Origin of the sequence: Acutalibacter caecimuris (assembly GCF_034335085.1) — a bacterium.
Classification (GTDB): domain Bacteria; phylum Bacillota; class Clostridia; order Oscillospirales; family Acutalibacteraceae; genus Acutalibacter; species Acutalibacter caecimuris.
The window spans coordinates 57,672-115,342 of record NZ_JAWXXJ010000009.1 but is presented as its reverse complement, the minus strand read 5'-3'; the positions used below and the strand labels follow the sequence as shown (position 1 = coordinate 115,342).

Annotated in this window: 50 protein-coding genes, 3 tRNA genes, 1 pseudogene and 1 riboswitch (2 of these 55 cut by a window edge); of the genes and pseudogenes, 8 read left to right on the top strand and 46 right to left on the bottom strand. The window is 56.1% G+C overall.

Annotated features, from left to right (window positions below; genetic code table 11):
* The 15 genes and pseudogenes from U8U01_RS07100 to U8U01_RS07030 form a co-directional block, all read right to left on the bottom strand.
* On the bottom strand, positions 1 to 650 hold the 5' portion of the coding sequence (locus tag U8U01_RS07100; protein WP_322172889.1) for a DUF3846 domain-containing protein. 25 nt of this gene lie to the left of the window's left edge; only the first 650 of its 675 coding nucleotides appear in the window; the start codon lies at positions 648 to 650; the stop codon falls past the left edge of the window.
* Positions 625 to 972 carry an AbrB/MazE/SpoVT family DNA-binding domain-containing protein gene (locus U8U01_RS07095; protein WP_289716773.1) on the bottom strand — a complete coding sequence of 116 codons (348 nt, stop codon included), beginning with the start codon at positions 970 to 972 and terminating at the stop codon, positions 625 to 627. The genes U8U01_RS07100 and U8U01_RS07095 overlap by 26 nt, the downstream gene beginning before the upstream one ends.
* Positions 969 to 1,220: a hypothetical protein gene (locus tag U8U01_RS07090; RefSeq protein ID WP_289716775.1), complete on the bottom strand. Its 252-nt coding sequence runs from the start codon at positions 1,218 to 1,220 to the stop codon at positions 969 to 971. The genes U8U01_RS07095 and U8U01_RS07090 overlap by 4 nt, the downstream gene beginning before the upstream one ends.
* 12 nt (positions 1,221 to 1,232) lie before the next feature.
* Positions 1,233 to 2,117: a DNA adenine methylase gene (locus U8U01_RS07085; protein ID WP_322172885.1), complete on the bottom strand. Its 885-nt coding sequence runs from the start codon at positions 2,115 to 2,117 to the stop codon at positions 1,233 to 1,235.
* Between the two features lie 184 nt (positions 2,118 to 2,301).
* A pseudogene (locus U8U01_RS07080) lies at positions 2,302 to 2,622 on the bottom strand (hypothetical protein); the annotation flags it as partial.
* Positions 2,619 to 3,335, bottom strand: coding sequence for a DUF1281 family ferredoxin-like fold protein (locus U8U01_RS07075; RefSeq protein ID WP_322172883.1), 717 nt, complete (start codon positions 3,333 to 3,335; stop codon positions 2,619 to 2,621). The gene U8U01_RS07075 and the pseudogene U8U01_RS07080, both read right to left, overlap by 4 nt.
* The gene (gene dcm / locus U8U01_RS07070; protein ID WP_322172881.1) at positions 3,328 to 4,524 is read right to left on the bottom strand and encodes a DNA (cytosine-5-)-methyltransferase; all 1,197 of its coding nucleotides are present in this window, start codon (positions 4,522 to 4,524) and stop codon (positions 3,328 to 3,330) included. Before dcm ends, U8U01_RS07075 begins: the two co-directional genes overlap by 8 nt.
* 36 nt (positions 4,525 to 4,560) lie before the next feature.
* A complete protein-coding gene (locus tag U8U01_RS07065; RefSeq protein ID WP_322172879.1) occupies positions 4,561 to 4,863 on the bottom strand; it encodes a DUF4314 domain-containing protein in 303 nt (100 codons plus the stop codon).
* A 14-nt stretch (positions 4,864 to 4,877) separates the two neighbouring features.
* Positions 4,878 to 5,723, bottom strand: a complete 846-nt coding sequence (locus U8U01_RS07060) for a hypothetical protein (RefSeq protein ID WP_322172877.1) — start codon at positions 5,721 to 5,723, stop codon at positions 4,878 to 4,880.
* 1 nt (position 5,724) lies between these two features.
* Positions 5,725 to 6,855 carry a hypothetical protein gene (locus U8U01_RS07055; protein ID WP_322172875.1) on the bottom strand — a complete coding sequence of 377 codons (1,131 nt, stop codon included), beginning with the start codon at positions 6,853 to 6,855 and terminating at the stop codon, positions 5,725 to 5,727.
* 274 nt (positions 6,856 to 7,129) lie between these two features.
* Positions 7,130 to 7,214: transfer RNA gene (locus U8U01_RS07050), tRNA-Tyr, on the bottom strand.
* A gap of 403 nt (positions 7,215 to 7,617) precedes the next feature.
* On the bottom strand, positions 7,618 to 8,511 hold the full coding sequence (locus tag U8U01_RS07045; protein WP_322172873.1) for a hypothetical protein: 894 nt from the start codon (positions 8,509 to 8,511) through the stop codon (positions 7,618 to 7,620).
* Between the two features lie 10 nt (positions 8,512 to 8,521).
* Positions 8,522 to 9,421 carry a DUF6033 family protein gene (locus U8U01_RS07040; protein WP_322172872.1) on the bottom strand — a complete coding sequence of 300 codons (900 nt, stop codon included), beginning with the start codon at positions 9,419 to 9,421 and terminating at the stop codon, positions 8,522 to 8,524.
* Between the two features lie 17 nt (positions 9,422 to 9,438).
* Complete coding sequence (locus U8U01_RS07035; protein ID WP_322172871.1) at positions 9,439 to 10,806, bottom strand: sensor histidine kinase; 1,368 nt, start codon at positions 10,804 to 10,806, stop codon at positions 9,439 to 9,441.
* Positions 10,803 to 11,528, bottom strand: a complete 726-nt coding sequence (locus tag U8U01_RS07030) for a LytR/AlgR family response regulator transcription factor (RefSeq protein ID WP_322172870.1) — start codon at positions 11,526 to 11,528, stop codon at positions 10,803 to 10,805. The genes U8U01_RS07035 and U8U01_RS07030 overlap by 4 nt, the downstream gene beginning before the upstream one ends.
* A gap of 190 nt (positions 11,529 to 11,718) precedes the next feature.
* Here U8U01_RS07030 and U8U01_RS07025 point away from each other — a divergent pair, with 190 nt between their 5' ends.
* The 3 genes from U8U01_RS07025 (at position 11,719) to U8U01_RS07015 (ending at position 14,879) form a co-directional block, all read left to right on the top strand.
* Positions 11,719 to 12,597, top strand: a complete 879-nt coding sequence (locus U8U01_RS07025; protein ID WP_322172868.1) for an MBL fold metallo-hydrolase — start codon at positions 11,719 to 11,721, stop codon at positions 12,595 to 12,597.
* A 594-nt stretch (positions 12,598 to 13,191) separates the two neighbouring features.
* Entirely contained in the window at positions 13,192 to 13,596 is a 405-nt protein-coding gene (locus U8U01_RS07020) for a CopG family ribbon-helix-helix protein (protein WP_322172866.1), read from the top strand.
* A 128-nt stretch (positions 13,597 to 13,724) separates the two neighbouring features.
* Positions 13,725 to 14,879: a tyrosine-type recombinase/integrase gene (locus tag U8U01_RS07015; RefSeq protein WP_322172864.1), complete on the top strand. Its 1,155-nt coding sequence runs from the start codon at positions 13,725 to 13,727 to the stop codon at positions 14,877 to 14,879.
* A 237-nt stretch (positions 14,880 to 15,116) separates the two neighbouring features.
* Here U8U01_RS07015 and U8U01_RS07010 read toward each other — a convergent pair.
* A tRNA-Tyr gene (locus U8U01_RS07010) sits at positions 15,117 to 15,201 on the bottom strand.
* A 62-nt stretch (positions 15,202 to 15,263) separates the two neighbouring features.
* A tRNA-Thr gene (locus U8U01_RS07005) sits at positions 15,264 to 15,339 on the bottom strand.
* Between the two features lie 356 nt (positions 15,340 to 15,695).
* Between U8U01_RS07005 and U8U01_RS07000 the strand changes: the two genes are divergently transcribed.
* Complete coding sequence (locus U8U01_RS07000) at positions 15,696 to 17,387, top strand: M3 family oligoendopeptidase (RefSeq protein WP_322172863.1); 1,692 nt, start codon at positions 15,696 to 15,698, stop codon at positions 17,385 to 17,387.
* A gap of 77 nt (positions 17,388 to 17,464) precedes the next feature.
* Here U8U01_RS07000 and bamE read toward each other — a convergent pair whose 3' ends face one another.
* The 12 genes from bamE to U8U01_RS06940 form a co-directional block, all read right to left on the bottom strand.
* Positions 17,465 to 18,118 carry an outer membrane protein assembly factor BamE domain-containing protein gene (bamE, locus tag U8U01_RS06995; RefSeq protein WP_322172861.1) on the bottom strand — a complete coding sequence of 218 codons (654 nt, stop codon included), beginning with the start codon at positions 18,116 to 18,118 and terminating at the stop codon, positions 17,465 to 17,467.
* 24 nt (positions 18,119 to 18,142) lie between these two features.
* Positions 18,143 to 19,636, bottom strand: a complete 1,494-nt coding sequence (gene glpK / locus U8U01_RS06990) for a glycerol kinase GlpK (RefSeq protein ID WP_322172859.1) — start codon at positions 19,634 to 19,636, stop codon at positions 18,143 to 18,145.
* A gap of 159 nt (positions 19,637 to 19,795) precedes the next feature.
* Positions 19,796 to 20,971: an LL-diaminopimelate aminotransferase gene (locus U8U01_RS06985; protein ID WP_322172858.1), complete on the bottom strand. Its 1,176-nt coding sequence runs from the start codon at positions 20,969 to 20,971 to the stop codon at positions 19,796 to 19,798.
* Positions 20,968 to 21,534 (bottom strand): GrpB family protein, encoded by a 567-nt coding sequence (locus tag U8U01_RS06980; protein ID WP_322172857.1) that lies wholly within the window; start codon positions 21,532 to 21,534, stop codon positions 20,968 to 20,970. The genes U8U01_RS06985 and U8U01_RS06980 overlap by 4 nt, the downstream gene beginning before the upstream one ends.
* Before the next feature lie 153 nt (positions 21,535 to 21,687).
* On the bottom strand, positions 21,688 to 23,313 hold the full coding sequence (pyrG, locus tag U8U01_RS06975; protein ID WP_322172856.1) for a CTP synthase: 1,626 nt from the start codon (positions 23,311 to 23,313) through the stop codon (positions 21,688 to 21,690).
* Positions 23,314 to 24,531: 1,218 nt separating this feature from the next.
* A complete protein-coding gene (locus U8U01_RS06970) occupies positions 24,532 to 25,491 on the bottom strand; it encodes a prohibitin family protein (RefSeq protein WP_322172854.1) in 960 nt (319 codons plus the stop codon).
* 79 nt (positions 25,492 to 25,570) lie between these two features.
* Positions 25,571 to 26,428, bottom strand: coding sequence for a diaminopimelate epimerase (gene dapF / locus U8U01_RS06965; RefSeq protein ID WP_322172852.1), 858 nt, complete (start codon positions 26,426 to 26,428; stop codon positions 25,571 to 25,573).
* A gap of 275 nt (positions 26,429 to 26,703) precedes the next feature.
* On the bottom strand, positions 26,704 to 27,174 hold the full coding sequence (locus tag U8U01_RS06960; RefSeq protein WP_322172851.1) for an LURP-one-related/scramblase family protein: 471 nt from the start codon (positions 27,172 to 27,174) through the stop codon (positions 26,704 to 26,706).
* Entirely contained in the window at positions 27,171 to 28,241 is a 1,071-nt protein-coding gene (locus U8U01_RS06955; RefSeq protein ID WP_322172850.1) for a hypothetical protein, read from the bottom strand. Before U8U01_RS06955 ends, U8U01_RS06960 begins: the two co-directional genes overlap by 4 nt.
* A gap of 80 nt (positions 28,242 to 28,321) precedes the next feature.
* A complete protein-coding gene (gene carB, locus U8U01_RS06950) occupies positions 28,322 to 32,419 on the bottom strand; it encodes a carbamoyl-phosphate synthase large subunit (protein ID WP_322172848.1) in 4,098 nt (1,365 codons plus the stop codon).
* On the bottom strand, positions 32,406 to 32,915 hold the full coding sequence (locus U8U01_RS06945; protein WP_322172847.1) for an NUDIX domain-containing protein: 510 nt from the start codon (positions 32,913 to 32,915) through the stop codon (positions 32,406 to 32,408). The genes carB and U8U01_RS06945 overlap by 14 nt, the downstream gene beginning before the upstream one ends.
* Before the next feature lie 2 nt (positions 32,916 to 32,917).
* The gene (locus U8U01_RS06940; RefSeq protein WP_322172845.1) at positions 32,918 to 33,997 is read right to left on the bottom strand and encodes a carbamoyl phosphate synthase small subunit; all 1,080 of its coding nucleotides are present in this window, start codon (positions 33,995 to 33,997) and stop codon (positions 32,918 to 32,920) included.
* Between the two features lie 287 nt (positions 33,998 to 34,284).
* Here U8U01_RS06940 and U8U01_RS06935 point away from each other — a divergent pair, with 287 nt between their 5' ends.
* Together U8U01_RS06935 and U8U01_RS06930 are read left to right on the top strand one after the other, a co-directional pair.
* Positions 34,285 to 36,399: a glutamine synthetase III family protein gene (locus U8U01_RS06935; protein WP_322172844.1), complete on the top strand. Its 2,115-nt coding sequence runs from the start codon at positions 34,285 to 34,287 to the stop codon at positions 36,397 to 36,399.
* A 260-nt stretch (positions 36,400 to 36,659) separates the two neighbouring features.
* A complete protein-coding gene (locus tag U8U01_RS06930; RefSeq protein WP_322172842.1) occupies positions 36,660 to 38,063 on the top strand; it encodes a sensor domain-containing diguanylate cyclase in 1,404 nt (467 codons plus the stop codon).
* A 103-nt stretch (positions 38,064 to 38,166) separates the two neighbouring features.
* Here the strand turns inward: U8U01_RS06930 and U8U01_RS06925 are convergent, their stop codons facing one another.
* A complete protein-coding gene (locus U8U01_RS06925; protein WP_322172840.1) occupies positions 38,167 to 38,787 on the bottom strand; it encodes an ECF transporter S component in 621 nt (206 codons plus the stop codon).
* A 151-nt stretch (positions 38,788 to 38,938) separates the two neighbouring features.
* Positions 38,939 to 39,141, bottom strand: a riboswitch (FMN riboswitch).
* 85 nt (positions 39,142 to 39,226) lie between these two features.
* Between U8U01_RS06925 and U8U01_RS06920 the strand changes: the two genes are divergently transcribed.
* Together U8U01_RS06920 and U8U01_RS06915 are read left to right on the top strand one after the other, a co-directional pair.
* Positions 39,227 to 40,747 carry an NAD(P)H-hydrate dehydratase gene (locus U8U01_RS06920; protein ID WP_322172838.1) on the top strand — a complete coding sequence of 507 codons (1,521 nt, stop codon included), beginning with the start codon at positions 39,227 to 39,229 and terminating at the stop codon, positions 40,745 to 40,747.
* A gap of 76 nt (positions 40,748 to 40,823) precedes the next feature.
* Positions 40,824 to 42,389 (top strand): putative ABC transporter permease, encoded by a 1,566-nt coding sequence (locus U8U01_RS06915; RefSeq protein ID WP_322172836.1) that lies wholly within the window; start codon positions 40,824 to 40,826, stop codon positions 42,387 to 42,389.
* A gap of 197 nt (positions 42,390 to 42,586) precedes the next feature.
* Here U8U01_RS06915 and glgX read toward each other — a convergent pair whose 3' ends face one another.
* The 16 genes from glgX to fliN form a co-directional block, all read right to left on the bottom strand.
* The gene (gene glgX / locus U8U01_RS06910; RefSeq protein WP_367575608.1) at positions 42,587 to 44,665 is read right to left on the bottom strand and encodes a glycogen debranching protein GlgX; all 2,079 of its coding nucleotides are present in this window, start codon (positions 44,663 to 44,665) and stop codon (positions 42,587 to 42,589) included.
* A 392-nt stretch (positions 44,666 to 45,057) separates the two neighbouring features.
* Positions 45,058 to 46,332 carry an EAL and HDOD domain-containing protein gene (locus tag U8U01_RS06905; RefSeq protein WP_322172834.1) on the bottom strand — a complete coding sequence of 425 codons (1,275 nt, stop codon included), beginning with the start codon at positions 46,330 to 46,332 and terminating at the stop codon, positions 45,058 to 45,060.
* Between the two features lie 12 nt (positions 46,333 to 46,344).
* Entirely contained in the window at positions 46,345 to 47,286 is a 942-nt protein-coding gene (locus U8U01_RS06900; protein ID WP_322172832.1) for a chemotaxis protein, read from the bottom strand.
* A gap of 28 nt (positions 47,287 to 47,314) precedes the next feature.
* A complete protein-coding gene (locus U8U01_RS06895; RefSeq protein ID WP_322172830.1) occupies positions 47,315 to 47,803 on the bottom strand; it encodes a chemotaxis protein CheD in 489 nt (162 codons plus the stop codon).
* Positions 47,796 to 48,422: a chemotaxis protein CheC gene (locus U8U01_RS06890; RefSeq protein WP_322172828.1), complete on the bottom strand. Its 627-nt coding sequence runs from the start codon at positions 48,420 to 48,422 to the stop codon at positions 47,796 to 47,798. Before U8U01_RS06890 ends, U8U01_RS06895 begins: the two co-directional genes overlap by 8 nt.
* Before the next feature lie 19 nt (positions 48,423 to 48,441).
* Positions 48,442 to 49,176, bottom strand: a complete 735-nt coding sequence (locus tag U8U01_RS06885; RefSeq protein ID WP_322172826.1) for a flagellar hook-basal body protein — start codon at positions 49,174 to 49,176, stop codon at positions 48,442 to 48,444.
* 32 nt (positions 49,177 to 49,208) lie between these two features.
* Positions 49,209 to 49,973: a flagellar hook-basal body protein gene (locus U8U01_RS06880; RefSeq protein WP_322172825.1), complete on the bottom strand. Its 765-nt coding sequence runs from the start codon at positions 49,971 to 49,973 to the stop codon at positions 49,209 to 49,211.
* 208 nt (positions 49,974 to 50,181) lie between these two features.
* Complete coding sequence (locus U8U01_RS06875) at positions 50,182 to 50,976, bottom strand: sigma-70 family RNA polymerase sigma factor (RefSeq protein ID WP_322172823.1); 795 nt, start codon at positions 50,974 to 50,976, stop codon at positions 50,182 to 50,184.
* Positions 50,973 to 53,072, bottom strand: coding sequence for a flagellar biosynthesis protein FlhA (gene flhA / locus U8U01_RS06870; RefSeq protein ID WP_322172821.1), 2,100 nt, complete (start codon positions 53,070 to 53,072; stop codon positions 50,973 to 50,975). Before flhA ends, U8U01_RS06875 begins: the two co-directional genes overlap by 4 nt.
* A 146-nt stretch (positions 53,073 to 53,218) precedes the next feature.
* The gene (gene flhB / locus U8U01_RS06865; protein ID WP_322172820.1) at positions 53,219 to 54,301 is read right to left on the bottom strand and encodes a flagellar biosynthesis protein FlhB; all 1,083 of its coding nucleotides are present in this window, start codon (positions 54,299 to 54,301) and stop codon (positions 53,219 to 53,221) included.
* A 48-nt stretch (positions 54,302 to 54,349) separates the two neighbouring features.
* The gene (locus U8U01_RS06860) at positions 54,350 to 55,126 is read right to left on the bottom strand and encodes a flagellar biosynthetic protein FliR (RefSeq protein WP_322172819.1); all 777 of its coding nucleotides are present in this window, start codon (positions 55,124 to 55,126) and stop codon (positions 54,350 to 54,352) included.
* A gap of 3 nt (positions 55,127 to 55,129) precedes the next feature.
* Positions 55,130 to 55,387: a flagellar biosynthetic protein FliQ gene (locus tag U8U01_RS06855; protein WP_367575605.1), complete on the bottom strand. Its 258-nt coding sequence runs from the start codon at positions 55,385 to 55,387 to the stop codon at positions 55,130 to 55,132.
* Positions 55,388 to 55,454: 67 nt separating this feature from the next.
* The gene (gene fliP, locus U8U01_RS06850; protein WP_322172818.1) at positions 55,455 to 56,129 is read right to left on the bottom strand and encodes a flagellar type III secretion system pore protein FliP; all 675 of its coding nucleotides are present in this window, start codon (positions 56,127 to 56,129) and stop codon (positions 55,455 to 55,457) included.
* A gap of 10 nt (positions 56,130 to 56,139) precedes the next feature.
* Complete coding sequence (locus U8U01_RS06845) at positions 56,140 to 56,541, bottom strand: FliO/MopB family protein (RefSeq protein WP_322172817.1); 402 nt, start codon at positions 56,539 to 56,541, stop codon at positions 56,140 to 56,142.
* Positions 56,541 to 56,906 (bottom strand): response regulator, encoded by a 366-nt coding sequence (locus tag U8U01_RS06840; protein WP_322172815.1) that lies wholly within the window; start codon positions 56,904 to 56,906, stop codon positions 56,541 to 56,543. Before U8U01_RS06840 ends, U8U01_RS06845 begins: the two co-directional genes overlap by 1 nt.
* Positions 56,907 to 56,990: 84 nt before the next feature.
* Positions 56,991 to 57,671 carry the 3' end of a flagellar motor switch protein FliN gene (gene fliN / locus U8U01_RS06835; protein ID WP_322172814.1) on the bottom strand. 741 nt of this gene lie beyond the right edge of the window, so the window shows 681 of its 1,422 coding nt (coding positions 742–1,422); its start codon lies beyond the right edge, outside the window; the stop codon is at positions 56,991 to 56,993.

Sequence of the window (57,671 nt, the reverse complement as noted above, 5' to 3'; positions counted from 1 at the left end):
GAGCTTTCCTCCACTTCCTCCTGGCTGATCTTCTCCGGCTGTGCGAACCGCTCCATATACCGGTCAACCTCCGTATCCGTGAGGGAGCGGAGGCTTTCACCGTTATCTCCCACCACCAGAAATGGCCCAGCGATGATATCTTCGCCCACATGGCGGTTGCCCTCCAAGCCGGTCAGCTTGCCCTCGTCATTGCAGAGAAGCACGGTGCCGTCCTGATTGTATAGGACTTCCAGCGGGCCGCCCACGGCCTTTTGCATGGAAAGCAAGTCACGGCCTACTTCACTAACAAAAGGCGGCCTGCCGGGTTCCACATATACAATCCGCAGGAGAGCGTCTGGTTTGTGGGCCTTTGCGGGGTCGAAATCCACCTGCTTGAACCCCAAATGGTCGCAGAAAAACGTGCCGTTTTCGGTCAGCACCACGTCTGAGATGGACAGCGAGTGCCCCCGATGCAGAGGGTGCCCGCCCATGTTGAACAGGGAGTAGACTTCTTCCAGGTCTTTGCAGTTCACGTCGCCCCGGAACACTTCCTCATAGATTCCGGGGTCAATGCCAGCTCCCCCGCGCAATTCCATGGTCTGTTCAAGCCCGCGGAATTTCAAGATGTCCTCGTCGTAGTCGCTGTCAATTTGGAATATCCGGATCTGCAAGCGCCGTACCTCTCTTTCTCTGAATTTCGCGGCGGGGCAGCCTGCCCAGGCTCTCTGAAAGCTGCACGAACGCCGCCTTTTTCAGTTCCGTGGGCAGGGAGTCCAGCAATTCCAGCAGCATGGTGCGGTCATCTGTCATGGCCCGAACAGTCTTGTCCTGGCAGTCATCGCAGAGCTTCTCCCTACGGACGATTACCGTCCTGCCATCGCTGGACTCGGTGAAGGATAGCACGTCATTGTAAGCAAAGCCCACCCGCTGCCGGATTTCAAAGGGGATGGTGATACGCCCCCGCTTGCCAAGAATACGCAGCAGTTTTTTCACTCATCCAGCTCCCTTCCGTCACAGTTAGCCTCGCAGGGACATCCCTCGCAATCGAACTCGCAGGGGACAGCATTCAGCGGACAGTTTTCGCAGTCACGGTCGCAGACGTAATCATCCGTGGTGTCCGGCGTGTCGATGATGATCTTGCCCTCACGGGCGCTCACTTGAATGATACTTTCGGTGTTGATGCCCGCATCCAGAAACATCTCCAGAGGCACGGACACCAGAATAAATGGTTCGCTTGCCAAAATAATCACATCCTATATTTCAAACTTCATTTGTGCTGGCTTTGCATTTTCCCGCTCGAACAGGTCATAGTTGCCGATGAGCAGTTCTTTGAACTCTTTCCCGGCTTCATACCGCTGGGCCATGGAGTGGACTCTGGTGAAATCATAAATGGGAAATCCATCGTACAACTCCCGAATCTCTGTACAATCGTTATACGAGAGCAGAAACCTGCCCTGCATCTCCTTTGCCACATCCCGCAGCCGAACATGATCGGCCCAGGCAAACTCTACGGCGTACATATCCTCCGTGGAGAAGTACGGCGGGTCGAGGTAGAAAAAGGTGTCAGGCCGGTCGTAGTGGTGGATGAGGGTTTCAAAGTCCTGGTTCTCCACCACAACATTGGCCAGCCTACTCTCCAGTTGCTGGATCAGGCTGAACAGCCGCCGCAAATCAAAGGGCTGTGATGCAAAAGATTTCTTCCCGCTGGAATAACTGTACCGCAATAATTTCAGGTACATAGCGGCCCGGCGCACATCGTAATCTTTCGTGATACGCTGCCGGATGGCCTGCAATTCCTCTGCCACTGGCGGAGGGAACAAGATTTCCGTCATTTCCATTTCTTCTTCCAGGAATCTGTCATCGAATTGTTCATGCTGAAAAAACTTCTTGATAGCCTGGAAATCCGCGCGGGAATTGAGGTTGCAAAAACCCAGTTCCCGGATAGTTGCCATGGTGCGTTCCTTCATACATTGAAATAGGTTGACGAGATTCCGGTCGAAGTCGTTATACACCTCGAATGGGTCAGAGGGCTTGCCCAGCAGCACGCTCCCAGACCCGCCGAACACCTCCACAAACCTGCCGTATTGCAACGGGAACAGGCTGTAAATAATGGGGAGGATAGGCGCTTTGTTGCCCACCCAAGATACCGGCGATTTGATTGAGACCACCTCATTTCTTCGCCGGAAATCGTCCAGAAAACGAAAAAAGGCCGGCACCAACCGTTTTCTGAACGATTGATACCGGCCTAAATTTGTGCTATACTTACTTCATTGACATCCCTTTGTCGAGTCCCTCATCTTCCTCTATTTCTGCGGTTTCTTCAAACCCACCCAGACGGTTGGGCACATAATCAGACAACCACGTACCACCAAAAGCATCGTGGGTTTTCAGCCGCCAGATAGCGAGACGACCCACGTCCACGTTCACGCCCTCAAAGGGAAACAGGAGGCAGGTCAAGCCGTCATGCTCAAAGGACGAACAGTCGGTGAACTTACTGCCGTCCCGCAGGATACCTTCCCCGGCCAACATTTCGTTGATGCCGTCCACCCATTCCTGCAAATCGCCGCCGCAGCCCTGGATGATCAGGCCCTCAGAGCTTTTCATGCGGCGCAGGTCGTCTGTGGTAATATGCTTGATACTCATAACTTTGGTCCTCCCATGCTTTCTTCTTCGTCCGTGTCCTCGTCTTCCTCTTGCTCATTGTTTCCCCACAGGCTGTTGGCGTAGTCGACGGCCTCCTGTCCAGCGGGGAAGAATTCCCCATCCGGCGCGCCGTTGTGATATTCCACCTCGCCGCAGTTGTGCCCGATGTCCTCATCGACCCACTGGTGGGTAAAATCCAAATCGGGGTACGTCTGAGCCAATTTCGCCACAATCGGTGTTGGCGGCGCCCAAGCCGTCAGGAAACGCAGAGATTTGCCGTCAAACTGTACACCGCCCTCGTAGCCATAGGCGTTCCACTTGGTACCCCAGTTCCGGATGCGCCATTTGTACCAGGTAGGAGTACCGTACTTTTGCTGGTTTTTGAATGCCTGTCGGCCCAATTCCCATTCTGTCTGGTCGACTTCAGGATGAACACGCAGGAATGCCTGCTCGGATTTTTCGGGGATATTCAGCAGGTCGAAGTCCTCTTTTTTGCCGTTGAAGGTGTAGACTTCGATGAAGTCCCGGTAGGCTTTCAGACCACGGTCTGTGCGGCTGCCTTCCTCAATATCCAACTCCGGCGGCATGGGAATCAGCTTGTTGAAATCAATGGAACCGAGGCCATATTCATCGTTCTTAATGGCCTCAAACAAGGCTTTGACCCTGGCGGTATCGCCCTTGATTTCAATGATATTTGTTACATGATTAGGCACGACATGACCTCCAGTAAATATCTTTTATTTTCTCGCCCAATGCGGAGATAACAGGCACTGTAACAGCATTTCCGGCCATTTTATAGAGCTGTGCGTCTGACAGCCCAGTATCCGCAGCTTTGTGGAACTGCTCATCATCAAATCCCTGCAAGCGCCAGCATTCGATAGGCATGAGCTTTCTCACTTTGCCGTAATGCAGATTGCCATCCGCGTCCCGCACAGGTACAGCGAAAGGGGCTTGTCCTTCCACAAAAACACCCGATCTCGCGCCCTTGAACTTGCCAATACCCGCATCCTGGTTAGCTAGCAGACACCTTGCATTCTCCGTCAATTCAGGGCTTTCGTTCAGGTCAATAAAAAAATACCCCTGATTATTTCCAGGGGTAACAGTGTGCGCGATCTTATCTCCAACCCTGCCGCGCCGGGTATTCATGGTGGCGTAGGCCAGGTCTATGCTGTCGCCGGGGTGGGCGAGCTGGTACCCGGTTTTCGTCATGACCTTGATGGGCAGGCTCACGTCATAAAGCCCGCTGCGCCCGCCAAAGCCACCCGCTGTGCTTGTCAGGGTGATGGCGACTCCGGCGGGGGAGTAGACCCGGCACCCTTCCGGGCCAGGTAAGACTTGCTTAAGAGCCGCTCCATTTGTGTCTGTGAAAGAAAGTACCTCTCCGGCACATCGGTCTCTAAGATATCCGACAATATACACTCTCTTTCTCGACTGGGGGACTCCAAAATCCTTGCTGTTAAGCACCTGCCACGCGACATCGTACCCCAGTTCATCCAGCGTACTGAGGATCGTCGCAAATGTCCGGCAGTTGTCATGCGAAAGCAATCCGGGAACGTTCTCAAGCAGCAGAAATGCAGGTCTTTTAGCGGCGGCAAGACGGGCAATCTCAAAAAAGAGCGTTCCTCTGGCGTCATCTGCAAATCCTCGCCGTTTTCCAGCGATTGAAAAGCTCTGGCAAGGGAAGCCGCCGCAAATAAGGTCGATATCCGGCAACGCTGCCGGGTCAATGGTTCTGGCGTCTGCAAAAAACACTTCTCCTTCCGTATCATACATAGCGTTATATGCCTGATTTGCATATTTGTCTATCTCACAGTGACCGACGCACTTAAAGCCGCCCACAGCCTCTAAGCCGGAGCGAAACCCGCCGATCCCCGCGAACATATCAAAAAATCGGATAGCCATGCGCCATCCGACCACTTCACTAAATTAAATTTCACCTCACATTTTCATGCCGAAATCTTCATCTTCATCCTCGTCCATATCCGGCTCCTGCTCCTCTGCCAGTTCTTCCTCTGTCAGCTTGCGGAAGGAGTCCTCGCTGGGGATAAGCCCCAGCGACCGGCCATTGTCAAATTTACAGTGCAGGGTGCCGATATCGTCCACAGTGAGAACTGTACCGCGTGTGTTGTCATCGACCCGGTGCATATCTTCACCCATGCTCAGCAGCATAATGCGAGTGCCACTGGGGTACTCGGCCTTGTAATACTCAGCCATCCTGTGCAGCCTATCCCATTCGTTCATCTCGAAAACCTCCTTCAGATTCCGCCCATTCCTTGATGGGGTTCCAGGTGCTCGTCCAACTCATCCTCCGTACAGAGAAAATAATCATCACTGCTGTTCCAATACGAAACATACAAGTCGCCCTCATCGGTTTCGATGGGCCGCTGCTCGAAACCTTCTCCAAGCCCATCTGAGCATTGCCCTAGGATTTCTTCCCGCAAATCCGCCATTTCTTCCGGCGTGAGCGGTTCCTTGAGGTGACAATCGATACGCCCCAGAAGCCTGCCGTCCATGTCCTCCACCGTCCAAACAGCCGACATGAGCTTGGCGGCTACGCCAGCGTTTCTGTCCAGGTACTGAGCCATGTCACCCATTTCCGGGGCCTGCTCGTCGGCAATGCCCTGCTCGATTTGGTCTTGATATGCCGCCAGGAAACCGCTGCCAACCTCAATATACTCGTCGCACCCGCCGTCATCCAGTTGGCCCACCAAGGGGCAATAAAACGTCAGCTTGACCGGCCCGGCAGCCTGGGTCATCTCCCGAATGTCATCGAACAGCATTTCTTTCGTCAGGTACTGGTTGTGGACGATGTTCTGTTCCAGGTCTGTGAGAATTTCCTCTCTGGCGGTGCTGACGGCGAAGGCCACGGTGTTGGCGTCAGCCAGGGTGTCGTTCTTGCCGAACACCCGTAGCAGGCGGTTGCCGATCTTGCTGTCGGAGGACAGGGTGACTTCCACGTCCTTATCGTCATGGAGCAGGATGTTTTTCGGGGGCTTGCTGATACCGGCATCCCGCATATCATGGTAGAGCTGATGAATGTCGCTGGGCAGTTCCCGCTCAAGTTCTGCCCCGTTTTTGTTGGCGATTTTAACTTTTATCATGCTAAATCCCCCTCATTGCAAGGTCCAGGTCATCGTCCAAAATCATTTCCAGCGAACAGCCGCTGTCCATGCAGACGAAGCCTCCTTCCACAAACTGCCCCTCTCGATCCTCACTGATCTGATTGCCCAGGGCGTCAAAGTCGATATAGTCTGCCAACTCCGGCGAAACGCGATACTCGCTGTCAAAACTGACAAAGTGATGGCCTACATCTTCGTCTATTTCCGCGTCTTTGATGAACACAAAATCGTCCAGATGCCGGGCTATTCTCATGACCTCTCCACTGCCGGAAACGTCGGCATACTCCACGACCGCCGCCAGCTTTTCAAAGCCCTCTGTGGTTTTCGGAAACGCGTCAGCCAGTTCATTTGCTGCCCCGAGTCCATGATCCCGCAGCATGGTTTCCAGGTGCTGTATCCAGGTTGGATCGTCCAGCATAAAATCCGTGAACGCCACCTTGCACATATCCGGTGACGGCGCGCCCATCCGCCTGGCGGCTTTGATGACGGCGAGTTCATCTTCCGGCAAGTACAGGCACTCGGTTTTGGGGCCGTACTCCATCTTTGCAACGGCGATAATGTCCCGGCGAGGTTCGCAGTAGGGAAAAGTTGCGCCGTGGTAGACTTCGCGGTACGGTACGTCCTCATTCGTGAAGAGCAGGCCGTAGGTGGTGGGAGTTCCATCTCCGCTGGTCAGCAGTTCGCGGCCTGCCTGCTCGAAGTCGAGGTTGTCAATTTCGGAAGCGGGCAGAGGCCCCATCTTATTGAGCAGATACTTCTTTCCCACAGCGGCCAGGTCGGTGACGTTTTGCACCAACGTGTACCTCTCCATATTAAAGGCGAGGTTAATAAGCGCTTTGAGGTCTGACGGTTGCTCCATCTGTACAATCGCCCAAAACTGGTCCTGCTCGTATGGGGTGAACCGATCCAGGCTTTTGGCGAGGAAGTTCAGTTCGTCCAGATCGATCTCCTTCCCATTCAGCATGGCCAGCGCCTCTGGAGACATATCGTCGGCGGTGACCTTGAAGGGCGCAGTGTGGAACGCCTTGACGAGCGCCTTTTGAATCTCTGCTTCGCGCAGGGGGAGGGTCAGCGTGGCCCGCATGGGGCCGTGCCAGATTTTTAGGGTTATCATAGGTTCAGCTCCTTCCTGAAATAAAAAAAGCCGGTCGCTTGTTTTCAGGGAAAGTTTCCAAGCGACCGGCTATGTATTTTTACGGCGAGAGGGCCAGCAGATCGTCTCCGCTGGCCCTCCGGTTTCTCTTTATTTTGCTATTGTGAGGGTTCGAATCTATTTTTTGCTTACTTACATCCACATTTTCGTACTTTTGAAATCCAGGCTTCCGGGCATCAAAAAACCGCGCAACCGCGCGGTTTTTTGAGCGAATATCTTTTTTATATCCACAGGATGGTGGGGGAGAGTGGATTCGAACCACTGAAGTCGTCGACAACAGATTTACAGTCTGCCCCCTTTGGCCACTCGGGAACTCCCCCATAAATTTATTAAATTTTTGGTGCCGCCAGCCCGCGGGCATATCGGCTAACGGTTTTCACACAGTCCGTGCGCGACTTGCCCGCGGGGGCACCCCGCTGGAGCTGGTGAACGGACTCGAACCCCTGACCTGCTGATTACAAACAGTGTGGAGGGCGTACATTGGGAGGGTTCCGGCAGTTTATAGACCTTTCCAGAGCATATTCAGACGGTTTTCCGCCCTATCCACTCCACTGTTTCCACACAGTTTTTCCGTGTGTGGGTCGGGGTGTGGGTCAAAAAGAGAAAAGGCAGGAAGAATCACCCCATGCCTTTTCAAAATTGACCTCAAAAACTGCGCTGCTTAACAAGGAGTACCGCTTCCAATTACCTCCCTGTCTTTCCGTTTCATTTTGATAGGGGTTATCACAAAATTGTCCCACCGCCCCAAATTTGCGTCCGCGTGATATCCAGAACAGTTTCAGTAGGAATTCCGGCAATCTCGTTGCCAAAAACATCCAGCAAATTCCCACCGTTCAGCATGACGGCAAGCTGGGATTTCGCCGCTACAGATGCAGCCAGCTCGGATGCCAGCATCTTCCGCTGAATTTGCCTCTCCACGGCCAGCTTCATAAACTCCGCGTGGCGGGCCATGCGCAGATCCCACCAACTCTCCTCATCGTCAGAACCGCTTCTGGAATAGGTGATATCCCCGCCGCCGCTGGAGGAACAGGCGTTGCAAATATTGCCGTCCTCTCCGATGGCAACAGCCTGGGACATATCCCATGTGCTCCCCGGCATAACGGCCTCGTTCCGCGCCACGTCAAAGGCGAACCATGTGTCAATTTTGGCATATATCTCTTGAGCATAGGCCGGGTCTTGCTCCATGCGCTCCTGCACCTTTGGGTGAATGACTACGGCCTTGCTACCAGGCGGGACGTTTCCTAGGGCGTGAATCTCCTTCGGAGCGGTAAATCTGCCGTCAATGGAGCCGTAAAAAGGATTGGCCCCGGTGGGCTGCCAATTTTCCAGCGTTTCCTTTGCTTTGTCCCCGTCCTGGTACAACAAGTAATGGGGATAATCCGTCCTGGTACGCCAATAGCCGCTGCTGGCATCAAAGACGTGGTAGTGGATATTGGGGTATTTGGCCTTTAGCATAGTTTCCAGAGATGGTGCCTGCACCGTTTCCACGCCGTCCGCCTGCGATTGCGCCCGCACCGCCATATCCTGAAAGCTGACCGCCGATGTCCTGCTCCGCCCATCCTGAAAACTGGATTGCGGCAGATACCCTGCCCCTAAAATAGAAGAAATATTGCTCATATCGCCCACCTCACATCAATCCAGCCAGTGCGGACGCCAGTTCTTCTTCCGGCGTGGCCTCGCGGTTTTCGGCACTGCCCATGCGAGACTTTGCCTGCTGCAGCAGCTGCTCCGCAGTTTGGACGGATGCTTCATCCACGTCCATGCCCTGTTCTTTCCCGGCGTCACATTGGTTCAGATCAGCTTGGATCTTTGCTACCACCGCCTGCACCTGGGAGCGCGTCTTTGCCGCCGCCAGCATACGCGCCAGCTTTCCCGCGTTGATCCCCACCTTGCCCCCCTGGCTCTCGGAGACCTCGTCCTCTTCTTCATCCGCCGCTGGCTCGGCCTGCGCGGCCTTTTCCTGCTCTGCCGCCAACCGGCCCTCTTCGGATATCTCAATGCTGTCAACTTTTGAAATCAACTTATTGTTATTCGATAAGCTTGCATTTTTGATGAGCCTTTCGGTGGCAAGCTTAACCGATTTACTTTTCGCCCTATGCAGATTGTTTCTGCCGTTAAGATGCCACTTTTTAGCTGCCTGCTGTTCCCTGATTTTCTTTTCTGCATTTTCCCTTGCAATTTTTCCATCAGGGTCATTTGTTCCTGACATTATGGCGGTAATCTCGCCATTGCTGTCAATCTGGTAGCTCACATTTGTTATCGTTCCGAGACACTTCGCCTTTAATGATGAAATGCAGTCCGGTATCGCCGCCAAATTTTCTTCCAAATAGGCGGCCTTTTCCGGGTCTTTAGCGCATTTCTCGAAGAAAGACGATGATACCGAAACTGAAGTTTGAACACCGTTTATTCTAGCGGACGAATTACAGTAACTATATTTTTTCTGTAGGACTTTGGCATAATCCGTACCTGCGCCCTTAACGTCACTACTTTGAATCCCATGGCCATTGCTCACTGCTGCTATTGACATAATATTACCTCCATGCGTTATTCAATATTTTGAAGCATCACCGTAACGGTAAATACCTGCTTCCCGCAACTGACTTCCATCTCCCCCATATACTTCTCCGTCTCCCGGCGCACATTGGCAAGGCCGATGCCGTGCATGGGAGCGTCCGGTTTTGTTGTGACCGGCAGTCCGTCCTGCCCGAACATCACCTCGCCCGCAAAAGAATTTCTGACCTCTATCAAAAAGAACCGTCCCTTTTTCTTTCCGGTCAACCCAATGAATCGCTTACCATCGCTAACCTTCCCGCAAGCTTCAACAGCGTTTTGCAGAAGGTTCTGCAGAATAATACCCACATCAAACGCGTCGTAGCTGCCGGACATGGGGTAGTGGAAATCCACCTTAAATTCAACGCCCTGTTTCTGGCATTTCTGCTGTACATCGCCCACAATCACATCCGTGACCGGGTTGCCGGTCTGGGCTACCAGCTCAAACCCACTGATGCTACCGTCCATTTTCGCAATATAGTCTTCCAGGCTGTCATACTCGCCGGTACTCGCCAGGCCCTTCAAATTAGTCAGATGCCCTCGCATTTCGTGTTTCAGCTCCCGCACCTGCCGGTAGAACCGCTCCACCTGGCGGATGCGCTCCTGAATCGCCTGGGCCTGCTGGCGCTCCACAAAGAGGATTTCGCGCTCCTCCTGCAACGCGTCCATCCCTTGCTGAAAGGAAATGGTCAGACATGAGCCTCCATAGAACAGCAGCGCCATCACCGGAACCACCGCCAGTAACGCCGGGTGCCACTCATAGAGTTCCAGCAGAACGCCGTCCTTGACCTCCACCAGCAGGTTGGAGATCACCTGGCCGAACAGGATACCTGCCGCCGGGATCAGGCATAAATAGCACAGTTCTCGTGGCCGGAGCGTGAACCCGCGCTTTTTCAATTGCCGAACCAAAATGGTAAGCATTGCGCCCAGCACGATACCGTGGGACACAGCCAGCATGGTGAGCAGTATGGCGCTACGGAGATAGACCACCTCCGGCGGGCTGACCGGCTGGGGGAGCAGGCGCTCCGCCATAAAGTACAGACTCTCCACGGTCAAGGCGCTGGATATTTTGGCGTTCCAGAACAGCAGGCCCAGCAGGAGCGCCAGGGATTTTTTCAGTTCCAGGAGCCGCGCTGCTATCAACAGCAGCAAAGTTACAATCAGCGTAAACGCACCCTGGGGCATGGGGACTCTGTCCCAGATAAGGGAGGCAGCCAGATGGAGAGTGAACACCACCGCTGCTTTTTGCCACCGGCGGTCACCCAAAAACGGGCGCAGGAACATGGACAAGCAGAGGGCATAGAGCAGCTCCACCACAATGGGAAAGGCCCGGTTATATAGGGCAAAACCCGCCTCGCTCATAGCCCCGCCCCCCTTTTCAAAAAGCGGAGATACGCCTTGACAAAATCCTGATACTTGTACTTGGACAGCAGCAGCCGGTCACCATTGGCCATCTCCACCTCAGCTCTGGTGTAGCCGTCCACATAGGAGAGGTTCACCAGATAGCCCTTGTGGATGCGGAAAAACTGGCCTTGCAGTTCGTCCTCCAAATCCCGGATTTTTGCGTAATAGGCAAATTGGCGATCCTTCAAATGCAACACAACCTTGTGGTCGCGGCTCTCGATATAGTAGATGCTGCCCAGCGGCACCGTTTTGCTGGTGTTGGCAGACTTGAGGGTCAGCACGCGGCTTTCCTGATGGGTTTCCCGGAGGGACTGTATCCGCTTCACGGCATGGGTAAAGACCTGGGCGAACTTCCCCTCGTCCACCGGTTTCAGTAGGTATTGGAACGCGCCTACGTCAAAGGCATCGAACACATACCGCTCGTAGCCGGTCACAAAGACGATCACCGGCAGCGGTCCGGCTGACTGTTGCCGTATCTCCCGGGCCAGCGTCATACCGTCCGGACGGTCGGGGGCCAACTCGATGTCCAGAAAGAGCAGGTCGGTCCCTCGGGCATCCGCAAGGTAATCATCGGCGGAGGCGTACTCTGTGATTTCGCAGGGGCAGCGCCGCGCCAGGATCAGGGAGATGAGGTAGACGCGGGTATTGGTTTCATCGTCGCAAATCGCTATTTTTATCATGTTACTTCCCTCTATGTGTTTATCGTTCCAATGGGCGCCGCGATAAAGGCGTTTGCCGCAACTGGACGGTTTATTGACGTAACTGGATTACTTCATCATACTCCGTGAGCGCGGTATATGCAAGGGCAATGTTTGACTTTCTGTGCAGGTGTGCTATAATGCGTATACATCCAAATGGGGAGGTAATATCATGTACGAACTGATACAAGTTTCAGAGCAGAGTTATTACATCCAAAGTCCAGCTAAAATTGGGCTAGTGAAACTGAATGAGCAGGATGTGTGCCTGATTGACAGCGGCAACGACAAGGAGGCCGGCAAAAAAGTGAAACGCATCCTGGACGAAAACGGATGGCACCTCACCGCCATCTACAACACCCACTCCAACGCCGACCATATCGGCGGTAACAAGTATTTGCAAGGCCAAACCGGGTGCAAAGTCTACACTCCGGGGATCGAATGCGCTTTCACCCGACACCCTGTTTTAGAGCCGTCCTTCCTATACGGCGGCTGTCCGTGTAAGGAGCTGCGGCACAAATTTCTCATGGCGCAGGAAAGCGACGCCCAGGAACTGACCCAGGAATTTATCCCAAAGGGTTTTGAGATCATCCCCCTGCCAGGGCATTTCTTTGATATGGTGGGCTTGCGGACACCTGATGATATAGTCTATCTGGCGGACTGTCTGTCCAGCAAGGAAACGCTGGATAAGTATCAGATTGGCTTTATTTATGACATTGCCGCCTACCTAAAAACACTGGAAAGAGTCAAAACTATGCGAGCAAAAATGTTTATTCCGGCCCATGCCGCTGCCACTAAAGATGTGGCTGACCTTGCGCAATATAACATGGATAAGGTACTGGAGATTGCAGAGAAAATAGTCGGCATTTGCAAGGAGCCGCTTTGCTTTGAAACAATTCTGCAAAAGCTGTTTACAGACTACGGGCTGACCATAAATTTTGAGCAGTATGTTTTGGTGGGCAGCACTGTCCGCTCTTATCTGGCGTGGCTGAAGGATTCCGGAAAGTTGAATTTCATGTTTGAAAACAATACGCTGCTTTGGAAAAAAGTATAACAATCATAATTGCGGCGTTAGGATCCAGTGTCCCACCCCCCTGCGCCATTCTCGTTTTTAATGAAAACAAAGATGGATCTTTTCCACAAAGCGCATTCACGCAAGTTAGCTGCTGTTGCACCATGCGAGGGCTGTTTCGGGCGATTGGGTGGCTGGAGGTAAAGTTAGCCGGCCACCGGCTTAAAACAACCTGTGAGGGCATTTGTGGCGATTTGTGAGGGGCACCGGTCTTGCCTCCAGCAGTGGCACAAATCCTCCGTGAGCAACGGCGCAAACTTTCTACAAAGATATGCACTGAAATGGAAGATAATCCAGCCAGAGAGAACAGAAAAAGCATGGTCGAAAAACAATCAGGAGAAAGCAAGGCGCCAAGGTCGGCGCCTTTGCAGTCCACACCGTCCGGCAGAGCCGGGCGGGAGGGCTAGAAACTACGGGCTTTTTGGGAGTTTTCAGATGTGATAAGATAGGTGTCAGAGTAGGGTCGCAAATGAGGATTGGGTGTTAAGTTAGGGGTTGCGAGTGGGCAGAAACGGCGGAACACCGGGATTCTTTTAGGTGTCACAAGTTGGTGTAATGCGATTTCGGAGGCGCTTTATGGATTCAGAAAATATGCAGCGGATAAGCCTGTATTTAGACAGAGGTCTGGTCAAACGAGCAGACAGGTTTGCAAAAGAACATGGATTTTCTTCTCGGAATGAACTGTTCACAAGAGCGGTTGAAAGCCTCATAGCAGATAGTGATTTGCAGGATAATGACATCTTGGGCGATAAACTGGCCGAGGCGGTTTTGAGGTTATCCGAGGATAATGCAAAAGCCATATCAAAGGGGTTGTTCCGTTATGCAGTCCAGCTTGAGATGGTGATGCGTGTACTGACAGAGCTTTCCGAGTACACGCCGGAGCAGGTGGAGGAGATGCGCCACGAGGCCATAAATAATGTGCGTCGCACCCGTGGCAAGGTGAGTTTTGAAGATATTTTGGCCGGATATTACGATGACTGACCCCCTCAAAATTTGCGCCGCTAAACAAAGAATACGGCTTTGCGAAAGCCGAAAAAAGTAAGGAAAATGTCTGTGGACTTTCTCGGCAGGGTGTGGTATTGTGGTGTGCTGAGAAAGGGGGCCGTTTTATGGCAAAAAAGAGAGCAAATGGAGAGGGAAACATACGCAAACGCAAAGATGGCCGCTGGGAGGGCCGCTACACGGCTGGCTACGACCCCGCCACCGGCAAGCGAATCATCAAAAACGTGCTGGGCAAGACCCAAGCAGAAGTCAAAGAAAAGCTGGCCGCGGCAATGGACGATGCCAAGGATTTGGACGTAGCCCGCTCCGACGATTACACGGTAGGTTCATGGTTGATAAACTGGTACACGCTCTACGCCAAGCCAAATGTGCGGGTTTCCACCGCCGAATACTACCGCCGGAGCATTGAACTTCATGTAAACCCACGGATAGGCAACATCAAGCTAAACAAGCTGACAAGCCGCGACCTGCAAAAGCTATACCAAGACCTCCGCGAAAACGGCAGATTGCGAGAGGCGCAGAAGAAAAAATCACCTGGCTTAAGCGCCTCCACCGTGCGCGGCATCCACCTCATGCTCCACAACGCACTGGACAGGGCGGTCAAGGAACGGCTCATTCAACGCAACCCCACCGATGACTGCATTGCCCCAAAGTTGGAGAAAAAGGAAATGAAGTTCCTCCCTGCCGAGGACATGAAAGCCTATCTTGACGAGGCCGACCGCCGCCATGTCCTCCCCATGTTTTACCTGGAGCTGGTCAGTGGACTGCGAAAGGGCGAGCTGGTAGCGCTCCTCTGGTCAGACCTGGACATTAAGAATCAGACGATAAGCGTCAGTAAGCAGGCCACCCGCGATGAAAACGGCAACATCGTAATCACCCGACCCAAAACGGAAACGTCCGTCAGGCTGGTGTCAATCCCACAGAAAGCAGTAGAGTTACTCCAACGTGAGCACCTCAAGCACCCGGAAAATCCCTATATGTTCCCATCTACTCGCACCGGCGAGATGTACTATCCAGATTCAATCGTAACCCTACACAAGAGAATACTAAAGTCAGCAAGATTGAGTTATATTCCGTTCCATTCTTTGAGGCACACATTCGCCACTGCCGCACTACAAAATGGCATAGACGTAAAAACCGTCAGCAGTATGCTGGGCCACTACGATGCGGGATTCACCCTCCGCACTTACACCCACGCAACCCGCCAAAAGCAGGAGCAAGCCGCAGAAAAGATGGGAAATTTTATGGACAAAGTCATGTGAAAGCAGGTCAGTAAGCCAAAAACGGCTGGAACTTCCTACCCGGAAGTAGCCAGCCGTTTCCGTTTATTTCCGCGTGTGGGTCAAGACAAAAAGCCGACGGAGCCACGCCTAACTCACGAAAAAAGCAAGTTGAAACTTTATCCGCAATATCCACTTTGTTATGCAAGTCATTCGCGGGCAAAAAAGTTCGCGCACCCACAAATGTAGGTGCGCGAATTGGGTGCAGCGTCACGCTGCTGGTGGGGGAGAGTGGATTCGAACCACTGAAGTCGTCGACAACAGATTTACAGTCTGCCCCCTTTGGCCACTCGGGAACTCCCCCATAAATTATGAAGTTTTATACAAGGCTTGTCCGGCCTTCCCATCGGGCCGGACCGCCCAGTTTGGAGCTGGTGAACGGACTCGAACCCCTGACCTGCTGATTACAAATCAGCTGCTCTACCAACTGAGCTACACCAGCAGATTTCCTTAACGCTTGCTTATTATAGCGCCTTTTAAGGCTGTTGTCAAGAGGTTTTTCGGCTTTTTTATGTTTTTTTGCAAAAAGGATGAAGGCCGCCCAAAGGACGGCCTCCAAAAGAGGAAGTAAGGAGTTAAAATGAGGATATGATGAAAAAGAGTCGTACTGTGGCTCTGCTGGCCACGATGTTATAATACCCCATAAATATGAAAAATTTCTGAACTCGGCGTGAATTTTAATAGTTTTTTTCTTCCTCTTTTTCCCTTGACGCAGCGCCCCTTTCGCGGTATCATGAAGGTATGCCCTACCATGGCCCCAAAACCCATACTATCGCCCTTTATGAAAGGAGCAATCCCATGAAATTTCCCGAAATACCCTACACCCGCCCCGATGCCCCCGCCCTCCTCTCCCAACTGGACGCCCTGACCGCCCGGCTGAAGGAGGCCCCTTCCGCTGCCGGGCAGCTTGCCGTTTATAAGGAGAAAGAGGCCCTCCTGTCCCATTTCCGCACCCTGGCCTCTCTCTGTTCCATCCGCAACACGGTGGATACCCGCGACCCCTTCTACGAGGCCGAGCAGGCCTGGCTGGACGAGCAGTACCCTCTGGTTTCCGAAAAAAGCCAGGACTTCAGCCGCGCCCTGTATGAATCCCCCTTCCGCCCCGCCTTGGAAGAAGAACTGGGTTCCCTCTTGTTCCTCAATATCGAGCTGGAGCTCAAATCCTTCTCCCCGGAGATCATCCCCCTGATGCAGGAGGAAAACCGCCTGTGTACCGAGTACGAGAAACTCTACGCCAGCGCCCGGGTGGCGTTCATGGGTAAAACCCTCACCATTGCCCAACTGGGCCCCTATAAGCAGGATCCCGACCGGGCCGTGCGCAAAGCCGCGGTGGAGGCCGAGGGCGGTTTCTTTGACGCCCACCAGGCCCAGTTTGACGAGCTGTACGATAAGCTGGTCAAAAACCGTACCCAGCAGGCCCAAAAGCTGGGCTTTGAGAACTACGTGCCCCTGGGTTTCCTGCGCATGGGCCGCAACTGCTACACCCCCGCCGGCCTGGACAGTTTCCGCCGGCAGGTGGTACGGGACCTGGTGCCCCTCACGGTGCAGGTAAAGGCCCGCCAGGCCAAGCGCCTGGGTGTGGATACCCTTAAGTTCTACGACGACCCCCTCAAGTTTAAAGACGGCTCCGCCAAACCCCAGGGCACCCCGGAGGAGATCATGGCCGCGGGCAAAACCATGTACCACGAGCTCTCCCCGGAAACCGGTGCCTTTATCGACCTGATGCTGGACAACGAACTCTTTGACGTGCTGGCCAAAGAGGGCAAGGCCCCCGGCGGCTACTGTACCAGCCTGCCGGACTACCAGTACCCCTTCATCTTCTCCAACTTCAACGGTACCTCCGGCGACGTGGACGTGCTCACCCACGAGGCCGGCCATGCCTTTGCCAATTATATCGCCGACCGCACCATCCCCGTGGCCGATAACCGCTGGCCCACTATGGAGGGCTGCGAAACCCACTCCATGAGCATGGAGTTCCTCACCGCCCCCTGGCACCACCTGTTCTTTGGGCCCATGACGGATAAGTACGAGCTCTCCCACGCAGAGGATGCCCTTACCTTCATCCCCTACGGCTGCCTGGTGGACCACTTCCAGCACGAGATGTATAGCCACCCCGAATTGACCCCCGCCCAGCGCAACGAAACCTGGGCCCGGCTAGAAAAGCTTTACCGCCCCTATCTGGACTTTGACAACCTGCCCTTCTACGGCCGGGGCGCGGGCTGGCAGCGGCAGATGCACATCTACCAAAGCCCCTTCTACTATATCGACTACTGCCTGGCCCAGGTGATGAGCCTGCAATTCTTCGCCCTCTCCCTAAAGGACCGGGCCGAGGCCTGGGACAAGTACATGGCCTTTGTCCGCCTGGGTGGCACCAAAACCTTTATCGACCTGGCCCATGCGGTGGATATGCGCTCCCCCCTGGACGAGGGCTGCGTCAAAGACGTATGCGCCGCTACCTTCGCCTGGACGGAACAGCATCTGGTCGAGTAAGCCTCCCACCACGCAAAAAAGGACAGCAAAGAGCGGCCCCTTCCCGGAGCCGCTCTTTTTTATCCCTATGGGGCATTTCAGCAGTAGCCGCTGTAAGATTTCACCGTGCCGTCCGGCCGGAAGGACACATTCAGGTAGCCGTCGCTGCTGTCCACCCACAGATAGCGCTGCTCGCCGCTCTCGTCCAGGCCAATCAGGTAGCCCGGGGTTTTAAAGGCTGCGGCACAGGCCTCATAGGTGTCCAGTTCGCCGCTGTCCAGGCCGTCCACGGCAGAAAAATCCGTAGCGCTGTCCGCAAAGGCGTCCCGGTACCCCCCTTTGTAAAAGTCGCCGCTCTTGTACGTTACCAGCCCGCTGGTCAGGTTGATCCAAACCGTGACCTCCAGTTCCTGCCCGTTCACCATGATGTTATAGTAATAATAGGCTTTGTCAATCCGGGTGGGCTCGCCCAGTATCTCCTGCACCTGGCTCTCCGTCATGCCCATTTCCACCTGGCTGAACTTCTCATAGCCATCGTTTTGGGCCTGCCCGCTTTCTGCCGGCTCTTCCTCTGCCGGCCCGCTCTCCTCCGGCCCCGCGGCGTCACTGCTTTCCCCGCTTTCCACCGCGCCGGGCGCCTCCATGCTGGCCTGGGAACTGCTTTCCCCGCCGCTTTCCTTCTGGCCGCACGCCCCTAGGCACAGCGCCAGCAGCGCCGCCAGCAGCAAGCCTTTCCATCCCTTTTGTTTCATATGTCAACCTCCTGATCCTTTCCTTTATTGGGCCCAGCCCCGGCTGCACGCCACCGCCTTATGCCACCGGGCAATGTCCCTCTCCCGGCGCTCCTCCGGGTAGCCGGGGGTAAATACCTGCTCCTCCCGCCACAGGGCAGAGAGCTTTTCCGGGCTGTCCCACAGCCCCACCGTCAACCCCGCCATCATGGCAGAGCCCAAAGCCGTCGTTTCCAGGCATTGGGGGCGGCAGACCCGCGCGCCCAGCACATCGGCCTGGTACTGCATCAAAAACCTGCTTCGGGAGGCGCCCCCGTCCACCCGCAGTTCGGTCATGCACACGCCGGACTCCGCCTCCATAGCCTTCACCAGGTCATAGCTTTCCAGGGCAATGCTCTCCAGCACCGCCCGGCACAGATGGGCCCGTTTGGTGCCCCTGGTCACGCCCAGCAGGGCCCCCCTGGCGTACATATCCCAGTAGGGCGCGCCCAGCCCGGTAAAGGCCGGCACAAAGCTAACGTCCCCGGTGTCCTCCACGGTTTCCGCCAGCCGGTCAGCCTCCTGGGGCGTGCGGATGATCTCCAGCTCGTCCCGCAGCCACTGGATGGCCGAGCCCGCGTTAAAAGCGCTGCCCTCCAGGGCATAGGTGGTCCTGCCCCCCAGTTTCCAGGCCACGGTGGTCAGCAGGCCCTGGGCGGGCACAGGGGCATCGCCGGTGTTCATCAGCACAAAGCAGCCGGTGCCGTAGGTGTTCTTGGCCATGCCCTTTTCAAAGCAACATTGGCCGAACAGCGCCGCGTGCTGGTCCCCGGCCATACCCGCAATGGGTATCTCCCTGCCCAGCACATCGGCCCCGCAATAGCCCACCACCTGCCCGCACGCCACAATCTCCGGCAAAGCGCCCAGGGGTATGCCCAACTCCTTCAGCAGGGTTTCGTCCCAGCACTGCCGGCGCAAATCCATCAGCATCGTCCGGGAGGCATTGGAAACATCCGTCACAAAGGCCCGCCCCTCGGTCAGGGAGTAAGCCAGCCAGCAGTCAATGGTGCCAAACCGCAGCCGCCCTTTGGCCGCCAGCGCCTTTGCCGCGGGCACATGGTCCATCACCCACTTCATCTTGGTGCCCGCAAAGTAGGGGTCGATGAGCAGCCCGGTGGTGTCCTTTATGTACCCGGCCATACCCGCTGCCCGCAGGCGCTCGCATTCCGGGGCCGTGCGGCGGCACTGCCACACAATGGCATGGCAAATGGGCACCCCGGTATCCGCATCCCAGGCCACGGTGGTTTCCCGCTGGTTGGTAATGCTAATGGCCGCAATGTCCGCCGCCGTCGCCCCTGCCGCGGCCACGGCCTGCCGCATGGCGTACAGGGTAGTCTGCAATATCTGCACCGCGTCGTGCTCCACATAGCCCGGCTGGGGGTATATCTGCCGGAACTCCTTCTGCCCCATACCGGCAATGCCCCCCAAAGCGTCAAACAAAATGGCCCTGGAGCTGGTCGTCCCCTGGTCAATGGCCAGGATGTACTTCCCCACTGTCATAATCTTCACCGCCTTATTTTTTCTAATGCCGCCCCTTTCCCATAGGCCGCCTGCAAAAACCCTTCCAGCCCCTCGTAGCCACAGTTCATGGGCTCCAAAGAGGCCGGCCCCGCACAATCTCCGCCATCACCGCCGGCCAACGGAAAGCATATGCCCCCATTAGCCCTTCTTCAGCCGCTCCATGGCCTCCTTGGTCTTTTCCGCGTCCCCAAAGGCGGAAAGGCGCATACAGCCCTCCCCGTTTTTGCCAAAGCCGGCCCCCGGCGTGCCTACAATCTCTTTCTCGTTGAGCAGGTAGTCAAAATACTCCCAACTCCCCCTGCCCTCCGGGCACTGGAACCACACATAGGGAGAGTTTTTGCCCCCTGTATACCACAGGCCCATTTCCTCCATGGCCTCCATCATCACCTGCGCGTTGCGCTTGTAGTAGGCGATGTTCTCCGCCACCTGCCGCTGGCCCTCCGGGGTAAACGCCGCCTCGGCGGCCCGCTGGGTCACGTAGCTGACGCCGTTGAACTTGCACCCCTGCCTGCGCTCCCAAAGCTTGGCCACCTGCACCCCGTCAAAGGCCAACTGGGGCTTGATCACCGTATACCCGCAGCGCATCCCGGTAAAGCCCGCGGTCTTGGAAAGGGAGCAGAACTCAATGGCGCATTTCTCCGCGCCGGGTATCTCAAAGATGCTCCTGGGCAGGCCGGGGCCCACAAAGCACTCATAGGCCGCGTCAAACAAGATGACCGCCCCCTGCTCCAGCGCATAGTCCACCCAGGCCTTCAGTTGTTCCCTGTTGTACACCGCGCCGGTGGGGTTGTTGGGGGAGCACAGGTAGATGATATCCGCCTGGTGCCCCTCTTTGGGCATGGGCAAGAACCCGTTGTCCACATTGGCGTCCGCGTACACAATCTTCCGCCCGGCCATCACATTGGTATCCACATAAACCGGGTACACCGGGTCCGGCACCAGCACCGTGTTGGCGTTGTCAAACAGGTCCACCACGTTGCCCACGTCGCTTTTGGCCCCGTCCCCTACAAAGACCTCCTCCGGCTTTACGTCCACCCCAAAGCCGTGGTAGTACCCGGCAATGGCCTCCCGCAAAAAGGGGTAGCCGCTGCTGTCCGGGGAATACCCCCGGAAACTCTCCTTCTTGGCCATCTCGTCGGTGGCCCTGTGCATGGCCTCTATCACCGCCGGGGCCAAAGGCAGGGTCACGTCGCCAATGCCCATGCGGATCAGCCGGTTTTCCGGGTGGGCCGCGGTGTATGCGTTCACCTTTTTGGCGATGGTCACAAACAGGTAGCTCTGCTCCAGATTTTGAAAATTGCCGTTCAGTTTCATTTACTATCATCCTTCCCGTTTTGGTTGGTCCGGTTGCCGCCGTTTCGGGCATATGCCCTGGCCTCAGCCAGCACCTCTTCCATATAGTCCCGTTTCCCGTCCGTGTATACGGTCTGTACATCCCTGCAGGTGGCCGCCAGCCCCTGCTTAAGGGCCTCGTACGCCGCGGCCTTCTCTGGGAACGCGTTCATGTAGTCCCGAAAGTCCACATAATTGTGCCATTGCAGGCTGTCGTACAGCAATATATGCACCTGATGGGTCCGCACCCGCTCCTCTGTCTCCAGCACATACAGCAGGTTGCTGCTAAAGCGGTTATGCCTTTTTTGAAAGCCCGCTGCCTCCAGCCCTTCCAAAGGCAGGCCCCCAAAGCCGTGCACCCCCACCGCAATGTCTATAATGGGTTTCGCCTGTATGCCGTCTATGGCCGTGCTGCCGATATGCTGGATATCCACCGCCGCCGGGCCGAACACCTCCCGCAGCACCTCTATGGCCTTCCCGGCCTCCCGGGCCCAGCCGGGGTCGTGGGGGCAAAGGCGCACCGTGCCCCGTTTTAAACCTGTCATGCTAAGTGCCTCCTTTTTTGATTGGGTTATGCTTTCTGCGGGAAATAACAGGAAACATTTGCCGTCTATGCCCCGCCCTACAGGCGGGCGGATAGGCCCTGTTTCCTACATTTGCGCGCAGAAGGGTTAAATCAAAAAATTATAGCAGAAAGGTTATGGCTTGTCAACCTTTTTCTCCTCGCTATAGGCCACCGCCGCGCCCACAAAGCCTTTAAACAGCGGGTGGGCCCGGTTAGGCCGGCTCTTAAACTCCGGGTGGAACTGCCCTGCCACAAAGAACCTGTGCGCCGGCAGTTCCACGGCCTCCACCAAACGCCCGTCCGGGGAAGTGCCGCTGATCTGCATCCCCTTCTGCTCCACCGCCTCCCGGTACTCATTATTGAACTCATACCGGTGCCGGTGCCGCTCGTCGATCTGTTCCTGCCCGTAGCACCCGGCCATTTTGGTGCCCGGCACAATCTGGCAGGGGTAGCTGCCCAGCCGCAGGGTGCCCCCTTTGTTGATGTCCGCGTTTTGGTCGGGCATAAAGTCAATCACCTTGTTCAGCCCATACTCGTCGAACTCCCCGGAGTTGGCGTCCGCAATGCCGCACACGTGCCGGCAGAACTCGATCACCGCCACCTGCATCCCCAGGCAGATGCCCAGGTAGGGCACGCCCTTCTCCCTGGCAAACTGGGCCGCCAGCACCATGCCCTCAATGCCCCGGCTGCCAAAGCCGCCGGGTATAATCACGCCGTGGCAGTCCCCCAGCCGGGTGGCAATGTTCTCCTCGTTCAGCATCTCCGAGTCCACCCAGTCAATGTCCACCTTGGCGCTGTGGTCATAGCCCGCGTGGGCCAGCGCCTCCATCACGGAGAGGTACGCGTCGTGCAGTTTCACGTACTTGCCCACCAGGGCAATGCGCACGCTGCGTTTGCGCCCCCGTATCTTGTCCACCATATGCAGCCACTCGCTCATATCCGGTTCCGGGGTGCTCAGGGCCAGTTCCCGGCACACAATGTCCGAGAACTTGGACTTCTCCAGCATAATAGGCGCCTCGTACAGCACCGGGATGGTCAAATTCTCGATGACGCAGTCCGGCCGCACATTGCAAAACAGCGCGATCTTTTGGAAGATGCTGGGGTCGTCAATGGCCACGTCTGTGCGCAGCACAATAATGTTGGGGTTGATGCCCATCCCCTGCAACTCCTTCACCGAGTGCTGGGTGGGCTTGGACTTGTGCTCGCCGGAGCCCTTCAGGTACGGCACCAAGGTTACATGGATGAACAGGGAGTTCTGCGGCCCCACCTCCTGGCTCACCTGCCGGATAGCCTCCAAAAAAGGCTGGCTCTCAATGTCCCCCGCCGTGCCTCCAATCTCCGTAATGACAATGTCCGCGTTGTTCTTGCTGCCCACACTGTAAATAAAGCTTTTGATCTCGCTGGTAATGTGGGGGATCACCTGGATCGTTTCCCCCAGGTACTCCCCCCGGCGCTCCTTGTTCAACACGTTCCAGTATACCTTGCCGGTAGTCAGGTTGGAGAACTTGTTCAAATCCTCGTCAATAAACCGCTCATAATGGCCCAGGTCCAAATCCGTTTCCAACCCGTCCTCCGTTACGTAAACCTCCCCGTGCTGATAAGGGCTCATGGTGCCCGGGTCTACGTTGATGTAGGGGTCCAGCTTTTGGGCGGCCACCTTCAGCCCCCGCGACTTCAGCAGCCGCCCCAAAGACGCCGCCGTGATCCCCTTCCCTAAACCGGATACCACGCCGCCTGTCACAAAAATATACTTTGCCATGCTCTTGCCCTCTCCTTTGTTTTGTGGTTTTTGCCCGCCTGATAGCCGGCCCGCCCGGTGGCTTAAGGGGCTCCGCCCCTTAAGGATCCCCGCCAAACCTGCCGCTGCCCGCCGTTGCCCAACTTAAGGGGCTCCGCCCCTTAAGAATCCCCGCCAAAGGGCCACAGGCCCTTTGGAAACCCAAGCGGGCCTTTGCAACGTTTACAATTCATTTGGGTAACGCATCCCTATTGCGCCTAAGCGGGACCGACTTTTTCATTATTTTTGAAAACCTAAAGGCCGGGCCGCCTTAGGTGTCCAGAGTGCCCACGGTCCCGCCAAACCTGCCGCTGCCTGCCGTTGCCCAGCTTAAGGGGCTCCGCCCCTTAAGAATCCCCGCCAAAGGGCCACAGGCCCTTTGGAAACCCATTACCGCGTACTGGTGCCGCTATTCTCCCCAGCCCCCGCACGCGAATCGGGTCTTTCTTTTTTACTTTTCCTTTTTTCGTTCCACCCTCGGTTTTTTCCCGAAAAGCCCACGGCCCCGCCAAATGGGCCATTAAAATGTTTACAATCAAATTGGGTAACGCGTCCCTATCGCGCCTAGGGCTTGTTTGAAAATAGAGGAAATGACGAATTTTTGGCCAGAAGGGGGCAATTTCAAGGAGAAAACCGCAAGGCAATCTCGCGATTGACGAGGATTTTCGACGTAGAAAGTGGCCTCTTATGGCAAAAAAGACGACGTTTTCGATTTTTCAAACAAGCCCTAAGTGGGACTGCCTTTTTGATTCTTTCTAAAAACCAAAAGGCCGGGCCATATGGGGAGTCCAGAGGGCCCACGGCCCCGCCAAACGGGCCATTAAAATGTTTACAATCAAATTGGGTAACGCGTCCCTATCGCGCCTAAGTGGGACTGCCTTTTTGATTCTTTCTAAAAACCAAAAGGCCGGGCCATATGGGGAGTCCAGAGGGCCCACGGCCCTCTGGCGAGGATTCTTAAGGGGCAGCGCCCCTTAAGCCGCCGGAGGCGGGTAGCCGCCCACCCCGTGAGCCGGGCTGGCCGTAGGCCAGCAAAGCGCTCACGGCACGAGCAGAGCCGCCAGCCCACCTCCAGCCATCCCCCCGTGTCCCACCAGCGTTCCCTGTGCGCGCGGGCCGGCCGTACGCGTTCATCGCCGTAGCGCGTAGCTTTGCGCGGCTACGCGGCTTGGGCAGCCGGCCCACCGGCCGCGGCTGGCCTTACTCTACCGGCTGGGAACTGCTGCCTTGGGTGCTACCTGCCGGGGTGCTGGCGGTACCCTGGGTATCGCCCATGCTGATGATGGTATCCGCCCCGGTAATGGTGGGCAGCTTGCCGTCCCACTGCTGCACCTTATAGTATTCAATCAGCGGCGCGGTCAGGGAGGCCGCGATCTTCTCGTTGGCCGTGGCCTCTTTCTCACCGGCATAGGCCGCGGCCTCTGCCTCTATTTTGGCCACCTCGGCTGCCGCCTGTGCCTCTATCACTTTGCGGTTGGCCTCTTCCTCTTTCTCCATAGTCAACTGTTCCTGCTGTATCTTCGCCCGCAGCTTTTCCTGTTCCGCCACCTGTTTCGACTCAATAGCCGCCACATACACGTCGCTGAAGTCAAAGTCAATAATGTTGATGTCCGAAACGAAGATCCCGCTCTCCCCCACCTTGGAGTTCAGTTCATTCAACAACTCCGCAGAGATCACATTGCGGTTGGTGATGCTCTGCTCCGCGGTATACCGGGCCATAATGGACTTCATCACCTCGTTCACTGCCGGGGTGATGAGCACGTCCTCATACTGGGTGCCCACGTTTTTCACAATGGAGTAAGACTTGCTGGTATCCACCCGGTAGTTCACCGCCAGGTTCACGTTCACCGTCTGCAAATCCGAGCTGAACGCCTCGGTAGACACCTCCAGCTTGACGATACGGTTGTCCATCTTCGTCACCCGCTGCCAGGGCGCCTTAAAGTGGAACCCCTCCTGCAACACGTCCTCGCTCACCTGCCCAAAGGTAGAAACCACCCCGGTATGCCCCGCGTTCACAATCGTAAAGCTGGATGACCCCAGGAATACCACCGCAAGAACCGCCCCACAACCCATAACTATATGCCTGTAATGTGCCTGTTTTCCATGCCTAACCGGCGCAAAATCGTCGCTATTTTCGGGTTTTCTGGTAAAAAATGCCATAACAGCCTCCCTCTGCTTTCTGTGTTTCCGTCCTACCGGCCGTCCTTTCTTCCGCTACCTCCCCCTTATCCCCAGCCTTTCAAACCGCCACCGTGCCCTCAAATACCCGCACAGCCTCCCCGGTCATCAGCACCCGTTCCGGCGTGTAGTTGATCATCAGGTCGCCCCCCCGCAGGCGCACGGTCACGTCCTCGCCCACCGGGCAAAAGCCGTTCAGGCAGGCAGCCACCACCGTGGCGCAGGCCCCGGTACCGCAGGCCATTGTTTCGCCGCTGCCCCGCTCCCACACCCGCATATGCAGGGTATGGGGGTCGATAATCTGGGCAAATTCCGTGTTTACCCGGTCAGGGAAGAGGGGGTCCTTTTCAAACATCGGCCCCAGCTTTTCCAGTTCCAGTTCCATCGGGTCGCCGCCGAACACTACACAATGGGGGTTCCCCATTGACACACACGTGATCTTGTATTCTCCCCCGGCCACCGCCGTTTTCCGGCCTACTACCCGGCTGCCGTCCAGCTTAACGGGGATCTCCTCCGGGGCCAGCCCGGCCCGGCCCATATCCACAGCCACCGCCAAGGCCTTGCCGCCCTCCCGGTCCACCTGGGTGATGCGGCAGGCCTTTACGCCGCTTTTTGTTTCGATACGCATCTCCCTCTTGCCGCAAAGGCCCTCATCATACAGATACTTTGCAACACAGCGGATGGCGTTACCGCACATAGCCCCCTCGCTGCCGTCGGCGTTGAACATCCGCATCCGGCCATCCGCCACCTCAGAGGGGCAGATCAGTACCACACCGTCGCCCCCCACGCCCTTATGCCGGTCAGAGAGTACCTCCGCCAGCCGCTCCGGGCTGCTGACCGCCTGCTTAAAGCAGTCAAAATAGATATAATCATTGCCGCAGCCGTGCATTTTTACAAAATGCAGCACCTGTCCGCTCATAGCAAAACCTCCCGCTTTGATTTCTGCCCTTTCCCTCACCATCATGTGCCGGCCACCCATTCATAACCCATCCACTTGTGTCCACAGCAGCAGGGCCAAAACGATAATCGCCACGCCCTCCATTCAAACCAGCACCAGCCCGGCCCCGGAAACTCACGCTCTTCCTTATAGCGCATACGCTGGCCCAGCCGCCAAATGGGGGCGGGCGCAAACACGGAAACCAGCCCTAGATAATGCAGAGGATGGAAATGAACCCACGCATAGGGGGACTCCTCTCAATCCCGCGAGCACTTCTCCGCGTCAATAGCCAGCACAAACATCAGTGCGCACAAGGCGTCGTCCGGGAAAGCCACGTCGATGATATAGGTATCTGTCCAGTTCCACAGTTCCTTGCTCACCGCCGCTATCAGGTCGCCCTGTGGCCCCAGGATCGTGTAGTTCCACTCCCACATATCCCCCTGTACCTGCCAGCCGTTACACTCTATATTGTATTTCGGCTTAAAAAAGGTAAATTCTTTGCTGATACAGCCCATATACTGCTGGCCCATGTACAACTCAAACTTTGGCAGCCAGGTCAACACCCGTTCCTGTACGGTGCCCAGTTCATAGCCCTGGGGGTCAAAAATCTTCAGGCAATGCCCCCAGGCCAGTTGCCCCTTTACCGTATAGGCAACACTGCCGTCCTCATAGTAGATGTCGTAGCTGTCCAGCCATGAGAACATCCTCTGCTTAAAAAGTAGTTTCATAGGCTTTCTCCCGGTCTGCTGCACGCTACCTCGCTGGGTCCAACCTCATGGGGATAATCCTCCTCCATTTTGGGCGCAATGGTCCACTCGTCATCGGCGGGCATTTCGCCGGGCAGTTCCCGTTTTTCCCACAGGCTGTCCCCGGCCTCCCAAAAGCTTTCCAGGCTGTGGCCGGGTATCTGGCACAAGAACCAATGCCCGTCCTCTTGCCAGCGCAGGCGCACGGCTAGGGGCGCGCCCCCGGCGGTTTCTTCCACCACGGCCTGCTCATAGCCCTCGTGGCCCTCCACAGCCTCCCATACCGGGGGCTGGTAATCCTCCACAGGCTGCCGGTCCCCGGAAACGGACTTAGGGGTCGGGGTCCCCGCCCCGTTATTGGGGCCTGCCATCAGCCTTTCAGCGCTCCTCTCGTCCTCTACGGGCCGGTAGCTCGCCACGTCCCAGGCGTCGGGCTGAGGCGGCTGGGTAGCCGTGCGCAGCGTCACATAAAAGTCAAAAGAGTCCGCCAGCCGCGCCCAGGAGGCGTAGGGCCAGCTTTTCATCTCCGTTTCTCTCATCTGGGCAGCGGTCAGCCCATACAGCTTGGCGGTATCTTCCCGCCCCTTGCTCTGCTGGCAGGAAAAATGCGCCACCCCTTCACTGCTCTGGCCGTCCAGGTAACCGTCTATCCCAAACGCCTCCCGCAGTACCTGCTCGTTGACCCACCACACATAAGCCGGCAAATCCTTGCCGTTACGCTGGATGTCCGCAAACAGCGCTCCGTGATCCGAATACGCCCCGGCGGCCACCATCGGGTCATATACCACCGCCAAGTCCCCCGGCGAGGCCGGGGGCGGGTCCTCCTCCGGCACCAGGTCGCTGTCCGACACCGGCGGCGGGGCCGCGCCCTCCGGTACCAGGTCGCTGTCCGTAGCCTTAGACTCGCCGGCCCCGCTTTGGGCCTGGCTGCTGCTCCCTGTAGACGAGGACGGCTCCTCCCCTTGCCCGCAGGCCGCCAGGGATGCCGCCAGCAGCACCGCCAGTATAGCGCAAGCCGCCCGTTTCCAATAACTCCGCCTGTCTATCATAACTGTTTCTCCTTTCTTTCGTTAGGCTCTTGTGGTCCTCCTGCCTTCCAGTGCGTAGGGCGTCCAAAACCGCAAGGCCGTTAAACCTCTACTTCGCCATCGTAAATCTTCAGCGCCTCGCCGGTCATCAGCACCCGGTCGTCTGTATAGTTGATTTTCAACTCGCCGCCCTTCAAAATCACCCGGATATCCTGGCCCTTCTGGCAGTAGCCGTTCAGCGTAGCCGCCACTACCGCCGCGCAAGTGCCGGTGCCGCAGGCCATCGTTTCGCCGCTGCCCCGCTCCCAGATGCGCGCCTTCAGGGTGCGGCTGTCAATCACCTCCACAAACCCTACGTTCACCTTTTCCGGGAACAACGGGTCGTGCTCGAACTTCGGGCCCAGCAGTTCCACATCGGCTTTGTCTGCCGAAGGTACAAACACGGTTACATGGGGGTTGCCCATAGAACAGCAGGTGATCTCCCAATTATCTCCGGCAATCTCCGTACGGCGGCCCACTACCGGCCCGCCGCCCAGGTTGACAGGCACCTTCTCCGGCGCCAGTTGGGCCTGGCCCATGTTGACGGCCACCTGGCTTACCAGCCCGCTTTTGGTGATAACCGTGCACTCCTTCACACCGCTTTTTGTTTCAATGCGCAGTACGGCCCGGCCTACGCCGGCAGGCTCCCCTTTGGCAATACCGTTATCATACAAATACTTGGCCACACAGCGGATGCCGTTGCCGCACATCCAGCCCTCGCTGCCGTCCCGGTTAAACATGACCATCCGGGCGTCGGCCACCTGGCTGGGTTCGATCAAAATCACCCCGTCGCTGCCCACGCCATTGTGCCGGTCGGAAAGGCTCACCGCCAGGGATTCCGGCGAAGGCACCCGGTTCTTCTGGTCGAAACAGTTTACATAGATATAGTCATTGGAGCAGGCAGACATCTTGGTAAAGCGGATGCGCTGCTTGGCCGGTTTTAGGTCGTTGATATCCACCAGTTCGACATTTTCCGGGGTATAGCGGCTCATCAGCGAGTCCGCCAGGGCGTTGGCCGTATCGATGGCCGTCAGGCAGGGGATGCCCAAAAGGCTGGCCTTGCGGCGGATCTTCACGCTGTCCCGGGCCGGGTTGCGGCCCTTGGCCGAGGTGGAGATCACGTAGTTTACCTCCCCGCTTTCCAGTAGGGAGATGGTATTGCGGGCAGGGTTCTCGTGGATCTTATCCACCACCTGCACAGGCAGCCCGGCCTTAAACAACAGCAGCGCCGTACCCCCTGTGGCAAACAGCTTAAAGCCCAGCCGGTCAAATTTCTTGGCGATCTCCGCAATCTCCGGCTTATCCTGGTCCCGCACGGTAATGAACACCCCACCGCCCTTCTTCATCTGGTGGCCTGAGGCGATCAGCCCCTTATAAAGGGCCTCCTCCACACAGTTGCCAATGCCCAGCACCTCGCCGGTGGACTTCATCTCCGGCCCCAGGTGGGTGTCCACATCGGCCAGCTTTTCAAAGGAGAACACCGGCACCTTTACCGCCACATAGGGCGAGGGCTTATACAACCCCGTGCCAAAGCCCAGATCCCGCAGCTTATAGCCCAGGCTCACTTTCGTGGCCAGGTCGCACATGGGCACCCCTGTCACCTTGCTGATATAGGGCACGGTACGGCTGGCCCGGGGGTTCACCTCGATTACGTAAATCTCCCCGTCCATAATAATATATTGCAGGTTGATAAGCCCGATGCCATGCAGCTCCCGGCAGAGGGTTTCTGTGGTGGAAACGATCTTCTGGCTCATGCCGTCGTCGATGTCCGACGCCGGGTACACGGCAATACTGTCCCCGGAGTGGATGCCTGTACGCTCTACGTGTTCCATAATACCGGGGATTAAAATCTCCTCCCCGTCGCAAATGGCGTCCACCTCAATCTCCATGCCGGAAAGATACTTGTCAATGAGCACCGTGTTATCCTGCTTGTTGCCCAAAATGATCTCCATGTACTCTTCAATGTCCTCCGGGCAGGTGGCAATGATCATATTCTGCCCGCCCAACACGTAGGAGGGGCGCATCAGCACCGGATACCCCAGCCGCTCCGCCGTTTCCAGGGCCTCTTTGGCTGTGGTAACGGTGGAGCCTTTCGGCCGCTTGATGCCCGCCCGCTCCAGCAGTTCGTCAAAGCGCTCCCGGTCCTCGGCCATGTCAATGGTGTCAGCGGAGGAGCCCAAAATGGGGATGTTATTCTGGGCCAGGGTCTTGGTGAGCTTAATGGCGGTCTGCCCGCCAAAGGCCACTACCACACCGATGGGCTTTTCTATTTTAATAATATCCATTACGTCCTCCGGCGAAAGGGGCTCAAAGTACAGCCGGTCGCCGGTGTCAAAGTCCGTGGAAACCGTTTCGGGGTTATTATTGATGATGACCACCTGATACCCCAGCTTTTGCAGGGACATCACGCAGTGCACGCTGGCGTAGTCGAACTCTATGCCCTGGCCTATGCGGATGGGCCCGGAGCCCAGCACCACCACCGTGGGCTTGCCCCCCTTGTCCCGGATAAACTCCAGGGCCTCGTCCTCCCCGCCGCTTTCCGGGGTGTCGTAAGAGGCGTAGAAATAGGGGGTGTGGGCCGCGAACTCCCCGGCGCAGGTATCCACCATGCGGAAGGTGGTCTGCCGGGGCCAAGTTACTTCACAGCCGGAAAGCCGGGCAATGGTGCTGTCCGGGTACCCCAGCCGCTTGCCCCTGGTATACAGTTCCTCCGTCAGCCGGCCTCCGGCCAGTTCCCGTTCATAGTCCAGCAGGTTCAAGAGTTTTGCAAGGAACCACTCGTCGATCATGGTCAACTGATGGATCTCATCCACGGAGCGGCCCCGTTTCAGCAGTTCGTACACCGCAAATATCCGCTCGTCCGTGGCGTGCTCTGCTATGCGCAGCAAGGTTTCATCCGTTTCGTTGGCAAACTTGGGCAAATTCAGGGTGTCCAACCCTTTGCCGTCTGAAGAGAGCTCCGCCCCCCGCACGGCTTTCATCAAGGCCATTTCAAAGCTGTCGGCAATGCTCATCACCTCGCCGGTAGCCTTCATCTGGGTGCCCAGGTCCCGCTTGGCGTACACAAACTTATCAAAGGGCCACTTGGGGAACTTCACCGCCACATAGTCGATGGAGGGTTCAAAGGCCGCGTAGGTCTTGCCGGTTACGGCGTTTTTGATCTCGTCCAGCCGGTAGCCAATGGCAATTTTGGTGGCCACCTTGGCGATGGGATATCCTGTAGCCTTAGAGGCCAGGGCCGAGGAGCGGCTCACCCGTGGGTTTACCTCGATGACAGCGTATTCAAAGCTTTCCGGGTGCAGGGCAAACTGGCAGTTGCAGCCCCCCTCTACCCCCAGTTCGTTGACAATATCCAGGGCGGCGGTGCGCAACATCTGGTATTCCTTGTCGGAGAGGGTGACGGCCGGGGCGATGACGATGGAATCGCCCGTATGCACACCCACAGGGTCCAGGTTCTCCATAGAGCAAATGGTGATGGCATTGCCCATACCGTCCCGCATCACCTCGAACTCGATCTCCTTCCACCCGGCGATGCTCTTTTCCACCAGCACCTGGGTAATGGGGGATAGGGCCAGACCGTTGGCCGTCACCTCCCGCAACTCCTGGGGACCATTGACGATGCCGCCGCCGGTGCCCCCCAAAGTAAAGGCCGGGCGGATGATCACCGGGTAACCGATCTCCCCGGCGAAGGCCTCGGCGCCCTCTACGGTGGTGACTACTTTGCTGGGCACACAGGGCTGGCCAATACGCTCCATGGCATCCTTAAACAACTGCCGGTCCTCCGCCTTGTCGATGGTTTCCGGCCCGGCTCCCAGCAGGCGTACGTTATGCCTGGCCAAAAAGCCCTCTTTGGCCAACTGCATGGAGAGGGTCAGCCCTGTCTGGCCCCCGAAACCGGAGAGGATGCTATCGGGCTTTTCCTTCTCAATAATGCGTTTAACAGTCGTCAGGGTAAGGGGCTCAATATAGATGCGGTCCGCCATGGCCCGGTCGGTCATAATGGTGGCCGGGTTGGAGTTGACCAACACGATCTCAATGCCGTCCTCCCGAAGGGCCCGGCAGGCCTGGGTGCCCGCGTAGTCAAACTCCGCCGCCTGCCCGATGACAATGGGGCCGGAGCCGATTACCAATACTTTTTTGATTTCCTTATTCAGTGGCATATTTATCCTCCCTTTTTTCATCCATAGCCGGCAATGGGCGGGCATAAAGGTTTCCCTCCACCGGGCCGGCGGGGGTATCGTAGGGCAGGGGCCCAAGCCCACCACCCGCCAACGCCCGGCAGATCAGCGTTTTTGTCAGCCCGGGCACATCCTCCCGGCATAGGGCCTCCTCCACGTCCATCCAGACCACCAGGTCGTTTTCATCCCCGTCGGACACAGCCTGGCCGGACACATACGCCGCTGCAAAAACTGCGTACCAGTCCTTCTCGCTAAAGCGCCCCCCCAGCAGCCGTTCGGGCTCCACGGTCAATCCGGTTTCTTCCAGCAGTTCCCTGCGCACCGCGTCCTGGGGCTGTTCCCCCCGTTCGATATAGCCGCCCGGTATGATCAACAGGCCCCGGCCCTTGCCGTAAGTATGCCGGCAGAGCAGCACCTTGCCTTCCCGCAGCACCACCCCGGCTACCGAGCGCCCCCAGTCTGTATTGCCCCGCTCCACGGTCAGGCCCCCATTAGGGCAAAGAACCGGTCGAACAGCCAGGCTGTATCCAGGGGGCCGCCGCAGGCCTCTGGATGGAACTGGGTGGTAAAGGCAGGCATGGCCGTGTACCCCACCCCCTCGCAGGTGCCGTCATTCACGTTGACGTACAGTTCCCGGCCCACAGCCGGGTCTATACTCTCCCCCACCACCGCATAGCCATGGTTCTGGCTGGTGATGTACACCCGGCCGGTTTCCAGGTCTTTTACGGGCTGGTTCTCCCCCCGGTGGCCGTACTTCAGCTTTTGGGTACGGGCCCCTTGGGCCAGGGCCATCAACTGGTGGCCAATACAGATGCCGAACATGGGCTTTTTCAGCCCGCAAATCTCCTTCAGGTTGGCGATGAGTTCCACATTTTCCGCCGGGTCGCCGGGGCCGTTGGAGAGCATGATGCCGTCCACATCCAAAGCGGCAATCTCCGCCGCGGTGGTGGTGCAAGGGCATACGGTGACCCGTGCCCCCCGCTTGACCAGTTCCCGCCAGATATTGTCCTTGGTGCCGTAGTCCATCAGGGCGACCTTCTTCCCGGCGTTCTCCGCCCCTACCGTGTACATCTCTTTGGTAGAGGCCGCCCGTACCGCGCCATGCACCTTGTAGGCGGTCAGGGCGGCCAGGTCTACGCTGTCTGGGTCATCGGTGATCATGCCGTTCATCACGCCCTTTTCCCGGATCAGCTTTGTGAGTGTGCGGGTATCAATGCCCTCCAGCGCCACCAGGCCCCGATCTCTAAAAAAGGCGTCAAGACTGCCCTCTGAACGGAAGTTAGAAGGCGCTTGGCACCAGGATTTCACGATATACCCCTTTGGCCCCACCAATTTGCTCTCAAAATCAGCAGGGATGACCCCATAGTTCCCAATCAGCGGGAAGGTCTGCACTACGATCTGCCCCCAATAGCTGGGGTCGGTGATGGTTTCCAAATAGCCTGTCATGCCGGTCGTGAACACCACCTCCGCCATTAACTCGCCGCAGGCCCCAAACCGCCTGCCCTGAAAGACCTTTCCGTTTTCCAATACCAGATACGCCGTTTTCCCCGTATGCTCCATGCGCAGCACATCCTTTCTGTTTCCTTGGCCGTCGTTTTAGCCACTCCTATTCAATTTGTTATTGTACTAGAAACCGGCCCGGAGTGCAAGAGGGAATTTACTTTTTTTCATGCGGCCGGCATAGGCCCGGCCTTTCCTTTACCCGGCCCAATATTTTTTGTTGTACCCGTTGACAAATCATTTGCATAGGATTAAAATGTACCAATAAAATGGGGTGGTTCTAGGCATTCCGGCGCTGTGCCGCCTATGCGCATACCCTAAAAGTTTTGAATAAAGGGGTCATGATTATGGGAAGCTGTTCTGAAAACCGCAAATCTGTGCCGGAACTGTTCGGCAGCGCCGTTTTTAATGACGACGTGATGATGGAGCGTCTGCCCAAAGACGTGTATAAGTCCCTGCGCAAGACCATCGATGAGGGCAAAGAACTGGATATCACCGTGGCCAACGCCGTGGCCAGCGCCATGAAAGACTGGGCCGTAGAGTTGGGCGCCACCCACTTTACCCACTGGTTCCAGCCCCTGAACGGCATTACCGCCGAAAAGCATGACAGCTTTATCTCCCCTACCAGTGACGGCCGGGTTATCATGCAGTTTTCCGGCAAAGAACTGATTAAGGGTGAGCCGGATGCCTCCTCCTTCCCCTCCGGCGGGCTGCGGGCCACCTTTGAGGCCAGGGGCTACACTGCCTGGGACCCTACCTCTTACGCTTTTGTAAAGGGCGATTCGCTGTACATACCCACGGCGTTCTGTTCCTACAGCGGCGAAGTGCTGGACAAAAAGACCCCCCTGCTGCGTTCCATGGAGGCCCTAAGCACCCAGGCATTGGCCATCCTGCGGCTGTTTGGCGACGATAAGACCCAGCAGGTCATTACCACCGTAGGGCCGGAACAGGAGTACTTCCTTATTGATAAAGAACTGTACAAACAGCGCCGGGACCTGATGTTCACCGGCCGCACCCTTTTTGGGGCGAAGGCGCCCAAGGGCCAGGAGTTGGAGGATCACTACTACGGGGCCATCAAGCCCCGTGTGGCTGACTTTATGCGTGACCTGGACCGGGAACTGTGGAAACTGGGGGTACTGGCAAAAACCAAGCACAACGAGGTAGCCCCCGCCCAACACGAACTGGCCCCCATCTTCACCACCACCAATATTGCCTGCGACCACAACCAGTTGACTATGGAATTGATGAAAAACGTGGCCGACCGCCACGGCCTGGTCTGCCTGCTGCATGAAAAGCCCTTTGCCGGGGTGAACGGCAGCGGCAAACACAACAACTGGTCCCTCTCTACCGACACGGGCAAGAACCTGCTGGATCCCGGCCCCCGCCCCTGGGAGAACCTGCCCTTCCTGCTGATTCTGGCTGCGGTCATCAAGGGCGTGGACGAATACCAGGATCTGCTGCGTATCTCCGTGGCTTCGGCAGGCAACGACCACCGCCTGGGCGCCAATGAGGCCCCGCCGACCATTATTTCCATGTTTTTGGGAGATGAACTCACCTCTGTGCTACAGGCCATAGAGGGGGGCGTGCCCTACCAGTGCGTAGAGGAGAAAAAGCTGCAAACCGGTGTGCGGGTGCTGCCGGACTTCAGCAAGGATACCACTGACCGGAACCGTACCTCCCCCTTTGCCTTTACAGGCAATAAGTTCGAGTTCCGCTCCCTGGGCTCGGCCATTTCCATCGCCTGCCCCAACATCATGCTGAACACCATTGTGGCTGAGGAGCTGCGGCAGTTTGCCGAGGAGCTTACCGGCGTTAAGGACCTTCCCGCCGCCGTGACCGCTTTGGTACGCCGGGTAACGGCAGAACATAAACGCATCATCTTTAACGGGGACGGCTACTCTGCCCAGTGGGTGGAGGAGGCCAGGCGCCGGGGCCTTTTGAACCTGCGCACTACCGTAGACGCTTTGCCCCGGTACCTGGATCAGAAAAACGTGGAATTGTTCCTACGCCATAAAATTTACACCGAGGCCGAGATGGAGGCCCGGTACGAAACGATCATGGAGGAGTACGTTAAGACCCTTAACATTGAGAGCCTGACCATGGCCGGCATGGTACGGCAGGAGGTTTTGCCTGCGGTGAGCGGCTATGTGGCTACGCTGGCCCAAGGGATAGCCGCCAAGCGGCAGGTACTGGCTGGCCTGCCCTGTATGGCGGAAACCAGCCTGATAGAATCCCTCTCCGGCCTGATAGACCGGGCCTTTGCCCAGACCGGCGAACTGGAGGATCTGCTGCGGGATCCCCGCACCCAAAGCGAGAATATCCTTACTGTGGCCACCCATTACCGGGATGAGGTCATCCCCGCGATGGAACGCCTGCGGGCCACGGTAGACGAAATGGAGCGGGGCGTTTCCGCCGGACATTGGCCCTACCCCACCTACGCTGCGCTGATGTTCAGCATATAAGCCTTTGTGCCCAAAGGCCCAAGCAGGCAGCCCGGCGGTACAGGGGCATCGCCACAAAAAAATAGCGAAAGGGGCTACCCAAACGGGCCAAAACAGGCTATAATAAGGGTAGCCCTTTGTATTCCCCAAAGTGCCGTTGTTGACCTTGCCGGGGAAACAGGGAAAGAGGGCCGGAACGTGTTTGGGCCCGGCCCCAGGGCTACCGGCCATATGCGCTAAAGCAGGGCGGAAACTGCCGCCGGAGAGGAAGTTGACAAACCATGGAAATATTACATACCCCTGCCCCACGGAAAAGGCCCGTTAAAGGTGTGAAGGTACGCACGCTGAACCTGCTGATGATCCTTATCTCCTGTGTGCTGTATATCACCCTGCTGGCTGTAACCTTCCGGGCCGCACAAAACTACCGGTCTATGGTGGCTGCCACCGACTTATACATCCGTTGCCAGCAGAATGCCGCCCTGGTTTCCGACGGTTCTGACTACCTTACCGACCAGGTACGGATGTTTACCGTGACCCTGGATCCTACCTATGCCAAAAACTACTTTACCGAGGTCAATGTCACCCGCCGCCGGGACCAGGCTTTGGAAGATCTGGGCGGCCAGGCAAGCCTACAGGCCGGGGACTTCTTACAGGCAGCCTTAGATTTCTCCAACCGGCTGACGGAACGGGAAATTTATGCCATGCGCTTGGCCGCCGAGGCGGAGGGTATGCACTTGACCGCCCTGCCTGCGGAGATCGGTGAGGCCGAACTTAGCCCGGCCCACCAGAAATTATCCCCGGAGGAAAAGCTGGATGCAGCCCGTGAAATGGTGTTTGGCACCGAGTACCAGGCCAACAAGCAGCTTATCAGCACCAATATTGACTACTTCCTCTCTGATGTGCTCCAGGCTACCCAGGTGAATCAGGAAACCAGTATGCAGGATTTGCAGAACTCCATGCGGCTGGAGCAGGTCTTTTTCAGCATCCTCTTTGTGCAGAACGTATTTATCTTCATCATGATCATTTTCCTGATCGTCAAGCCCTTGCAGGTCTATGTCAACTGCATCCAAGAGGAAAAGCTAATGGAGATCACCGGGGCCTATGAATTTAAGTACCTGGCTTTGACCTACAATAATATTTACGAGCTCAACGCCGCCAACGAGCAGGTCTTGCGCCATCAGGCCGAGCATGACCCCCTCACCGGCATTATGAATCGGGGCGCCTTTGACCAGGTCAAAGAAGTGCTGCGGGTAAAGGCGCAACCCATTGCCATACTCATTATCGACGTGGACAAGTTTAAGCTGATCAATGACGGCTATGGCCACGAAACCGGAGACAGGGTGCTGAAAAGGGTGGCAAAGCTGTTGGAGGAAAATTTCCGCACCACCGACTTTGCCTCCCGCATTGGCGGAGATGAATTTTCCGTGATCCTTACCGAGATCGACCCCAGCCAGCAGGCTATGGTGGAGAGAAAGATGAACGCGATCAACCAAACCCTGCTCAACCCCACCGATAACCTGCCGCAGGTTTCTCTGAGTACAGGCGGGGCTTTTTCCGCCACCGGCTATACGGACGAGCTTTACCAGCAGGCTGACGCCGCCCTCTACCAGGTAAAAGAGCACGGGCGGTGCAGTTGCCGTTTCTATGAGGAAGGGATGCCTTTCCCCGGTAAAGACAGGGAATAAGGAAGGTGGATGACCTTTGCCCCTGGCGGTTTGGCGGCCAAACCTGGCCGGCAAAAAACAGCCGGGCCCCCCTTCCGAGGAACCCGGCTGCCTACTGTTCCTATTACCTTGTGCCCTTGATGATAGGCGAGATACGTTTATAGATTAGGAATGTAATGGCCACGCTTAGCAGCCCCTTGCAAAAGGTAAAGGGCATATTAAACCATACCAATGCATCCATTAGGCTACGCACATGGGGGTTGATAGCCCGGTACATATCCAGGATGGCCTCCATAGGCATTAGCATGGCGTAAAAGGGATAGGTAATAAAATAGTTCACCGGCAAGCTGCACAATGCCATGCACAGCGCCCCTGCCAAAGAGCCGGCCAGGGCCCCTATCCGCCCCTTCTTCACCCGGTAGACCAGCCCCGCCGGCAGCACAAAGGCCGCACCCAGCAAAAAGTTGCTCAGTTCCCCTACACCGCCGGTAGTGGTGGCCAGTAAGTGCACCAGGTTTTTGATCAGACACACGCCCACACCACTGAGGGGCCCCATGCTGAAAGCGGCAATCAGCGCCGGCAGTTCCGAGACATCCAGTTGGATGAAACTGGGCATCAGCGGCACCCGCACGGCTATAAACATCAGCGCTGCCGATACCGCCCCCAGAATCGCTGTTACCACCAATTTGCGCACATTGGCCTGCCGGGCTCCCCGGCCCCTACTGTTTTCGTTCGCGATTTGCATTTTTACGCACCCTTTCTGAGATATTCTCTGCAAGAGGCCTGGAGTTGCCGACCAGCCCGCAAACAAAAATCCCCCAAACAAATGCTTGGGGGAAACTGTGCGGTTCAAGATACGGCGCAAAGACAGAGGGGTCACAGCCCCATGCCATTGGCGCGATCTTCTACCATCCGGACTACAGGGCCAGCCGCGCCATATGGCGCTGCGCCAGCCCTTCACCGTCGGTACCGGAATCTCACCGGTTCGGCGGGGTACACCGTACCCCGTTCGCAGACTTACCGGCCGCCGGGACGCTATACGCCCCGCCTACGGCCCATCACTGCCGGTCAGGAATTTCACCTTGCCCCGAAGACCTTTTGCTGTTACTATTATAGGGGCTCTGCCCACTATTGTCAAGGGGGATGCCCCCATCTTCCCATCTGAGAGAAAGGAACACCATAACATGAAATTATTTACCCGCACAGAGATGCAAAGACTGGAGGCCGCCGCAGAGAGTTCCGGGGTCAGTCTAGCCGCGATGATGGACAACGCCGGCACTGCCCTGGCCCAAGAGGCACAGGCACGCTGGGGCCCTCTTACAGAGCGCTCGGTGGTGCTGCTGTGCGGTAAAGGCAATAACGGCGGGGACGGTTTTATCTGTGCGGCACGGCTGGCCCAGTGGGGCGCCTCCTGCACAGTACTGCTCCTGCATGGTAGGCCCCAGTCCAGCCTAGCCCAGGGCGCTTTTTCCCATATGCCTGCCTCTGTCCAGGTAATTGACGCTACCCAAGCGCCAGCCCACGCAGAGGACGCCCTTTCCTCTGCCGAAGTAGCCGTGGATTGCGTGTTTGGTTTCGGGTTCCAGGGCCAACTGGACGAAACCTCGGCCCATTACCTGGAACTGGCCAATGCCCTACCCTGCCGCCGCATTGCCGCCGACCTGCCCAGCGGCGTAGAATGTGATACTGCCCGGGTAAGCCCTGGGGCTTTCCGTGCCCATGTCACCGTGGCCTTTACCGCTGAAAAGCCTGCCCACCGCAGCTACCCGGCTATGGAACTGTGTGGCCAGACTGTGGTGCGGCCTGTGGGCATACCGCAGGCGCTTACCCGCTCGGCACGTACGCTGGTTTCTCTCAACAGCCCAGAGATTGCCCGCCCCTTGCTATTGTCCCCCGGCGCACTGGCCAATAAAGGGGACTTGGGCCACCTGCTGCTGGTGTGCGGCAGCTATGGCATGGCCGGCGCCTGCATCATGGCAGCCAAGGCAGCCTTGCGTTGCGGGATAGGGCTTTTGCATATTGCTGCCGATTCCCGCATCTATCCTATCCTGGCCGCTGCCGTACCAGAGGCTGTCTACACGGTTTTAGACCTGGCGGCCCCCGCTACTGCCCAGGATAAGCTGGCAGCCACTTTGGAAAGCTGCACTGCCTGTGTAATAGGCTGCGGCCTGGGCGAGCTTGCCAGCCATCTGTGCCCGGTGGTGTTCTCCCATCCGCGCGTTCCACTGCTCATTGATGCCGACGGGTTGAACTTCTGCGCCCGGCAGGGTTTTGTACCAGATACCGCCGGCCTTCCGCTGGTTATCACACCCCACCCTGGCGAGGCTGCCCGGCTCACCGGCCGTACCCCCGGTGAAATCCAACAAGACCGTATCGGCACGGCCCAGCGGCTGGCAGAACAGTTCGGCGGGGTGGCACTGCTCAAGGGCGCTGCCACTGTGATTGCCGCGCCCAACGGCCGGCTGGCAATTAACCCCACCGGCAACCCGGGCATGGCCAAAGGCGGTAGCGGCGACGTGCTGGCGGGTATCATCGGCACCTTCCTCGCCCAGGGTGCCGGGGGATTCCCGGCTGCGACGGCAGGCGCCTATATCCACGGGCTGGCCGGGGACCTCTGCCGGGAAAAGCTCTCCGCCCGTGCCATGCTGCCAACAGACCTGATCCAGTACCTGCCGGAAATTATTAAGAATTTTGAAAGCCGTTGACCGCTTTACATTAGCCCAGATATCTGGTAAAATATCCCTTGCTTATATTTTGGTACTACTTTAAGGGAGGTTTATAATGCTTTATACTTACCTGTGGTGTTTTTTCATATACGCCACGCTGGGCTGGTGCGGTGAGGTGCTTTTTGCGGCAGCGGTTGAAAAACGCTTTGTAAACCGGGGCTTTCTCAATGGGCCTGTCTGCCCCATTTATGGGCTGGGGGTAGCAGCCATTGCCTTTTTCATGCGCCCCTTTGGTGGCAACCTGGCCGCGCTAATCGTCGGCTCTATGGTTTTGGGCTCAGCCCTTGAATACCTGGCCGGGTGGCTGCTGGAAAAGATCTTCCACCAAAAATGGTGGGATTACTCCAACGAGCCCCATAATCTGAACGGCTATATCTGCCTGCGGTTTTCGGTGTTATGGGGGCTGGCAGGGGCTGTGGTGGTGCGTTTTGTAGTGCCTGCCACTGCCCGGCTCACCAACCTTATCCCCCGGCCTTTGGGCTGGATACTGCTAGGGGTTCTGGGCAGCCTGCTGCTGGCCGACCTGGCTGTTACGGTCGCGGCGATCATCGGCCTCAACCGCAAGCTGAAGATGTTGGAGTACGTTTCCCGCCGTCTGAAAGAGGGCTCTGACAAGCTGGGGCAGGATCTGTTTGAGCACGCATCCTCTGCCCATAACCGGGCCGAGGCCTGGCAGCGGGACGCCGCCCAGCTACGGGAGAAGTATGAGCAGAGCCTACGTGCCAACCTGCTCCACCGCCGCTTGCTGAAAGCTTTCCCCGACTTGAAGTCCCTGCGCCATAATGCGGAACTGGAGGCTCTACAGGAGAGCCTCCATGTGTTCCGCCGCAAGTCGGAGGACGCCATCCGCCGCCGCAATGACGCCGCTGTGGCCGCCTATGAAGAGCACCTGGCTCCTGGCCAGGAAAAGCCCTTTGCCTATATGCTGTGCTACGATAAGCTGTTCTGGATTTTTATGGCCGGCAATGTGGTGGGCTGTGTGCTGGAAACTATCTATGCTCTCATCATGCCGCCCCATCAGTTTGAGTTGCGGGTCAGCCTGGTATTAGGCCCGTTTATCTTGGTCTATGGTTTTGGCGCTGTGCTCCTCACCCTGTTTTTACGTAAAATGTATAACCAGCGGGATGTCCTGATTTTCATCACCAGCATGGTACTGGGGGCCGCTTTCGAGTACCTTTGCAGCTTGTTGCAGCAAACGGCCTTTGGTTCCGTTTCCTGGGAATACAGCGACTCGGCCTTTAACGTAGGCGGGCGCACCAACCTGATGTACTCGGTGTTTTGGGGCGTCCTGGGGCTGGTATGGGTAAAAGATCTATACCCGGTGGTTTCCCGTAAACTGGAGCAGATTCCCAAGCGCCTGGGGCGTACATTGACGGTGGTTTTCAGCGTTTTTATGGCGTTAGACATGGCCGTTTCGGCTGCCGCGGTCTATCGCTGGTACGAGCGGGAAAACAAAATCCCCGCCACCAACCCGGTACAAGTTTTCCTGGATGACGCTTTCCCCGACCAGCTTTTGGCGATCATCTACCCCCATATGCAGTTCGTGGGCCGGCCAGAGCCGCCGGATAAACTTCTTCCCGACCAGTCTGAATCTCTCTTGCGCATGGGCCAGTTGGGATAAAATTGAAAAGCCGGAGGTTCCTTTGGGAACGCTCCGGCTTTTTTGGCTGTGGGGCTTTGCCCCACACCCCACCAACTTTTGAAAAAGTTGGATCAAAACTTTATTGCCGCGTACGGGAAGGGCTGGGCATTGGTTGTTTTGCGCACGCGGTTTAGGGAACATTTTTTGTGGAGTTTTGTTTTTCTTTTCTGATAAGACTATTTGCCTACCAGTACGATAACGGAGCGAGGGCCTATTTTGATGGTCCGGCCATCCAGTTTTTGGGGAGATTGTTGGGCATTCCAGGTATTTGCCGCCAGTTCCCAGCGCATGGACCGGGGCAACTCCGGCAAGGTGACCTCTAATTCGCCCCAATAGGCGTTAGACGCCAAATACACCACTTCAGGGCCTGCCTGCTGTTCGTAACCGGCAAACATCACCCCTACATAATGCTCATCGCTCCCAAACTCACCCTGATGCCAGGGCGTCACCCCATGCAAGCTTATGTCCGGGAAACCTACTGCCCCGTCGCTCAGATTGCTACGCAACACCCGGTGGGCCTTGCGGAAGGCGATCATATATTGGAAGAATGAGAATATATCCTGGTTTTCCTCCAGCCGGTTCCAATCCAGCCAAGAGATGATATTGTCCTGACAGTAGGCATTGTTGTTGCCGAACTGGGTGTTGCAGAATTCATCCCCAGCCAAAAACATGGGGATACCCCGGCTGCACATCAGCAGGGCAAAGGCGTTGCGGATCATCCGCTTGCGCAAAGCTATCACCGCTGGGTCATTGGTTTCGCCCTCCACCCCGCAGTTCCAACTGTAGTTGTTCCAGCAGCCGTCGGTATTGTCCCAGGCGTTCTGCTCGTTGTGCTTGTCATTATAGGCGAACAGGTCGTACATGGTAAATCCGTCATGGCAGGTTAAAAAGTTTACCGATGCATTGGTACGCCCGTGGGCGTCGTAAATGTCCCTGGATCCGGTGATGCGCATGGCTGCCGCTTGGGCCATACCCCTGTCACCCTTAATATAGCAGCGCATATCATCCCGGTATTTGCCGTTCCACTCGGCCCAGCGGTTCCAAGAGGGGAATGTCCCCACCTGGTATAGCCCTCCGGCATCCCATGCCTCGGCAATCAGCTTGACCCCACCCAAAATAGGGTCAAAGGCCAGGGACTGCAACAAGGGGGGTTTATCCATAGGCGAGCCGTCCTCATTGCGGCCCAGGATGGACGCTAGGTCAAACCGGAACCCGTCAATGCGGTAGGTGGTCACCCAATACCGCAAGCAGTCCAGGATCATCTGGTGCACAATGGGGTGGTTACAATTTAGGGTATTGCCGCAGCCGCTGAAATTATAGTAATAGCCCTCCGGCGTCAGCAGGTAATAGATGTTGTTATCAAAGCCTTTAAAAGAGAAGAAGGGGCCCTGCTCATTGCCCTCAGCGGTATGGTTGAATACCACATCCAGGTACACCTCCATGCCGTTCTCATTCAGTTCCCGGATAAGGTTTTTCAGTTCCGTACCCTCCCGGTTGTGCTCTGGGGTAGACGTATAGCTGGTGTTGGGGGCGAAAAAGCTGACTGTACTGTAACCCCAGTAGTTGTACAGCTTTTGCCCATTGTGCTCCCGGTAGTCCTGCATCTCGTCGAACTCGAAAATGGGCATCAGCTCCACCGCATTGACCCCTAATTTTTTCAGGTAGGGTATCTTCTCCCGCAGCCCCTCAAAGGTGCCGGGGTGGGCTACGCCGGAGGAGGGATCCATGGTAAAGCCCCGCACGTGCAGTTCGTAGATGATCAGATCCTCCGTCGGGATCAGCGGCTGGTGGAAATTGCCCCAGTCAAAGTCGTTCTTCACCACCCGTGCCTTATATTGATGCAGCCCCGGCTGGTTCTCCCCCCATTCCCGCTGGCCGGTAACGGCTTTGGCATAGGGATCCAGCAGTACCTTGCTGCGGTCGAAAATCAACCCCTTTTTCGGGTCATAGGGGCCGTCTACCCGATAGGCATACTCAAACTCTGCAATATCCAGCTTAAAGACGATCATAGAGTATACATTGCCGATCTTGTAGGGCTCCGGGAAAGGTATCTCCCCATAGGGCTCATCTTCCCCCGGATGGAACAGCACCAGCGACACCGCTGTGGCCCCGTTGGAGTGCACGGTAAAATTTACGCCGCCAGGGATGGCCGTGGCGCCGTTTATCTCGTAAAACCCCGGCCGGATAGAATAGGTCACACCGTTGCACGCAATAAAGTCCAGCGGCGCCAGGTGGATATTACCGGGCAGTTTCATAGCCGCCAGTGTGTCGCTCTTGTCCAGCGTCCGGGCATCCAGCATATGGTTCGTCCGATTTACGTCCAATGTTATCATCCTTTCAGCCAGCGTGATATGCCTCCTCAAGACGCGAAACCGCGGACATCTCTGCCACGTGGCCAGCCTGCTCACAGTTGCCAGGCAAAGCCTGAACGAGCCATCTTGCCGGCATATAATATAACATTTTTCTTGCGAAAAATGCCCCACAAGGGGGCATCTCCTGGTACGGCTATCCCGCCGCCTTGTTTGTTCTTGTTAGAAGAATCTGCCAGCCATACCTGTGGGCAAACAGGGCGCCGTAGGGCCCCTTCATTTCTTCCCTTGAGGCTGCCCTCCGTTCTCACTGGCAAGCAATGGTTTCGCGCAACCCCTTACTCTGCTACCTCTTCCGGTAATTCATTCCCTGACGGATCGGTGATCTGTTTCCAGGTTTCGTTCACAGACTCCGTACAGTTAAAGTAGATACTGGTCAAGGTATAGGCCGGCACATACAGTGCCTCTGCGTGTTTCGTGATCTTATCCCAGTCTGCCTGTTCGTAACTCAGCACCAGGTCGAACAACTCCCCGCAAGGGCCTTCATGGTGCAACAGAGCGGCCTTCACTTCGTCGGCAACCGGCACGGTAGACAGGATCTCTTCCAGGGGCGCATCAATTAGGTAGTTCAGCGTTGAGAACATTCCCATCAAGTAGGCCTCTGAACGGGATATGGGGAGGTTCTTGGCATAGTTCATCAGCTCACTACAAAAGTTAGCCCGCATAAAGGAAAGTTTCAAGAACTCTTCCGCAGACTGGTCTATCTCGTTGTTGGCATTTGTGGTGCTCAGCAGGTAAATCCATTGCTTTAGCTGGGCAATACCCAGCGTCATAATTGCCTGGCGGATGGTAGTGACCCGGTGTTTGGTAGAGAAATAGGCTGTGTTTGCCACCCGCAGCAGGCCGTAACTCAAGGTGGCGTCGGTGGAGATAATGTTCTCAATCTCCTCCATATCCGGCTCTTCCCGTACCACAGCCACCATCAGCCGGAAGAAATTGCTTTGCAGGTATCCGCTGGAGTGGGCTTTTGTGGCCAACTGTTTTGCCACATAGGGGCCTTCCAGCGCATCCACATTCAAATTTAAGGCCGCCTGATATAGCTCCTGGGTGTCCACATCCGTGGCAATGACCTTCTTGTTCATGCTTTTGGCCAGGTTCACGATATTTTTAGCCGAATTCTCGTTGGTTTCCTTGATATTCAGCTTGATGTAGTCTATATAGTCAATCAGTGACAGGTAGCGGGGCGCAAACTGGAACTGGTTCACCGCGATCTTATAGCCATCACGGGCATATTGCTGCACAAAGCGTAACGCCAAGGGATGGATAACCACACTATCGTCAATCTGGATGATCAGCCCCTTTTTCGGGAACAGCGCCGGGGTCTTTTTCATCAATAGGGTGGTGGTGAAGGTCATAAAATGTACCGTGTCCTTCAGCGATTTCTCCATGTTCTGCATCAGGAAACTATAAACCGTATCCGCTACGGCAAACTCGCTGGCACCCTCGTCACTGCTGCCATAGGCCTGGTTTTCACCATAGTACAAAAGCTCATAGGCAATAATCTGGTTCTTTTCATTTTTGATGGGCTGCCGTACGATATACCTTTCTCTCATGGGGTCTTCTCCTTACACGGCTTTGCCGGACTTAGCCACTTCCGTTCTCGTCAGCAAAGCGTCCATCACATTTACCAGTCTGCCAATCTCCGGTTTACTTAGCTGCTCATCAGCACCCAACTGCTTGCCTTTTATGCGCATTTCCTCGCTAATAAGCGAAGAGAAGATGATCAGCGGAAGATGTTTCATATCCGGGTCATCCTTCACCAGCTTGGTCAGCCGGTGGCCGTCCATCTGGGGCATCTCAATATCCGTCACGATCAGCGCCACGCTCTCGTCCAGAACCCCCTCTTTCTTACAAGCGTTCAGGTACGCCCACAAATCGTGGCCATTGGGGAACATCTTCAAGTTTACATACCCGGCTTTGGTCAGCGACTCCTTGATCATATGGGACAGCAGGATAGAGTCCTCGGCAATCGCAATGGGCTTGTCGTTACGCTCCCGGTGTCCTAGTGCGTCTATTTCGCTGATCTTGATCGAGGTTTCCGGGGCGATCTCCGCCACAATACGTTCAAAGTCCAAGATGGTCACCAGTTCATCGCCGCACTGGGCAATACCTGTAGCCACCCCGTCGTTGCCGCCGTTTACGGTATTATCCGGTTTTTGGATGTCCCGCCAGGAAATACGGCTAAGCCCCTCCACAGTATGTACCCGGAAAGCCACGGTCATCTTGTTGAACCCGGTGAGGATGAACATATCCTTTTGCTTGGGCTCGTAATTGGGGCAATCTAAAAAGCGCGGCAGGTTGATTACGGTAATCACTTCATCCCTGGGCTTAAAGATGCCCTCCACCGCCTCATGGGTATGGGGCATAAACTTTACCGGCTCTGAAATGGTGATCTGCCGCACCTTTGCCACGTTGATACCATATAGCACACCGTCAATGGTGAACCGCAGGATCTGTATCTCGTTGGTGCCCGATTCCAAAAGGATCTCGTCTTTTACAATGGCCATCTTTACCTGACTCCTTCCTGTTTCCGTTTTACAGTACAATGTCCGGCTTGCCATAGCTGCGGATAGTCGCCTTGCCGGTAGCCGGGTTAAAAGAGAGGGTCCTGGCCACAGAGCCGCCTACGTCCTCGGCAAGCAGCCGGATGTTCTCCGCCCGCAGTATCTTATGTACGCTTTCAATATTTCTCTGGCCGATATTGCCAAGGCTCCCTGAGCCGCTTACCGCAAACATCTTGGCACCCCCCGCTACTTTTGCCACAATGCGGGGCCGTCTGGCCCCTTTGGCCTCCATCTGTTTCAGGGTTTCCCGTATGCCCGTGTCCGCATACTTCATGGTATTCTTCCGCCCGGCCTCCAGATTTAAGGGCAGCATAATGTGAATTAATGCCGCCAGCCTAACGTTTGGGTCAAACAGGCAGATGCCGCAGCAGGAGCCCAATGCATACGTAATAAGTTCCTCGTCCCGGTTGGTCATTTTCATATCGGCGATCCCTATCACCAGTTTAGAACCACTAGCCATCTTCAACGCCCAGCTTTCTCAAAAGGAAATTGAGTGACCGAATGTCGGGGGAAAGGATCAGCCGGCAGGGCAACTCCTTCCCATCACAGGAAAAATTCCCGCCAATGGTCATAAGATAATCCGACTGCCCGCCATATTCGGCCATTGGCACCGTCAAAATGGCGCCCTGCATATCTACCGTCAAGCTGGGCACAGTCAAATCCACCTTCAGTTCAGCCAGCCCGGAAAGGGCATTGATAAAGGTGGATATCATAATATTGCCCACCTCCACCAAAGCGGAGCGTTTCAGTTCGTCCAGTTCCGAGTAGTCCTCAATGGGGGTGGAGAGCATCCGCTCCAAAATAATGTTGATAAACTCCAACGGCTGCACGGAGAGCATGATGCCGTTGATCTGCCCGCCGATATGCACCAGCACACCCGCTGTCACAGGCTCCGGACCACCGATCCAGTCGATGGCCTCGTTATATCCCATGATACGCACCTCAGGCAGGGTGATATGCACCGGGCAGCCCAGCATACCCGAAAGGGCTGTAGCCGCGTTGCCGGTGCCGATACTGCCTATCTCCCGTAGCGTATCGATTTCCAGGCTACTTAAGTCCTGGTAATTCTTGATAACCATCTATTCCCCTCCCAAAGGTTTATCTGCGCAGGTCATTCACTGTGGTTTCGATCTCGTCAGAGGTCTGAATCATCTTCAGCGCATAGGTAAACGAGCGCTGGGACTCAATCACCTTCGTCAACTCGTTGGCCAAATCCACATTAGACTGCTCCAGCACCCGGTGTACCAGTTTGCCGGTGCCCACCCGCAACTGGCCGTTTTTCTCAATTGGCTCAAAACGGTTTTCGCTTAGGTGCACCATGCCGTTGGTGTTGATAAAGTCGAATATTCCCACCGGCAACTCTGCGTCCAGTTTTTCCTGGTCCACTTCTATCAGTTGTCCGGCGTTACTCATTACAAACCGTCCCAGCCCGTCAGAGAGGTACCAGTGGGTTTCCATTTCGCCGTTTGCGCCCTCCAGCATATACTGCGACATGGTAAAGGAACCGTCCCGGCTGTAGCTGTAAGCGCCTGTGGCCGGATCCCACAGGGCAAAAAAGCCGTCCCCGTCAATGGCATAGTCCATGCCCCGCCCGGTATCTGCAAAGCCCGTGGCACTAAAGTCTGTATCGGCCGCCACCATATACGCGCCGGTGCCCCTGGGCATCTCATCCTCTTGGGCCCCATTGATATAGTCGTACATCAGGTCTGAAAAAACCGGCTTTTTAGCCTTAAAGCCATAGTTATTCACATTGGCGATGTTATTACCATGCACATTCAGCCGCACCTGCTGCTGCCATGCCCCCACCGCCGCCGTGTAAAAGGATTGGTTCATGCTATCTCGCCCCTTCCCGTCTTATGGATTATTTATTGAAGCCTGCCCAGGTCATTGGCTGCGTGGCTCATGACCTGGTCATACATCTTTGTCAGCGTTGCCGAACTCTGGTAAGCCCGCTGGGTGCTGATCATCTTCACCATCTGCTGTACCAGCCCCACGTTCGAGCGCTCCAACATCCCGTGGTGCAACAAGGTGGGCCGCACTTGGGGCTGGCCACCGCCCCCCTCAGGCACAAACATCCCCATAGGATCCTTTGTCAGCGTGCCGGGGTCCTCAAAGGCATATACGCCTATCTGTCCCATATAGGCCCCTTCTTTGGTGTAGATGCGCCCATAATCGTCTGTGGTAATCTTATCCGTGACCAACAGGATCTCTTCGCCGTTCACGTCCAGTACCCGGCCATGGTCAGGCAAGGCCAGGTAGCCCTCCTCGTCCAGCGAAAAATCGCCGGCCCTGGTATACACCACACCGTCCCCGGCCTGTATAGCAAAGAAACCCGTGCCGTCGTCATCTATGGCAAAATCCAGCGGCATATTGGTGGCGTCAAAACTGGCCTGGCTGTAGTCGGTGTACAACCGGCTGGGTACAGTGGCATAACTCTGATTGCCAATATCCTCATAGTTCTTGTTTTTGTTGCCCACTATGGTGTACATGACCTCGTCAAAGGTCTGCCCCGTAAAGCAGTCTGCCTTAAACCCGGTTGTGGACACATTGGCCATATTATTGGAGATCACATCCAGGTTTTTACCGTGGGTGATCATCCCCGATGCCAGATTATAGAACCCTTTGAACATATTTGATTTGACCCCCGTTCTCTCGGCTTATCATAATTATAGCACCTTTTGGCTGGTTTTGCACTACCAAAAGTTGAAAAAACTCCAAATATTTCGTGCGCCCCTCTTCTGGGCTCCCCTTGCCGTTATCTGCCGCGCAGTTGCTTTCCCGGCTTTGGCTCTTGCCATTGATGCGGGTACCAGCTTAGCTTTCATTTCCTGCTGAGCTTTAGTTCCCCTCCTGTAGGTATTTCTCCATAATCACCTTCAGCTTTTGCACAGCCCTGGCGTGTATCTGGGATACCCGCGGCGGCGTAATATCCATCACCATCGCGATGTCCTTCATCTTTAAGTTCTGCTCATAATACAGGGAGAGCACCAACTGCTCGTTCTCCTTCATGGAACTGATGGCTTCTGTCAGGGTTTTCGTCAGTTCCTGGTTCATCAAGGATTGCTCCGGCAGCCCGCCGCTGGTACCGTCGGTGCCTGGGTCGGCCGGCCACTGGTCGCTGCTTTCAAACAACTCCTCAAAAGAAAGTATACTGTGTAACGAGGCATTGGCCATCGCCTCTTGGTACTCTTCCATACTCAGCCCCAGGCGTTCCGCTATCTGGCTGTCAGTGGGCAGCTTGCCTGTTTCGTTATACAAATCTGTCATGGCTTTTTCAATGCGCTGGGCCCTTTGCCGCACCGTACGGGGCACCCAGTCTTGCTGCCGTGCCAGATCCACAATCATCCCCCGGATGCGCTTGGTCACATACATCTCAAACCGGCCCTTCTCCGGGTCAAACTTATCCACCGCGTCCGCCAGCACGATCAAGCCCTCGTTGATAATGTCATCCAACTGGGTAAAGCTGCAAAACACGCCCCTGATCTGTAGGGCAATACTCTTGATCAGCCCTGTGTACCGCATGGCGATTTCCCACTTCAGCGTCTTGTCGCCACTCTGCTTATAGAGGGCGAACAACTCCTCCGTGGTCATGCCTTCATAGTCTTTTCCCGTTTCAGGGGCCGCGGGCCTCATGACCCCACCGCCCTTCGCACATTAGGCTGCTGCATGGTCACATTGCCCAGGGACTGTATCTGCACTGTGCCCACAATCTCGCTGAAAGAAAGTACATACAGGTTGGCAAAGTACTGGGACAACAACCGGCTTAAGTAGATACGCACCACCTGGCTGGTCAACAGGATCGGCGACTGGCCCAACTCCGCAAACTTTGGCATATGTTCTGCCAGTTGGGTGATCAGTGCCTGTATCAAATCCGGCTCCATAGCCAAGTAAATGCCATGCTCGTTCTTGGTAAGGGAGGCCACCACCCGGCGCTCCACCTCCGCGTCCAGGGTAACTGCCCGTAGCTGCCCGTCCTGGCAGAACCGGCGGGTAATCGTCCGGCTCAGGGCGTTGCGCACACTTTCGGTAATCAGGTCGGGATCCCTGGTGGTGCCCATGGCATCTACCATGGTTTCCAGGATGGTCTGCATATCCCGGATGGGTATACCCTCCATCAACAAGTTCCGCAACACCTTTTCCAGCAGCGCGTAAGAGATCACTGCCGGGCAGGCCTCCTCCACCAATTCCGGAGAAGTGCGTTTTAGGTTCTCCACCAACTGGATGGTTTCCGTGCGGGTTAACAGCTCATAGGCGTGCTTTTTGATCGTTTCAGACAGGTGGGTCAAAATAACGGACAGCGGATCAATAACCGTATAGCCGTAAATCTCCGCCATCTCCTTGTTCTCCGGCAAAATCCATCGGGAGGGGATGCCATAAGCAGGTTCCACGGTTTCTATGCCGTCTATCTCCCCCAGGGGCTTGGAGGGCTCCAGGGCCAGGTAGTAATCTACCAATATCTCGCCCTTTGCCACTTCCTCGCCCTTGATACGGATGGTATACTGGTTGGTACCGATAACCGAACTGTCGTGCATCCGCACCGTAGGCACAACAAAACCCATCTCCTGGGCATACTGCCGCCGGAAGATGACAATACGGTTGATCAATTTGCCGCCACTGCTCTCGTCCACCAGGGGGATCAGGCTATACCCCACCTCCATCTCAATGGGCTCCACTGTCAGCAGGTTGTATACATTGTTGATATCCTTGTAATAGTCAGCCTCTGCCGGGGCGGCCTCCGGGGCTACCTCCTCCTGCACAGCCATTGCCGCGGCCTCCTCCTGTGCCTTCCGGGCACGCATCTGGCGGCTGAGCACAAATCCAAACCCGATTAGCACCGCAGCCACTACAGACAGGGAGAAGTGGGGGGTATTGGGCATCAGCGCCAAAAAGATCAACGCCGCGCCGGCTGTAACAATCGCCCGGGGCTGGGCCGTGAACTGTTTGATCACGTCGGTATTCAAGCTGCCGTCGGACACGGAGCGGGTCACGATCATGCCCGTGGCAGTGGAGATCATCAGGGCAGGTAGCTGGGACACCAGGCCGTCACCAATGGTGGCGGTAGAATAGCGGGTGAGCACCTCACCCAGTTCCATGCCGCCGGAAAGCATCCCAATGGCAAAGCCGCCGATCAAGTTGATGAAAGTGATGATCAGCGACATCACCGCGTCGCCCTTTACGATCTTGGTAGCACCGTCCATGGCGCCGTAAAAGTCCGCTTCCCGCTGTATCTTCTCCCGGCGGGACCGGGCCTCCTGCTCGTTGATGAGCCCGGTATTCAGGTCGGCGTCAATGGCCATCTGTTTGCCAGGCATGGCATCTAGGGTAAAGCGGGCAGCCACTTCGGCCACGCGCTCGGCGCCTTTGGTGATGACGATAAACTGCACCATCACGATGATGAAGAAGATGATGAAACCAATCACCACATTGCCGCTGGTGATCAAATCGCCAAAGGCTTTAATAACATCACCGGCATAGCCCTGGTAGAGGATCTGCCGGGTGGTAGACACGTTCAGCCCCAGCCGGAACAGCGTGGTTATCAGCAACAGCGAAGGATAGATGGAGAACTCCAACGTTTCCTTTATGTTCATGGTGATCAGCAAGATCACAATGGACAAAGCAATGTTGATGACCAAAAAGACGTCCAGCAACTGCGTGGGCAAGGGTATAATCAGGAATAGCACGATCACAACCACCATCAGCGATACGCTGTTGTTCAAGATGCGTTTCATCTGTGCTCCCCCTTCCTTAGTTCTATGTGTAAATTCTGCGCCCTGAAGAAAACCTATCTCCCCGTACCGGGCCGGTACTTCCCGCCAGTTTCCTGGCCAGTGGGCTGGGGTGGGGCCCCTTACTCATTTCTCCATACTTTATATATTTATTCGCCTGTTGCTTGCCCAGGCAGCTTATTTCCCAATTTAAAGATGTACACCAGCACCTCCGCCACCGCTGCATACAGGTCAGGCGGGATCTCCTTGTCCAGTTCCGCCTGGGCGTATAGGGCCCGTGCCAGGGGCACGTTCTCCACTACCGGCACATGGTGCTCCTCCCCCTTGGCCACAATGCGTGCGGCCAATTCGTCCTGGCCTTTAGCCAGCACCACAGGGGCGGTATCCTTCCCCTGCTTATACCGCAGGGCCACCGCAAAGTGGGTGGGGTTCCGTATAATTACGTCTGCGTCCGGCACCTGCTGCATCATCCGCTGCTGTGCCATCGTGCGTTGCACCTGCCGTATGCGGCTTTTGATCTGCGGGTCGCCTTCCGTCTGCTTATATTCTTCTTTAATCTCCTGTTTCGACATCTTCATCTGCCGTTCATGCTCCCAGCGCTGATAGAGGAAGTCGAAAAAGGCAATGGCCACAAATGCCAGGCACACCTGTAGCAGCATATTGAAAATCTCCTGGAACAGTTCCTGGCAGGCCGCCCCCAGGTCTGTGTACATAAACCGGGAGGCTATATTCATCAGGTTGATCAGGTTGTTGTAGATAAACAGCAGCAGTATGGTAATCTTAATAAGCCCCTTGACCGCCTCCATGATACTGCGCAAGGAGAACAGCCGCTTAAAGCCGTTTAAAGGGCTTATCTTGCTAAACTTGGGCCGGATGATTTCACCCGCCACCAAAAACCGGGTCTGGGCCAGGGTTGCCGTTATGCCTACCAGCATGGTTGCGGCCAGCATCGGCCCTGCCGTTACCACAAAGGTCATAACCCCCTGGAAGAGCAGTTCCCCCATATAATACGCGCTGCCATTGGCTACCGTATCCATGGCAAAACCGGAACAGCGGGTAAAGAACTCCCCCAGTTGTGCCGCCATGTTGGGGAACATCACCCGCAACATGATCACGCTTGCCACCAGGGTCGAAACCGCAATAATGTCCTGGCACAGCAGGATATTACCTTTTTTTCGTTCGTCACGCCGTCGTTTCGGCGTTGCCTTTTCGGTTTTGTCCTCGCCGGGCATATTCACCACCTCGCTTTATCGCCGGTTTCTTCTGCACCTCTCTGGGGGCTATCCCCCGCCGGCCAGCGCAATGGCCTGTTCCACCTCCAAAAGCATGGTATTCTCCATCTCCATCAAAAATTCACTAAAGGGGCTGATTAAGAAGTACAGCAGGATAATGCCCACCAGCACCTTCAACTCAATGTTAATGGCAAACACGTTGATCTGCGGGATAGCTTTCATCAGCACCCCCATGCCCACCTGGCCCATTAGTTCCGCACCCAGAACCGGCAAGCACAGCTTAATGGCCAGCAATGTGCACTCTATAAACAACTGTGCCACCTTCTCCGCCGCGGCGTTTCCCAAAGCGGCGCTGCCAAAAGGCACCAGCCCGCCGGAATCCAGCATAAGCCGCAACAGTGTCTGGTGGCCGTTAGCCGTGAAAAAAATCAAAATCGCAAAAATATTCAGCACATTGGCCGCCGGCGTTGCCTGCCCCTGGAAACTGGGGTCATAGGTCTGGGCCATGGCCATACCCATCTGCTCGTCCATGATATGCCCCGCGTAAGCAGGTACAAACAGGAAGAGGTTGATAATAACGCCAATAAACCACCCGATGGCCACCTCCAGCATCAGCCGCACCGCCAGTTCAATAAATGTAGCCGGGGCTGTTACCGTGCCCGTATAGGTATAACTTACCGACATAGCCAGCACCAAAGTCATCCCGGACTTAAAGTAGGCAGGTATATTGTTGCGCCCAAAAAATGGGTTAAACAACACAAACCCGGCCATGCGCATAAAGATGTACATAAACAGTGTAAGGCCGTTCCAATCAAATGCATCCATAGGCTATCCTTTCATCAGGTCGAACAGCCCAAAGAAAAATCCTTGCAGGGTTTCCATCATCCAGCTTCCGCCAATAACCAGGAACAGCACCACCACGATCAGTTTCAGGATAAACGAGATCGTCTGTTCATGGATCTGCGTGACCGCCTGCAAAATGGCCACGATCACGCCCACAACCATGCTTAGCAGCAACATGGGCGCGGCCAACCGGATCACAACGCCGATAGCCTCCCGAAAAACGTCTACCACCGGCAAATCCACTGGCAGTCACCTCGCTTTCCTGTCATAGTTTCCTCTGTATATCCTGGGCAAGGGGATCCCGCGGGGCTCAGTTAAAGGTCTGTACCAACGTAGAGAACACCATCTCCCAGCCGTTTATGCTGATGAAAAGCAGCAGCTTAAAGGGAGTAGAGATCATGGACGGCGGCAGCATCACCATGCCCATCGACATCAATGTGGAAGCCACAATAATGTCTATCAGCAGAAACGGGATATACAGATAAAAACCTATCTCAAAAGCCCGTTTCAACTCAGTGGTGATAAACGCCGGGGTTATCACCCGCAGGGGCAGGTCAATGGCCGTTTCCTCCGTGCCTGGATTTTCCACATTGGCCAAGTCACAAAACATATTCAAGGCCGAAGGTTCTGTATTACGCAGCATAAATTCCTTCAGCGGCACCTGTGCCTGGTCAAAAAACTCATCTTGGGTGATCTCTTCGTTGATGTATGGCGTATATGCCTGTGTATTCACCTGGTCGATCACCGGCCCCATTGTAAACAAAGTCAAAAACAGGGCCACTCCCACCAGCACCATGTTAGGCGGGGTCTGCTGGGTACCCATAGCGTTGCGCAAAAAAGAAAGCGTGATGATATACCGGGTGAAGGAGGAGCACATGATCACCAGCGAGGGGATCAGGGCAATCAGCGTGGTCAGGATGATGATCTCCAGCGCCTGCACACTGTCGCCGTTAATATTGATAATTCCTTCTAAATTCTCAGCCAATCCATCACGCTCATTTCTTTTTGGGGAAATTCTCCCGCAAAATGTCCACAAAGCTGGGGGCATTTCCGGGGGGTTCCAGTTTTTGCAGCCAGGGCTTGGCCTCTTCCTCCGTCAGTTCTGTCAGTACACTGACCCCACCGCCGGTTACGCCCAGCAACAGGCAGCGCTTTTCCACGCGTACCAGTACCAAACGCTCATTTTTGCCCAAGTTCACCTGCCACAGCAGTGCAAGCCCGCCACCAGCCGGGTTTGTACCCTTTGCCCACCCCGGCATACCGTGCCGGCCTATCAGTTTTGTGCACCAATAGGCCAGCGCCAGTACAGCCGCAACGGTCAAAAGCATCCCCAAAAGGGAGAGCACACTTCCACCCATGCCAACGGCAAGCCCCCGCAGCGTCGCCGCCACCCGCATCAGGGTGCGCCGACAATGGAGGTGACAGTTTTCATGATACGGTCAGACTTAAAGGGCTTAACAATAAAGTCCTTTGCCCCGGACTGGATGGCCTCAATAACCATAGCCTCCTGGCCCATGGCAGAGCACATCACGATATTGGCAGAACTGTTCTTGGCCCGCATAGCCTTCAGGGCCTCCAGGCCGTCCATGTTGGGCATGGTGATGTCCATGATCACCAGGTCCGGGTTGATCTCCGTAAACTTCTCCACTGCGTCGGCCCCGTCCACTGCCTCATACAGGTCGGTGTAGCCGTTCTTGGACAGGGTGTCCTTGATCACCTTGCGCATGAAAGCCGCGTCGTCAACCAATAAGATCTTTGCCATAGTTGTTCATCCTCTTTTCAAAATGATTTACTGCTTGCTTTGAGAGGGGCCTGCCGGGGCAGGGGCTCCGGCGGTCCCGTTGTTTCATTTTTGCTGGGTGATCTCTTCAATGCCCGGTTTCTTCAATATTTCTGTTACCCGGATGCCGAAGTTATCGTCCACCACGACCACATCGCCCCTGGCAATACATTTGCCGTTGACGAACAGGTCTACCTGGTCGCCGGCCAGTTTATCCAGTACCACCAGCGATCCCTTTGAGAAGGAGAGGATCTCCTGCACCCGTTTTCTGGTGCGGCCGATCTCCACCGTGACCTCCAGCGGTACGCCCATGATCAGATCCAGGTTTTCGCTTTGCTCCTGGCTCAGTTCCTCGCCGTTTTCCAGTTTCGGCATGGAGGGCGGCGTGGTGCTGATCAATTTCGGGTCAGGCTGTGGCGGGTAATAGGGATAACCCGGATAAGGCGGGTAGTAGGGGTAGCCTGGATAAGGCTGCTGCATCCCCTCCTGGCCGGGCATGGGCATCATGGGCATTTGCGGCGGCATCTGGGGCTGCATAGGCATTTGGCCCGCTGCCGGCGGGACTGGCTGCTGGGGGGCCGCCGGGGCCGCTGCCCCACCGGCCATCAGCTTTTCTATTTCTTCCTGGCTCATTACCCCGCCAGAGGGGGCTGCCGGGGTCGGGGCTGCCGCGGCTCCACCGCCCAGCAGTTTCTCTATCTCCTCCTGGCTCATCACCCCGCCAGAGGAGGCAGCCGGGGTAGGGGC

Coding starts and splice junctions, on each gene's coding strand:
- dcm (WP_322172881.1), bottom strand. CDS start 4,524: ATGGCTATCCGATTTTTTGATATGTTCGCGGGGATCGGCGGGTTTCGC.
- U8U01_RS07065 (WP_322172879.1), bottom strand. CDS start 4,863: ATGAACGAATGGGATAGGCTGCACAGGATGGCTGAGTATTACAAGGCC.
- U8U01_RS07060 (WP_322172877.1), bottom strand. CDS start 5,723: ATGATAAAAGTTAAAATCGCCAACAAAAACGGGGCAGAACTTGAGCGG.
- U8U01_RS07055 (WP_322172875.1), bottom strand. CDS start 6,855: ATGATAACCCTAAAAATCTGGCACGGCCCCATGCGGGCCACGCTGACC.
- U8U01_RS07045 (WP_322172873.1), bottom strand. CDS start 8,511: ATGAGCAATATTTCTTCTATTTTAGGGGCAGGGTATCTGCCGCAATCC.
- U8U01_RS07040 (WP_322172872.1), bottom strand. CDS start 9,421: ATGTCAATAGCAGCAGTGAGCAATGGCCATGGGATTCAAAGTAGTGAC.
- U8U01_RS07035 (WP_322172871.1), bottom strand. CDS start 10,806: ATGAGCGAGGCGGGTTTTGCCCTATATAACCGGGCCTTTCCCATTGTG.
- U8U01_RS07030 (WP_322172870.1), bottom strand. CDS start 11,528: ATGATAAAAATAGCGATTTGCGACGATGAAACCAATACCCGCGTCTAC.
- U8U01_RS07025 (WP_322172868.1), top strand. CDS start 11,719: ATGTACGAACTGATACAAGTTTCAGAGCAGAGTTATTACATCCAAAGT.
- U8U01_RS07020 (WP_322172866.1), top strand. CDS start 13,192: ATGGATTCAGAAAATATGCAGCGGATAAGCCTGTATTTAGACAGAGGT.
- U8U01_RS07015 (WP_322172864.1), top strand. CDS start 13,725: ATGGCAAAAAAGAGAGCAAATGGAGAGGGAAACATACGCAAACGCAAA.
- U8U01_RS07000 (WP_322172863.1), top strand. CDS start 15,696: ATGAAATTTCCCGAAATACCCTACACCCGCCCCGATGCCCCCGCCCTC.
- bamE (WP_322172861.1), bottom strand. CDS start 18,118: ATGAAACAAAAGGGATGGAAAGGCTTGCTGCTGGCGGCGCTGCTGGCG.
- glpK (WP_322172859.1), bottom strand. CDS start 19,636: ATGACAGTGGGGAAGTACATCCTGGCCATTGACCAGGGGACGACCAGC.
- U8U01_RS06985 (WP_322172858.1), bottom strand. CDS start 20,971: ATGAAACTGAACGGCAATTTTCAAAATCTGGAGCAGAGCTACCTGTTT.
- U8U01_RS06980 (WP_322172857.1), bottom strand. CDS start 21,534: ATGACAGGTTTAAAACGGGGCACGGTGCGCCTTTGCCCCCACGACCCC.
- pyrG (WP_322172856.1), bottom strand. CDS start 23,313: ATGGCAAAGTATATTTTTGTGACAGGCGGCGTGGTATCCGGTTTAGGG.
- U8U01_RS06970 (WP_322172854.1), bottom strand. CDS start 25,491: ATGGCATTTTTTACCAGAAAACCCGAAAATAGCGACGATTTTGCGCCG.
- dapF (WP_322172852.1), bottom strand. CDS start 26,428: ATGAGCGGACAGGTGCTGCATTTTGTAAAAATGCACGGCTGCGGCAAT.
- U8U01_RS06960 (WP_322172851.1), bottom strand. CDS start 27,174: ATGAAACTACTTTTTAAGCAGAGGATGTTCTCATGGCTGGACAGCTAC.
- U8U01_RS06955 (WP_322172850.1), bottom strand. CDS start 28,241: ATGATAGACAGGCGGAGTTATTGGAAACGGGCGGCTTGCGCTATACTG.
- carB (WP_322172848.1), bottom strand. CDS start 32,419: ATGCCACTGAATAAGGAAATCAAAAAAGTATTGGTAATCGGCTCCGGC.
- U8U01_RS06940 (WP_322172845.1), bottom strand. CDS start 33,997: ATGGAGCATACGGGGAAAACGGCGTATCTGGTATTGGAAAACGGAAAG.
- U8U01_RS06935 (WP_322172844.1), top strand. CDS start 34,285: ATGGGAAGCTGTTCTGAAAACCGCAAATCTGTGCCGGAACTGTTCGGC.
- U8U01_RS06930 (WP_322172842.1), top strand. CDS start 36,660: ATGGAAATATTACATACCCCTGCCCCACGGAAAAGGCCCGTTAAAGGT.
- U8U01_RS06925 (WP_322172840.1), bottom strand. CDS start 38,787: ATGCAAATCGCGAACGAAAACAGTAGGGGCCGGGGAGCCCGGCAGGCC.
- U8U01_RS06920 (WP_322172838.1), top strand. CDS start 39,227: ATGAAATTATTTACCCGCACAGAGATGCAAAGACTGGAGGCCGCCGCA.
- U8U01_RS06915 (WP_322172836.1), top strand. CDS start 40,824: ATGCTTTATACTTACCTGTGGTGTTTTTTCATATACGCCACGCTGGGC.
- glgX (WP_367575608.1), bottom strand. CDS start 44,665: ATGAAACTGCCCGGTAATATCCACCTGGCGCCGCTGGACTTTATTGCG.
- U8U01_RS06905 (WP_322172834.1), bottom strand. CDS start 46,332: ATGAGAGAAAGGTATATCGTACGGCAGCCCATCAAAAATGAAAAGAAC.
- U8U01_RS06900 (WP_322172832.1), bottom strand. CDS start 47,286: ATGGCCATTGTAAAAGACGAGATCCTTTTGGAATCGGGCACCAACGAG.
- U8U01_RS06895 (WP_322172830.1), bottom strand. CDS start 47,803: ATGGCTAGTGGTTCTAAACTGGTGATAGGGATCGCCGATATGAAAATG.
- U8U01_RS06890 (WP_322172828.1), bottom strand. CDS start 48,422: ATGGTTATCAAGAATTACCAGGACTTAAGTAGCCTGGAAATCGATACG.
- U8U01_RS06885 (WP_322172826.1), bottom strand. CDS start 49,176: ATGAACCAATCCTTTTACACGGCGGCGGTGGGGGCATGGCAGCAGCAG.
- U8U01_RS06880 (WP_322172825.1), bottom strand. CDS start 49,973: ATGTTCAAAGGGTTCTATAATCTGGCATCGGGGATGATCACCCACGGT.
- U8U01_RS06875 (WP_322172823.1), bottom strand. CDS start 50,976: ATGAGGCCCGCGGCCCCTGAAACGGGAAAAGACTATGAAGGCATGACC.
- flhA (WP_322172821.1), bottom strand. CDS start 53,072: ATGAAACGCATCTTGAACAACAGCGTATCGCTGATGGTGGTTGTGATC.
- flhB (WP_322172820.1), bottom strand. CDS start 54,301: ATGCCCGGCGAGGACAAAACCGAAAAGGCAACGCCGAAACGACGGCGT.
- U8U01_RS06860 (WP_322172819.1), bottom strand. CDS start 55,126: ATGGATGCATTTGATTGGAACGGCCTTACACTGTTTATGTACATCTTT.
- U8U01_RS06845 (WP_322172817.1), bottom strand. CDS start 56,541: ATGCGGGTGGCGGCGACGCTGCGGGGGCTTGCCGTTGGCATGGGTGGA.
- U8U01_RS06840 (WP_322172815.1), bottom strand. CDS start 56,906: ATGGCAAAGATCTTATTGGTTGACGACGCGGCTTTCATGCGCAAGGTG.